At 47.8% G+C, this 57,671-nt stretch carries 26 protein-coding genes (1 of these 26 only partly in view); 14 read left to right on the top strand and 12 right to left on the bottom strand.

Translation table 11 applies throughout. The features are described from left to right. Positions 1-1,617: the 3' portion of an acylase gene (locus QUB33_RS07125; protein WP_333348933.1), read on the top strand. It extends 471 nt beyond the left edge of the window; only the last 1,617 of its 2,088 coding nucleotides appear in the window; its start codon lies beyond the left edge, outside the window; its stop codon occupies positions 1,615-1,617. Between the two features lie 74 nt (positions 1,618-1,691). Here QUB33_RS07125 and QUB33_RS07120 read toward each other — a convergent pair whose 3' ends face one another. From QUB33_RS07120 to QUB33_RS07110, 3 genes are all read right to left on the bottom strand, one after another. Further along, the gene (locus QUB33_RS07120; RefSeq protein WP_333348932.1) at positions 1,692-2,954 is read right to left on the bottom strand and encodes an MFS transporter; all 1,263 of its coding nucleotides are present in this window, start codon (positions 2,952-2,954) and stop codon (positions 1,692-1,694) included. A gap of 90 nt (positions 2,955-3,044) precedes the next feature. Continuing rightward, complete coding sequence (locus tag QUB33_RS07115) at positions 3,045-4,190, bottom strand: PepSY-associated TM helix domain-containing protein (protein ID WP_333348929.1); 1,146 nt, start codon at positions 4,188-4,190, stop codon at positions 3,045-3,047. 307 nt (positions 4,191-4,497) lie between these two features. Next, positions 4,498-7,266: a TonB-dependent receptor domain-containing protein gene (locus QUB33_RS07110; protein ID WP_333348927.1), complete on the bottom strand. Its 2,769-nt coding sequence runs from the start codon at positions 7,264-7,266 to the stop codon at positions 4,498-4,500. 807 nt (positions 7,267-8,073) lie between these two features. Here QUB33_RS07110 and QUB33_RS07105 point away from each other — a divergent pair. From QUB33_RS07105 to QUB33_RS07060, 10 genes are all read left to right on the top strand, one after another. After that, positions 8,074-16,653: an amino acid adenylation domain-containing protein gene (locus QUB33_RS07105; protein WP_333348925.1), complete on the top strand. Its 8,580-nt coding sequence runs from the start codon at positions 8,074-8,076 to the stop codon at positions 16,651-16,653. Positions 16,654-16,754: 101 nt separating this feature from the next. Beyond that, the gene (locus QUB33_RS07100; RefSeq protein WP_445299510.1) at positions 16,755-21,398 is read left to right on the top strand and encodes an amino acid adenylation domain-containing protein; all 4,644 of its coding nucleotides are present in this window, start codon (positions 16,755-16,757) and stop codon (positions 21,396-21,398) included. Position 21,399: 1 nt separating this feature from the next. Beyond that, complete coding sequence (locus QUB33_RS07095) at positions 21,400-24,687, top strand: amino acid adenylation domain-containing protein (protein WP_333348921.1); 3,288 nt, start codon at positions 21,400-21,402, stop codon at positions 24,685-24,687. An 82-nt stretch (positions 24,688-24,769) separates the two neighbouring features. After that, positions 24,770-26,458 carry a pyridoxal-dependent aspartate 1-decarboxylase PanP gene (panP, locus tag QUB33_RS07090; RefSeq protein ID WP_333348919.1) on the top strand — a complete coding sequence of 563 codons (1,689 nt, stop codon included), beginning with the start codon at positions 24,770-24,772 and terminating at the stop codon, positions 26,456-26,458. Beyond that, positions 26,448-27,995 carry a condensation domain-containing protein gene (locus tag QUB33_RS07085; protein ID WP_333348917.1) on the top strand — a complete coding sequence of 516 codons (1,548 nt, stop codon included), beginning with the start codon at positions 26,448-26,450 and terminating at the stop codon, positions 27,993-27,995. Before panP ends, QUB33_RS07085 begins: the two co-directional genes overlap by 11 nt. 290 nt (positions 27,996-28,285) lie before the next feature. Then, complete coding sequence (locus tag QUB33_RS07080) at positions 28,286-29,335, top strand: TauD/TfdA family dioxygenase (protein ID WP_333348915.1); 1,050 nt, start codon at positions 28,286-28,288, stop codon at positions 29,333-29,335. Between the two features lie 22 nt (positions 29,336-29,357). Then, positions 29,358-32,597 (top strand): amino acid adenylation domain-containing protein, encoded by a 3,240-nt coding sequence (locus QUB33_RS07075; protein ID WP_333348913.1) that lies wholly within the window; start codon positions 29,358-29,360, stop codon positions 32,595-32,597. Continuing rightward, positions 32,594-38,350, top strand: a complete 5,757-nt coding sequence (locus tag QUB33_RS07070; protein WP_333348911.1) for an amino acid adenylation domain-containing protein — start codon at positions 32,594-32,596, stop codon at positions 38,348-38,350. Before QUB33_RS07075 ends, QUB33_RS07070 begins: the two co-directional genes overlap by 4 nt. A gap of 298 nt (positions 38,351-38,648) precedes the next feature. Next, complete coding sequence (locus QUB33_RS07065; protein WP_333348909.1) at positions 38,649-42,980, top strand: amino acid adenylation domain-containing protein; 4,332 nt, start codon at positions 38,649-38,651, stop codon at positions 42,978-42,980. A gap of 59 nt (positions 42,981-43,039) precedes the next feature. After that, positions 43,040-44,395: an aspartate aminotransferase family protein gene (locus QUB33_RS07060; RefSeq protein ID WP_333348908.1), complete on the top strand. Its 1,356-nt coding sequence runs from the start codon at positions 43,040-43,042 to the stop codon at positions 44,393-44,395. 290 nt (positions 44,396-44,685) lie between these two features. Here the strand turns inward: QUB33_RS07060 and QUB33_RS07055 are convergent, their stop codons facing one another. The 8 genes from QUB33_RS07055 to QUB33_RS07020 form a co-directional block, all read right to left on the bottom strand. Continuing rightward, positions 44,686-45,726, bottom strand: a complete 1,041-nt coding sequence (locus QUB33_RS07055) for a tetratricopeptide repeat protein (RefSeq protein WP_333348906.1) — start codon at positions 45,724-45,726, stop codon at positions 44,686-44,688. 450 nt (positions 45,727-46,176) lie between these two features. Continuing rightward, complete coding sequence (locus QUB33_RS07050) at positions 46,177-46,950, bottom strand: carbon dioxide-concentrating mechanism protein CcmK (RefSeq protein ID WP_006635054.1); 774 nt, start codon at positions 46,948-46,950, stop codon at positions 46,177-46,179. 205 nt (positions 46,951-47,155) lie between these two features. Beyond that, entirely contained in the window at positions 47,156-47,833 is a 678-nt protein-coding gene (locus tag QUB33_RS07045) for a carbon dioxide concentrating mechanism protein (RefSeq protein WP_333348903.1), read from the bottom strand. A 288-nt stretch (positions 47,834-48,121) separates the two neighbouring features. Then, complete coding sequence (locus QUB33_RS07040; RefSeq protein WP_333348901.1) at positions 48,122-49,774, bottom strand: ribulose bisphosphate carboxylase small subunit; 1,653 nt, start codon at positions 49,772-49,774, stop codon at positions 48,122-48,124. Positions 49,775-49,890: 116 nt separating this feature from the next. After that, on the bottom strand, positions 49,891-50,196 hold the full coding sequence (locus QUB33_RS07035; RefSeq protein WP_006635057.1) for a EutN/CcmL family microcompartment protein: 306 nt from the start codon (positions 50,194-50,196) through the stop codon (positions 49,891-49,893). 263 nt (positions 50,197-50,459) lie between these two features. After that, entirely contained in the window at positions 50,460-50,801 is a 342-nt protein-coding gene (locus QUB33_RS07030) for a carbon dioxide-concentrating mechanism protein CcmK (RefSeq protein ID WP_006635058.1), read from the bottom strand. Between the two features lie 96 nt (positions 50,802-50,897). Beyond that, complete coding sequence (locus tag QUB33_RS07025) at positions 50,898-51,209, bottom strand: carbon dioxide-concentrating mechanism protein CcmK (protein WP_006635059.1); 312 nt, start codon at positions 51,207-51,209, stop codon at positions 50,898-50,900. A gap of 506 nt (positions 51,210-51,715) precedes the next feature. Then, positions 51,716-51,850, bottom strand: a complete 135-nt coding sequence (locus tag QUB33_RS07020; RefSeq protein ID WP_333348899.1) for a hypothetical protein — start codon at positions 51,848-51,850, stop codon at positions 51,716-51,718. Here QUB33_RS07020 and QUB33_RS07015 point away from each other — a divergent pair. Next, on the top strand, positions 51,842-53,716 hold the full coding sequence (locus QUB33_RS07015) for an NAD(P)H-quinone oxidoreductase subunit F (RefSeq protein WP_333348897.1): 1,875 nt from the start codon (positions 51,842-51,844) through the stop codon (positions 53,714-53,716). The genes QUB33_RS07020 and QUB33_RS07015 overlap by 9 nt on opposite strands. Positions 53,717-53,840: 124 nt before the next feature. Here QUB33_RS07015 and QUB33_RS07010 read toward each other — a convergent pair whose 3' ends face one another. After that, entirely contained in the window at positions 53,841-54,452 is a 612-nt protein-coding gene (locus QUB33_RS07010; protein ID WP_333348895.1) for a Uma2 family endonuclease, read from the bottom strand. A 128-nt stretch (positions 54,453-54,580) separates the two neighbouring features. Here QUB33_RS07010 and QUB33_RS07005 point away from each other — a divergent pair, with 128 nt between their 5' ends. Both QUB33_RS07005 and QUB33_RS07000 read left to right on the top strand, forming a co-directional pair. Next, positions 54,581-56,095 (top strand): NADH-quinone oxidoreductase subunit M, encoded by a 1,515-nt coding sequence (locus tag QUB33_RS07005; protein WP_333348893.1) that lies wholly within the window; start codon positions 54,581-54,583, stop codon positions 56,093-56,095. A 177-nt stretch (positions 56,096-56,272) separates the two neighbouring features. Beyond that, complete coding sequence (locus QUB33_RS07000; protein WP_333348891.1) at positions 56,273-57,439, top strand: CO2 hydration protein; 1,167 nt, start codon at positions 56,273-56,275, stop codon at positions 57,437-57,439. The last annotated feature ends 232 nt before the right edge of the window (positions 57,440-57,671 follow it).

Here is a 57,671-nt window from a genome sequence, read left to right as displayed (position 1 = left end):
GCACACGCGCAACGCGTCATCAATTTTACTTTTATAGTCGAGCCAGATAGCGTTGAAGATATCGCTGAAAATGATACCCCCAAAGGCTCTAATGGTTGGGCCATCGCTCCTTCCCATTCTCAAAGCGGCAATGCCATGCTATTGGCAAATCCTCACCTTCCTTGGTCGGATTTATATTTATGGTACGAAGCGCAACTGGTTGCCCCAGAAATTAACGCTTACGGAGCGACTCTCGTCGGATTTCCTGTATTAACGATCGCCTTTAATGACAACTTGGGATGGACTCATACTGTCAACACTCACGATGGCTGGGATGCCTATGAATTGCCCCTCGCTAACGATGGCTATCGCTTCGATGGCGAAGTCCGAAAATTTGACAGGGAAGAGAAGGTTTTAAAAGTCAAAGAAAAGAATGGGAAATTGCGATCGGAATCTCTAGTAGTGCGGCGTTCTGTTCACGGGCCGATTCTCACAGAAAAACAGGGCAAAGCGATCGCCCTGCGCGTTGTCGGACTCGATAAACCAGCAGCCCTTCAGCAGTGGTGGGATATGGCACGCTCAAAGAATTTTTCTGAATTTGAAACCGCTTTAAAGCGTTTGGAAATTCCCATGTTTACCGTCATGTATGGCGATCGTGAGGGGCATATCATGCACTTGTTTAACGGTCAAGTCCCCATACGCAAAAAAGGAGATTTTAAATACTGGTCAGGCACGATAGCAGGCAATACGTCAGAGACTTTGTGGAGCAAAAATCATCCCTATGCGGATTTGCCGCGCGTTGTCGATCCGCCCAGCGGTTGGTTGCAAAATACCAACGATCCCCCCTGGACGACGACGTTTCCCAGCCCGATCGCACCGGATAAATATCCCGCCTACATGGCACCGCGCGGCCCGATGGACTTGCGATCGCAGCGATCGGCAAAAATGCTCTTAGAAGATGCAAAAATCTCTTTCAATGAATTGATGCAATACAAACATTCCACTCAGGTAGAACTCGCCGATCGCCTCCTCGATGATTTAATTCCCGCCGCACGGCAAGGCAGTGAAAAAGCGCGCCGCGCTGCCGAAGTTCTCGCCACTTGGGATCGCAAAGTCGATGCTGACAGTCGCGGTGCGGTGCTCTTTGCCTTTTGGAAACAAGCGATGGATGACGATAAGTTATTCGCTAAACCTTGGAGCGAAGATGCGCCGCTAACGACGCCAGACGGGTTGGCAAATCCTGCGGAGGCGGTGCGGGTGCTGGAAGCGACAGCAACCAAAGTTGAGGTAACTTATGGCGCGTTAGATGTGGCATGGGGGGAAGTCTTCCGATTGCCTGGGGAGGCGAATCTGCCTGCAAATGGAGGTGACGGTGATTTGGGTGTATTTCGCTCAGTATGGTTCGCTCCTGGGAAAGACAATCGCTTTCAAGCGGTTGCAGGCGATTCTTTTGTCGCTGCGATTGAGTTCTCGAATCCGGTGAAAGCGATGGCGCTAAACAGTTACGGCAACGCCAGTCAACCTGGTTCGCCCCACGCAGGCGATCAGTCGCAGCTCTTTGCTCGCAAGGAATTGCGCCCTGTATGGCGATCGCGATCGGAAATTGAAGCTCACCTGAGTTCGCGCCAGAAACTCTAGGAGAAGGAAGAGGGAAGAGGGAAGAGGGAAGAGGGAAGAGGGAAGAAGTTAAAAGACCTCTTTCCTTTTCCGCTTTAGGCATCGCGCAGCAGTCGGCAAGCATACCCACCGACTGCTACGAGCAATAAGCCCAGCGCGGAGATAGCGTATAACAAGGCCATGCCAGCACCGGCACCTGTCCCCAGAATTGGGCCAAAAATAGCTGCTAAAAAACCTCCCGGTTGCATGGCGGGTTCAAAGACGCGATCGGCAAGTGGCCCTGCGATCAATAAACCGATCGCAGACGCCAATTGCACGATAACTGCTCTGGTAGCAAAAACACGCCCCTGTACCTCTGGTGCGACTTTCGCCAACCAGATCGCCTCGTTGGAACTGCCGAGGATGGGGAAATTGAAAGACGAACAAAATTGAGCGGGAATCCAGATGGAAAGCGCCTGGCCGAAACCAAAGACTATTTTACTCAAGCCCGCGCCTGCCATGCCGAGGAGAAAGCCCCGGATTCGGCGTTTGGGACCGCCCCAAATACTGACGATCGATGCTCCTAAAACGCCGCCTGCGCCGGCGGCTGAAAGGATAGTACCTAGGATTCTGGCATTGTTGCCGGTGCGTGCCAGAATCATCGGTGAGTAGAGGGCCGCGCCGATGTCGTGAGCGAACCAGAATAGCGAAAATGACACCAGCAAGGCAAGCAGGCTGGGACGCTCGACGATGTAGCGGAATCCGAAGCTGAGTTCTTGCAATAGGTGAAAGCCAGTCGGCTGGGGATTGGAGGCGATCGCGGGCTGGGGTATTTTGACAGATACTAGGGTGGCGATCGCGATTGTAAAAGTTGCCAGGTCGATCGTAAAAATCCCGCTCAACCCAATCACAGAATAGAGAATCCCCGCCAGCGTCGGAGCAATAATACTCGCACCGTAACTTGCCAAAAAACTTAAACTGCTAGCGCGGCTGTAATGCTTTTCTGGCATCATTGTGGCGATGGCTGCTGAGTAAGCTAACTGCTGAATTTGGTCAAAAATTCCGTTAACCGCAGCCGCTACATATATATGCCATATTTGCAGGTTTTGGCTGATATAAAGTAATAGGATAGTGAGCGTTAACAAAGCTGAAACCGCATCACCGATCGCCATCAAAAATTTTCGATTCCAGCGATCGACGATAATGCCAGCAACCGGAGCGAGCAAGATGCGCGGCAATTGAATAAAAAACATCAACAAAGCCAAAGCCGTCACTTGACTGGTGGACTCCCAAATCCAAATAGTCAGCGCAAACGCGGACATAGCGCTGCCAATCATCGAAGCAGTTTGTCCGAGCCAGAGTTGAATAAATTTTTGCATGAAATAGGCGATTGATAGGATTTAAAATTCAGAGGATAGGGTTTTTTAGGCAGGAGAATGACACCCGCATAAAACCGCACGCCGCTCTCATTAAAACCAAGGCCATTGCTGGCTAAGGGGAGATAATTCTTCATATTGCTGTCTCGCCTCCTTGCGGTAAAATTTCGCCAAATGCCGCTGCCGCCACATCAATACGCCCGTAATAAACAGTACAAACGCTGCTAATCCTGCGATCGCGTGTGCCAGCCGCAAGTAAATTCCGCCATAGCTGCCAATATGTAGCGGATAAAGCGAGTTGAGAATTCGATTTGCTACAGAAGCTGAATTCACACTGTCAGCCTGCAATATTTCGCCACTGTATTGATCGAGATAAATGGTGCTAATCCCGTTTGGGTGCGGCTCATTGGGAAATTTTTTCCGTACCTTAAAAATTGCTTCAGGCTTCAAAGGCAGAGAAATAAAAGTGGTTTTAGCTTCCGGCCAAACGGTATTAACTTGGTGTAATATTTCGTCAAGGTTTTGCCTCGAACTGCTAGACTGGGGATGAGAAGTCAATGCTGGCTGTGGCTTTTCATTCGTTAGCCAATACAGAGTCGATTCAACGGGGGCGTAAAAAATTATCGCTGTCCCTGTAGCGGAGATGAGTATGAGAAAAGCGACCGATACAATGCCAGAAACGTTATGTAAATCAAATACAGTCCGCTGCCAGTGAGCTTTCCAATTAATAGAGAATCCGCGAGCCAAATTGCGCCAACCCGTCCACAGAACCAAGCCAGTGAAAGTTAATCCTAGCATTACTAGACCGCAAATACCGACAACAAGATGACCGAATTCTCCTCCCGCTAATTCCGCGTGTAACGTAAAAATAAAACCTGTAAAAGTTTCTTTCCCAAGGCGCCAACCCGTAATTTTTCCACTGTAAGGATTGACATAAACGCTAACTATTTCCTCAGTCTTTGACAGCATTGAAACTTGGCAAACATCCTTCGCTTCTCGTGGCAACAAGATACTAAGAGCTTGATTTTGGGGATAAGCTTTTTCGACAATTTGCAGGACATTTTCCAGCGGTATCCGTTCGGCTTGAGGAATTACTTGCAGGAGGTGGGGATTGAAGAACCGCTCGATTTCGGGGCCGAAAATTAGCAAGCTACCCGTTAAAGCAATTACTGCTAGAAATATTCCTACTCCCAACCCCAAATACAAGTGCAGTTTAAATGCGAGTTTGCGGAAATTCATCTCGAAATTTTCCTCGAAGCCGTTAACTGTTCTCATTAAGGTAAAACCCCTAGTCCGACAGGGAATGAATTCCCTGTCTCAAAGCTAAAGTCCTCGCTATGAGGACTGAGAAAAACACTTTTCAACTCATTAGTCCTCTTGAGAGGACTTTAGCTATTAGACAGGGGTTTCAACCCCTGGCGGACTGGCGGACTAGCGGGTGGCCGCGAGGACTGGCAGACTAACAGCTTAAATTGACACCAATGGGTTCTTGGAGTGTCCCTACGAGGATATTGAATCTACCTCATAAACCTGCAATCTGCTGTAATTACCAGTTAAGGCGGTAATTAACACTGAGAGTCAAACCTCTGCCTGCATAATTAACGCTATCCGATCCAAATCCAGCGGAGTATTGGGAGATCACGGGAAAATATTGATTATTCAATAAATTCTCGACTTTGACTTGTAGCAGCCCCGATCCAATTTTAACCGCGCTGACGTAATCCAGTGTGAGATAGCTGCTAATCGGGCCGCCATCCGAGCCGTCTTTGAAGGCTTGATCGCGATTTCCAGAATATAATAACTGTAACCGATTGTTCCATCCCGGCAAAGTTTCGTTTTGAACATAAGCTGTTAGCTTGAGCGGTGGAATTCGGCTGCTATCGAGGGCGATGTAACGGTTTTCCTCCTCATATTTGCCTTGAATATAAGTAGCAGTCCCGCCGATCGACCATGTTCGTCCAGGTTGCCAATCCACAGTTCCTTCTAAGCCGTAAATGCGTTCTGGGGCGCGCTGTAGTTCCAGGCGGCCTGTGTTGCCAACTGGTGTAAAACGGACTCCTAGATCGGAGGTATTGTAAAAAGCGGCAAGCGACATTTGCACGGATTGCCACCCTCCTCGAATGCCAATTTCGTAGCTGTTGACTTTTTGCGGTTGAGTTACTTCTAACGAAGATTCAATTCCGACAAAATCCTCGGGGGGTTGGCGGAGGATGCGGCCGAAATCTGGAACTGAGAAACCTTGAGAAAAGTTGCCAAATATGTTGAAGGTGTCATTAATTTTATAGACAGCCCCTGTATTAAATAGGGTGGCGTTAAATTTGCGCTCGCCTCCTTCGATCTGGCGCTCATTAAAAGTGGTATAATCATTGACGTTTAACCCGAGGCGTTCGTGACGTATCCCACCACTTAAAATGACGATATCGTCAATATTCCATTCCATTTGACCGAAAAAGCCAAGGCTGTTGAAAGTGTAAGGAGGGACGAAAGGACGCTCGGAGATTTTCCGGTAAACCCGGCCGCCACTTGCGTCAAATCTCTCCGGGTCGTACAGGTCGAAACGCTGTCTGCTATCTTCAGTAATATAGTCAGAACCCCAAGTTAATCGAAGATTTTCGGCACGGGATAAAGGAGTGGTAATCGCCAGTCTACCTCCTATCTGTTCGTTCTCGGCTCGCGAACGAGTAACACCGACAAACGGCCCAAAGAACTCGGAGCTGCGGTAATCTGAAGGAACACCTACATTGGAATTCGTTCGATAGTAAATTTGACTTTGAAGGCTGCTGCCAAAAAGGTTTTGGTGGGTGTAACTTAGGTTAAGCTGTGTACTTTTATTTCCCGGTGTTTGCCCGTCGATATCCAAATTTCCGGTTCGGATGGCGCGGGCTTTTTGCCGTCCTTCCTGTTCGTCAACACTAAAGTCTGGGATCACATTGGGATCTTGGGTTTCGCGATAGTGATTGACCGTTAGTTGCAGCCGCTGGTTGGTGTCCAAATCTACCCCGACTTTGCCCATGACGTTGAAGAGCGTGCTGCTATCTCCGCCGATTTCAAACAAGGGAATGCGATCGCCTTTGGCATCGTAAAAAGCTCCACTTCTAGAGAGCGAGACAGTGCCGGTCAGATCGAAATTGCCCGTTCGGCCAGAAATCGTCTGCTGAGCGTTAAAGCCTAAAGCATCTCTTGTGTTTGTTAAAGCGCTACTGACGCCCACTTCAGTAACAGCAGTTAGCCTTTCCTCAGTTGGCCGGCGAGTAATAATATTAATCACGCCACCTGTAGCCTGAGCGCCGTAGATTGCGGTAGACCCCCGCACTACTTCAACACGCTCGATCGCGCTGGGATCGATGTTTCTGAATTCTCTGCCAAAAGATTGAAGATTGGTCGTTTGCGGCACGCCGTCAATCAGAACGGAAACGTCGCGACCCCGCAAAGTTTGTCCATAAGTGGTCGTAGTTTGAGTGGGCGGCGCAAAACCGGGAACCTGATTTGCCAGAGCTTCCCCGACATTTCTCGATGCCCCTGTGTCCCGCTGAATTTCTTCTGAGTCTACCACCGTTATAGAGCGTGGCACGTTTGTCACTCTTTCTGAGGTTCGTGTTGCAGTGACGACGATTTCAATCGGGTTTCTCCCCGCCTGTGGTGTCCCAGGTGGCTGCGCTGTCGGTGGCAAGGGTTCTCCGGGTGTCCCAGGTGGCTGTGCTGTAGGCGGCAAGGGTTCTCCGGGTGTCCCTGGTGGCTGCGCTGTCGGCGGCAAGGGTTCTCCGGGCGTCCCTGGTGGCTGCGCTGTCGGCGGCAAGGGTTCTGCTGGTATCTCTACCGGCTGCCCTGTCGGCGGCAAGGGTTCTGCGGGTGTCCCCGGCCGGTGTGTTGTAGGAGCCGGTGCAGACGGGCGAGCAGTCATCTCCGAGGTGGGTTTTAAGCTGAGAATCAGACCCGCAGCGTTAGGAATCACCCGTGCCACTGGTTGACCCCTCTCGCCAATGACTCTGATTCGGATGCTGTTGTTATCTAAAGGAGTAACGGTGACAGAAGCAATTCCGGCAGCCGGTTTGTCTTGACGAAACTCATTTCCCCCCGGTAGTCGCAGTTGAGCGGTGATGGCATCAATTTGTAAAGTTTCGCCAAAGGTGGTGGTGAAGACTTGCAGGGGTCTTCCATCTTCAGTGTCTAGGATAATTTCAATGCCTTCTGACGTGGGGTTGAGGCGAACACCCGTCACCTGCGCGATGTTGGAAGCGCACGCCGACTGAGCGACTAACGCCGACACGACTCCTGCGATCCCAAGGCTATTTAATAATTTCTGCGATCTATTCATTACTACTCTTGAATCAACAATTGATAGAACTTCGGATATGTGGTTTGCGTTGCTTGCACAACAGAATTGGTGAGAGCATTGCTGGTCTTCTGTGGCTCCTGAAACTGACCTGCGGAAGATACGACCTAGTTGTCGGGCGCAGTTCGATCCGATTCTCCGGTCGCTAGCGGCCTTTGTCTGGGAATCCAGGAGGCGCGTGAGGACGAACGCCTCAGTCCGGTGGCGCTCTGGACGATCGCCCACGGTTGGCAGCTTCCTCGGTTAAAGGAAGCAGTCGCTGGTCTCTTAATGAGAAAGTGCCTTAATTAGATAACAGAGCACTCACATCTGTCAAGAGTTACCTAATGAAAACTAATTTCATTTTGATATAGGGGGTCAGACCCCCCTAGCTAGTTATGCAGCACTTGCCTATTATGGTTGCTGTCAGGGCTAGACAAACGAGCGCCTAAAATGCTATGGCAAGAGTTAGAAAAGATTGTCATATAGGAAACGATAGGAGTCAACCAATTTGCTCAAGAACTCTTGACAATAAATGTCATCTAGCCTAGTATGCTTAAAGTCGATAGCCGTAAAGCCCCTGAAGCTGATATCGAAGCTGGCTCGGACTGAAATCGCCCCGGAGCCATTGCCGAACAGCGCGATCGACAACAAAACGTGAAAACAAGCGCTAATACCCGGATTGAAGACTCAAACGCGCTGATGGCAGAGTCGTGATGTCCGACAACTGTTCACAGAAAATTTCTGTGGAAAGAATTTGGCGGAACTGGTTGGCGTACTGCAAACAAGACTTATAGGTAAAAAAAATCGATGAGTGACGCAAGCATTAAGGGAAACCAACTCACCGAAAGTTGTACCAATTTAGTAGAACTCCTGCAAAATAGGGCATTACACCAACCAGAGCAGAAATATACATTTCTGTTAGACGGAAAAACTGAAACCGCCAGTTTGACTTATCGAGAGTTAGATGCGATCGCCCGATCGCACGCCGTGCGACTTCAGACATTGGGACTCACTGGCGAACGAGCCTTACTGCTTTTCCCGCCAGGATTGGACTATCTCGCCGCCTTTTTTGGATGCTTGTACGCCAAAGTGATCGCGGTTCCCCTCTATCCGCCGAAGCTGAAACGGAATTTAGCGAAAATTAGTGCGATCGCCCTAGATGCAGGAGCAACAATTGCGATCGCTCCCGCGCGACACTTGGAAAATTTAGAGCAGCTATGCGAGCAAGCGCCGGAACTCAAAGCGATGCGTTGGCTGAGTGCAGAGGAGCTTTGCGATGACGGCGAAAAGTGGCAGCAGCCACCCATTCATCCCGACGAAGTGGCTTATCTTCAGTACACTTCCGGCTCAACCTCCACCCCCAAAGGCGTAATGGTGAGCCACGCCAACGTTTTGTACAACATCGAATACATTCATCGAGGCTTTGAGCACGATTCCGAAAGCGTTGCCGTAACATGGCTTCCCCCCTTTCACGACATGGGGTTAATTGACGGATTGCTCAAACCTTTGTATCTGGGAATTCCCTCTTACTTCATGCCGCCAGCGGCGTTTATTCAGAACCCGATGTGCTGGTTGGAAGCGATTTCGCGCTACAAAGCTACCCACAGCGGCGGGCCAAATTTTGCTTACGACTTGTGTGCTAGCAAAATAAGCAAAATCTTGGGCGATGGCAAAAAAATGCTCGACTTGAGTAGTTGGCGCGTGGCCTATAACGGCGCAGAACCCATCCACAAAGAAACCCTAGAGCGATTTACCAAAGCTTTTGAGCCCTGCGGTTTTCACCCGGATGCCTTTTGTCCTGCTTACGGAATGGCAGAAACTACGCTAAAAATTGCCACGGTTCGCAGCGAGACAACACCGACTTTCTTACCTGTTGACGCTGAGGCGCTGGAAAATAATCACATTGTAGAAGTTGTCGAAGGCGAGGGGGGCGCGAGAACTTTAGTCGGCTGCGGTTTCCCTGAATTTGGCACTAAAGTTGCGATTGTCAATCCCGAATCTCTGACGCAATGCCAGCCGCAGGAAGTCGGAGAAATTTGGGTAGCTGGCGAAACAGTTGCGCGAGGCTATTGGAATCGCCCAGAAGAAACAGAAAAAACTTTTCAAGCATATCTTTCAGATACCAGCGAAGGGCCATTTTTGCGAACAGGAGATTTAGGCTTTTTACGCGATCGAGAACTGTTTATTACAGGGCGACTCAAAGATTTGATTATCATCCGAGGTCGCAATCTTTACCCCCAAGATATAGAAAGAACGGCAGAGCGCAGCCATCCCAGTTTGCGGCCAGGGGCGATCGCGGCATTCTCGGTGGAAGTCGCAGGCGAAGAACAGCTCGTTATCGTGCAAGAATTACAATCTCGCAAAGCGCCGGATAATACCGAGGAAATTATCAGCGCCATCCGTTCCAGCATTGCTCAAGAATATGAAGTGCAAGTTTATGGAGTAGTGCTGATTAAGCCGGGAAGCATTCCCAAAACCACCAGCGGTAAAATTCAACGTCGCGCCGCCTATGCTGACTTTCTAGGTGACAATTTAGAAGTGGTCGCGAGTAGCCTTTTAGAGTTAGCTGATTCGGTGGAAATCGACAATCAACTAACGCGAGAAATTCTTCTGACAGCAGAGTTAGAACAACGGCAGACACAGTTAGAAACCTATTTGCGACAGCAGGTAGCGAGAGTGCTGAAAGTTAGCTTTGACCAAATCCAATCAGCAGAGGCTTTTAGTAATTTTGGTTTCGATTCATTGGCGGTATTTGAATTTAAAAATCAGATTGAAACAGTTCTAAAAATAGCTTTATCAATAGAAGACTTCTTCGAGGAACTAAGCCTTGCTCAACTGGCAGCAAAAATTTTAGAAAGATTGGCAGAAGCGCCGACAATGGCGTCTCTTCAGGCAGTTTCTCGCCTACAAAACATCCCCCTGTCTTTTGCCCAAGAGCGCTTGTGGTTCTTCGACCAATTGGAACCGGGAAACCCCTTCTACAACCTCTGCGGTGCGGTTCGGATGACGGGGCAGCTCAATGCAGAAACACTCAGGCAAAGTATTGAAAAAATTATCGAGCGGCACGAGATTTTAAGAACTGCGTTTGCTGGTGGGCAAAAAGAACAGATACAAGTTATTTTTGATGCGAAAAGTTTTCCATTGCCGCTGATAGATTTGAGCCATTGCTCCCCTGGGGAACGCGAGAAAGAAGCGCAAAAACTGTCTGCAGAAGAAGCCGAGTTGCCCTTTGATTTAACTCAACCAAATCTGCTCCGTGCCAAACTTCTGCGCCTATCTGAAACAGAACATACTCTGCTTTTGTCCGCCCACCATATCATTTTTGATGGGTGGTCTTTGGGTGTATTTTTACGAGAACTAGCGGCATTTTATGAAGGTTTTATTAATAAGGATTTAGCCTCGCTTCCACCGCTGCCAATTCAGTATGCAGACTTTGCCACTTGGCAGCGCCAACAAATGCAGGGAGAAATATTAGAAACTCAACTTACTTACTGGAAGCAGCAGTTAAGTGGCAGCGCAGCGGTTCTAAATTTACCAACAGACTTTTCTCGTCCCACTGTTCAAAGTTACAAGGGAGGTCGGCAATTATTGGAATTGCCAGAGCAGTTAACCGAGGCAATTAGGCAATTGAGTCGCGGCGAAAAAACCACTGTATTTATGACATTGCTGGCAGCCTTCAATACGCTGCTTTACCGCTACACGGGGCAAGAAGATATCCTCGTCGGTTCACCAATTGCCAGCCGCAACAGCAGCGAAACCGAATCATTAATTGGTTTTTTTGTCAATACTTTAGTCCTGCGATCGGACTTAAGCGGAAATCCCACTTTTCGAGAGTTGCTGGCTCGCATTCGAGAGCTAACTTTAGGCGCTTATGCACACCAAGAATTGCCATTTGAAAAGCTCGTAGAAGAATTGCAGCCGAATCGAGATTTAAGTCACTCGCCTTTATTTCAGGTGATGTTTGCCTTTCAAAATGCCTCGGAATTCGCCTTAGAATTGCCTGGTTTAAGCCTGAACTGCCAACAGATTCACAGCGGCACAGCAAATTTCGATTTAACCTTGGAATTAGAAGCCACAGCAACAGGTATTAGAGGGTGGTTTGAATACAGCCTAGACTTATTTGAATCGGCTACGATCGCGCGAATGGCGAGGTACTTTCAGAACTTATTAGAAGGCATCGTTGCGAATCCCTCCGCGCGTTTATCAGATTTACCGCTGCTTGCAGAAACAGAGCGCCAGCAACTTCTATTTGAGTGGAATAATACTCGAATAAAGTCTTTTCAAAATGCTTGCATTCACCGCTTATTTGAAGCGCAGGCTGCGAAAACCCCTGAGGCGGTTGCGGTGCAATTTGAATGCCAAAGTTTGACCTACCGAGAACTGAACGATCGCGCGAATCAACTTGCCCATTATTTGCACTCTTTCGGCGTAAAACCAGATGCGATAGTCGGCGTTTATATGGGGCGATCGCTCGATGCTATAGTAGGAATTTTAGGCATATTAAAAGCAGGCGGCGCTTATTTGCCCCTAGACCCCATCTATGCTAAAGAACGCCTCGCCTTCATGTTAGAAGATGCTGGAGTTAGGGTATTGCTAACGCAAGCAGAATTGAAAGCAGAAACGCCAGCCCAAAAGAATATTTGTGTGATTTGCTTGGATGCAGAATGGCAGGCGATCGCTCAACAAAATAAGTCAAATCCTGAGAGCGCCGTTGAGCCAGAAAACCTCGCTTATATCATCTATACATCCGGGTCTACTGGCAAGCCAAAGGGAGTGATGGTGCAGCATCAATCTTTGGCAAATTATACGCAGGCTGCAAGTGTCGAATATGGCATTAAAGCAGGCGATCGCATTCTGCAATTTGCTTCCCTCAGCTTCGACGCCAGCGCCGAAGAAATCTATCCCTGTTTAACGCGAGGTGCCACTTTGGTACTGCGCGGAAATTCCATGTTAGACAGCATTTCTTCCTTCCTGCAAAAATGCCGGAAATGGCAAATCACCGTCTTAGATTTGCCCACAGCTTACTGGCGCGAATTAACTGCCAGACTCAGCGCCGAAAAAGCAGAATTTCCCCCGTCAGTGCGCTTGACAATTATTGGCGGAGAAACCGCACTTTCAGCATCCCTGAATCAGTGGCAAAAGTGCGTTTCAGAAAAAGTACGACTTGTCAATACTTACGGCCCCACAGAAACAACAATTGTCGCCACGTGGTGCGACCCTCTCCCCTCTTCCTCCTCTTCTTCTCTCCCCTCTGCGCCCTCTGCGCCCTCTGCGGTTAAAAACTCCGCAAAAACCTTGCCGATTGGTCGTCCAATTCCAAATGCCCGCACCTATGTACTCGATGCTAATTTGCAACCCGTTCCGATCGGAGTTCCAGGCGAACTTTATATCGGAGGTGCGGGGGTTGCCAGAGGATATATCAACCGTTCGGATCTGAATACAGAAAAATTTATTCCCGATCTTTTTAGCAAAGTGCCAGGCGATCGCCTTTACAAAACAGGCGATTTAGTCCGCTATCTCCCCGATGGGAATTTAGAATTTCTCGATCGCACCGATCGCCAAGTGAAAATTCGCGGTTTCCGCATTGAGTTAGGAGAAATCGAATCCGCACTCAGCCAACATCCAGACGTGCAAGAAGCAGTCATTCTCGCGCGCGAGGAAGATTCAGGCCCAAAGCGCTTAATCGCCTACCTCGTTTTAAACTCAGCACTCAGCATTGGGAACTCTGCACTGATTAAAAATCTGCGTTCTTTTCTCCGGGAACAACTGCCAGATTATATGGTGCCTGCCAGTTTCATGTTTTTAGAAGCGATGCCATTAACGCCAAACGGCAAGGTAGATTTTAAAGCTCTTCCGGCACCGGAAACCAACAGTTCAGAGGCAGATTTTATCGCTCCTGAGACTTTAGAAGAACAAGTATTAGCTGATATTTGGGCTGAGGTTCTCGGCTTAAAACAGGTGGGAATAGAGGACAATTTCTTTGAGTTGGGAGGTCACTCTTTGCTGGCAACTCAACTGATTGCCAAGGTGCGCGATCGCTTTCAAGTCGAGCTATCGCTGCGCTGTCTGTTTCAATCCCCCACAGTCGCTAGTCTGACACTTGCGATCGCACAAGCTAAGAGCCAGCAGTCGCGCGAACCCCTGATTTCACTGCCCGCGATCGCCCCCGATCCTCAAAATCGCTACAAACCATTTCCGCTCAATGAAATGCAGCAGGCGTACTGGATCGGCCGAAATAGCTTTTTTGAAATGGGCAATGTTGCCATTCACGGTTATGTAGAAATTGAGAGCGACGAGTTAGATTTAGAGCGGTTTAGCCTCGCGTGGCAGCGAGTTGTAGAGCGTCACGATATGCTGCGGGCGATCGTACTTCCGAACGGACAGCAGCAAATTCTGGAAAACGTACCCGCTTATAAAATTGAGGTTTTGGATTTGCGATCGCTCGCTCCAGAGGTTGCCGGCGAACAACTCGAAGCAATCCGCGATCGCCTTTCTCACCAAGTGCTGCCGCTCGATCGCTGGCCGCTGTTCGAGATTTGCGCTTCCAAAATTAAGGGGCGCCGGATCCGCCTCCACATCAGCATTGACGCCTTGTGCATAGACGGCTGGAGTTTTCAAATTTTGTTTGGCGATTTGGTACAGTTTTACCGCAATCCCAATACTGCGATCGCGCCGTTGCAACTGTCTTTCCGCGACTGCGTGTTAGCCGCGATCGCCTTAGAAAACTCCCCATTTTACCAGCAATCCTTAGATTACTGGCGAAATCGCCTCAAAACCCTACCACCAGCGCCGGAATTGCCCCTCGCAAAACACCCGAATTCCTTAACGCAGCCGCGATTTAAACGCTGGGGCGATCGCTTAGACTTGCAAACCTGGCAGCGCCTCAAAACGCGCACAGCTCGCGCCAGCCTCACTCCTACGGGTTTATTGCTAGCTGCCTATGCCGAGGTTCTCGGACTGTGGAGCAAAACGCCTCGGTTTACCCTCAACGTGCCGCGCTTCAATCGCCTTCCCCTCCACCCTCAAGTTGACGAGATTATTGGAGAATTTGCCTCGTTTACTTTGCTAGAAGTAGATAACTCGAAGCGAGAGAGTTTTGAAGTACGGGCCAAGCGACTGCAAGAACAGCTTTGGCAAGATTTAGAACACCAGTACGTCAGCGGCGTGCGCGTTTTGCGAGAACTCGCCCAAGCGCAAGGCACCACCTCCGCGCTGATGCCGGTCGTGTTTACGATCGATCCGCAAAACGCGCCTGGGGAAGATTCCTCTATCTTTTCTCTCATTCAAGAATTGGGAGAACTGGTTCACATCATCGGTCAAACGCCGCAAGTTTGGATAGACGCGCAATTTACCGAAACCGCCCAGGGCCTGTCTTTTAGCTGGGATGCGGTGGAAGAACTCTTCGGGCCAGGGATGATTGACGATATGTTTGACGCCTACTGCAGCCTGTTGCAGCGCCTCGCAAGCTCGGAGGAAGCTTGGCAGGGAACGGCGCAGTTGCAGCAGCAAGCCGTCGCTAACGGCATCGAAGCACCTATTCCCGATGTATTGCTGCACGAACTATTTGCCCAGCAAGTAGCCTCGCGATCGCAGCAATCCGCCGTGATTACTTCAACGCGCACCCTCACTTATGAGGAACTATACCGGAGATCGAATCAAGTCGCTCACCGATTGCGGAAGCTGGGAACTCGCCCTAACCACTTGGTTGCCGTGGTTATGGAAAAAGGATGGGAGCAAATCGTCGCTGTGCTGGGCATTCTCGCATCCGGGGCAGCTTATTTGCCCGTAGATGCGGCGCTACCAAAAGAGCGGCTGTGGTATTTGCTGGAAAATGGCGAAGTTGAGATTGTTTTGACGCAATCTCAGTTAAATCAGCGATTGGAATGGCCGGAAAATGTGCGGCGAATTTGTCTCGATACCGACGAATTGGCGGCAGAAAGCGGCGAAGCTTTGGAGTCGGTGCAGGAACCGGAAGATTTAGCGTATGTGATTTATACTTCCGGCTCAACTGGCTTGCCGAAAGGCGTGGCGATCGCGCACCGAGGTGCAGTCAATGCGATCGCTCAGACCAATCAAGTGTTTAATGTGGCAGAGTGCGATCGCGCGATCGCAGTCACCGCACTGCACCACGATATGTCGGTTTACGATATCTTCGGCATCCTAGCAGCCGGAGGAGCGATCGTCATTCCCGATGCCGCACAACGGCTAGACCCCGCTCACTGGGTTCAATTGATGGTAAAAGAGCGCGTCACCATTTGGAACTCGGTTCCCCCGATGATGGAAATGCTGCTCGATTACGCTGGCGGACGTTCTGAGGTGTTGCCAGAGTGCTTGCGCTGGGCGTTTCTCGGTGGAGACTGGATTCCAGTAACACTGCCCCAGAGGTTAAGGGCGATCGTCCGTGAATGTCGGGTTGTCAGTGTCGGCGGGCCAACGGAAACTACCCTTTGGAACATTTGGTATCCGGTAGAAACTGTTGACCCTTCTTGGAAGAGCATTCCCTACGGATCGCCGATCGCCAATACACGCTATTACATTTTGAATGAAAGGCTCGAAGACTGTCCCGTCTGGGTTGTCGGCGAGATGTGCTGTGCCGGAGTTGGACTGACAAAAGGATACTGGCGGAATGAAGAAAAAACTCGCGCCAGCTTCCTCACGCACCCCGTCACGGGCGATCGCTTGTACCGAACGGGAGATTTAGGGCGCTTCCTCCCTGACGGCAATATCGAATTTTTAGGGCGAGAAGATTTCCGCCTTAAAATTCGAGGATTCCGCATCGAAGCCGGAGAAATTGAAGCTGCATTGAACGAGCACCCAGCAGTCAAAGCATCCATTGTCACCGCATTCGGAGAAAAGCACAGTCAAAAGCGCTTAGTAGCATATATCGTTCCCCAACAAAACGCTGCCCCTGCAGTTGAAGAATTGCGCCTATTGCTGAGCGAAAAGCTGCCCGATTATATGGTGCCTTCTGCATTTATAATTCTGGAGGCGCTGCCACTTTCGGCGAACGGCAAAGTTAACCGCAAGGCACTGCCTGAACCGGATGCCGCGATTCAACCAGAAAAGATTTTTGTGGCACCGCGCACCCCTACTGAGGAAATGTTAGCGAGAATTTGCTGTGGGGTTCTCGGCATCGAACAGTTAAGCATTGCCGATAACTTTTTTGAACTAGGAGGAAATTCGCTCCTGGCAATTCAATTAGCAGCAAAGGTACGAGAATCTTGTCAGATAGAATTGCCTTTGTGCGATATTTTTGCAGGACGATCGCTCGCCGTACTTGCAGAAAATATTTCTGAAGCCAAAAACAAAAATGCGGTCGTTGAAGAACCCGCGATTGCGCCCGTTTCGCGATCGGCGTACCGCATGAAACTGTCATCTTTGCGCTAAGCACAAATCAGTGATGAGTCATGGGATTGCAGCCAATAACTCATAACCAATCCCTAAATATCGGCTGCAATCCCAATTACCAATTACCAGTTACTAATCCAATGACGGTGCATTTTTCCGAAAAACCTCCAACAGATACTCGCGACTCGGCGAATGCTTCCGAAGAAGAAGTATTTGCATTTCCCACCTCTTTTGCCCAGCAAAGACTGTGGTTTATTGACCAATTTGAACCGGGAAACCCTTTTTACAACCTTCCGGCGGCTGTGTTACTAAAAGGCAGGCTAAATGTAGTAGTGCTAGAGCTAAGTTTCAAGGAAATTGTGCGCCGTCACGAAGCTTTGCGGACGACATTTGCCACTGTAGACGGTCAACCCGTGCAGGTGGTTGGTCAGAAATTTAATTTCGGGCTGGAAGTTTTAGACCTGCAACAATGGGCGGAAACTGAGCGAGAAGAAAAAGTAAAACAACTGGCTGCAGAAGAAGCTAGCAAACCTTTTGACCTAACCAAAGGGCCGCTGTTGCGAGCTAGTTTGCTACAGTTAGATGCTGAGGAATATGTCTTGCTGCTGACGCTGCATCACATTATTTTTGATGGCTGGTCAATCGGAGTCTTTCTGCAAGAATTAGCAGCGCTTTACGAAGCGTTTTTGATTGGCAAACCATCCCCACTTCCCGAACTTTCCATACAGTACGCCGATTTTGCTATTTGGCAGCGGGAATGGCTTGCGGGCGATCGCTTGCAAACTCAACTTAACTACTGGAAAAAGCAGCTCAGTGGTGCTCCCCCCTTGCTGGAATTGCCAGCCGATCGCCCCCGTCCCCCGGTGCAAACCTATCGGGGCGCGAAAGAATCATTCCTCATCCCCAAAACGCTAACAGAAGCCCTCAAAAAGCTCAGCCGCCAGGAAAATGCTACCCTGTTTATGACGCTGCTAGCAGCCTTTAAAACGCTGCTCTATCGCTATACAGGACAGGCAGATATCCCCGTTGGCTCTCCCATCGCCAACCGCAACCGAGCGGAAATTCAAGGGCTAATCGGGTTTTTTGTCAATACTTTGGTATTGCGAACTGATTTGTCAGGCGATCTCACTTTTCGGCAGTTGCTCCCTCGCATTCGGGAGGTGAGTTTAGAAGCTTACGCTCACCAGGATTTGCCGTTTGAGAAACTGGTTGAAGAGTTGCAACCCGATCGAAATTTGAGCTACAATCCACTGTTCCAAGTTGCTTTTGTTTTGCAAACTCCACCTGTTGCTGCGGAATCAATAGCCGGACTCAATCTCACTCTTTTAGATGTTGAGAATCAGACAGCAAAAGTTGACTTAACGCTGTATTTAGAAGAAAAGCAGGAAGAAATTAGCGGTCAGTTTGAATACAGTACAGATTTATTTGATGCGGTCACTATTAGGCGGATGGCGGGGCATTTTCTCACGTTGCTGGAGGGTATAGCTGCCAACCCAGAGCGGCGGATTGAAGAGCTACCGTTGCTGGGCAAAAAAGAGCGGCATCAGTTATTAGTAGAGTGGAATGACACCCGCGCCGATTATCCGAGCGATCGCTGCATTCATCAATTATTTGAAGCGCAGGCCGAGCGAACTCCCGATGCCATTGCAGTCGTATTTGAAGACCAAAAACTCACCTACCGCGAGCTGAATGAACGAGCCAATCAACTCGCGCATTACCTGCAACAACTCGGCGTTAAACCAGAAGTTTTGGTGGGAATTTGTGTCGAGCGATCGCTCGATACAATTGTCGGCATTCTCGGCATTCTCAAAGCCGGGGGCGCTTACGTTCCGCTCGATCCAGCCTACCCGCGCGATCGCTTAGCTTTCACGTTAGAAGACGCTCAAATTTCGGTGCTGCTAACCCAGCAAAAATTGTTAAAAATTTTGCCAGAATGCAGCGCAAAAGTCATCGGATTGGATCGGTGGGAAGAGGAACAGAATTTTTCGGAAAAGTCAGGTTCGGATTTTAAATTTAATCAGCAAAACCCCTCTAAGTTAGCGTATGTAATTTATACGTCAGGTTCCACGGGCAGGCCCAAAGGGGTTGCGATCGAACACCGCAGCGCCGTTGCCTTTTTGCACTGGGCAAAAGAGGTTTTTTCGCCCGAAGAACTCGGAGGAGTTCTCGCCTCCACATCTATTTGCTTTGATTTGTCAGTTTTCGAGCTATTCGCGCCTCTTTGCTGGGGTGGCACAGCCATCCTGGCAGAAAATGCCTTGCACCTGCCCACTTTAAAAACAGCGGAAAAAGTAACGCTGATTAATACCGTTCCCAGCGCGATCGCAGAACTGCTGCGAAGCAACGGCATTCCCGAAACAGTTCGCACCGTCAATTTAGCTGGCGAACCGCTGCCGAATACTTTAGCGCAGCAGCTTTACCAGCTTCCTCACATTCAGAAAGTCTTCAATCTTTACGGACCCTCAGAAGATACCACCTATTCAACCTTTGCTTTAATTGAAAAAGGTGCCGAGAGAATGCCACCCATTGGCAGCCCGATTGCGAATACGCAGATTTATTTATTAGATCGAACTCTCAATCCCGTGCCGCTGGGAGTGCCGGGAGAACTGCATATTGGTGGCGCAGGATTGGCCAGAGGCTATCTGAATCGTCCCGAATTAACGAGTGAGAAATTTATTCCAAATCCTTTTAGCAACTCACCCGACGCGCGCCTATACAAAACTGGCGACTTGGCGCGTTATTTGCCAGATGGAAATATCGAATACCTGGGGCGAATTGATAGCCAAGTGAAAATCCGGGGCTATCGCATCGAATTGGGAGAAATTGAGGAAACCCTGAGACAGCACTCCGCCGTGCGGGATGCTGTGGCGATCGCGCGCGATGACACTTCGGGCAACAAGCGCTTAGTCGCTTATTTAGTGCTTAACCAAGACGAACTTCCAAGCATCAGCAACCTGCGTGCCTACCTGCAAGAAAAGCTGCCGGAATACATGGTGCCTGCTGCCTTCGTGATGCTGGAATCGTTGCCTCTAACTCCCAACGGCAAAGTCGATCGCAAGGCGCTTCCCGCACCGGATCGCGATCGCCCAGAACTCGAAGAGGCATTCGCCACGCCAAGCACGGCTATTGAGAAAATCCTGGCAGAAATTTGGGCGCAAGTATTGGGGTTAGAACAAGTGGGAATTGACGACAATTTCTTTGAATTGGGCGGCGATTCTATCCTCAGCATTCAAGTCATTTCTAAAGCCAATCAAGCCGGGTTGCGGCTCACTCCAAAACAACTGTTTCAACACCAAACCATTGCACAGTTAGCAGCCGTTGCCGATACAGCTCAGCCCCAACAATCGGAACAGGGATTAATCATTGGCGAAGTTCCTCTGACACCGATTCAGCACTGGTTTTTCGAGCAAAATCTCTCCGATCCGCACCACTGGAATCAGGCGGTGCTTTTAGAGTTGCGGCAACCTCTCGAACCTGCATTAATTGAGTCAGTGTTGCAAGAATTGCTCAAGCACCACGACTCGCTGCGCCTGCGTTTTGTGCGAGGAGAATCTGGCTGGCAGCAGGAGCTCGCCAATCCCGACGAGGTTGCTCCGTTTACCTGCATTGATTTGTCGTCGCTACCTCCAGAGGAGCGAGAAGCCGCTTTCCAAACCGCCGCCGCTCAGTTGCAAGCCAGTTTGAATTTGTCAGAGGGGCCATTACTTCGCGCTGCCCTATTTGACTTGGGCAAACATCAGCCAAATCGCTTGTTATTGGTTATTCATCACTTAGCGGTTGATGGGGTTTCATGGCGAATTTTAATTGAGGATTTCCAGACAGCTTATGGGCAGATTAGCCGCGACGAAAGAGTCGCGCTCCCGCCCAAAACAACCTCATTTAAGCAGTGGGCAGAACGCTTGCACGAGTGGGCGCGATCGCCCGAATTGCAGGGAGAGTTGGATTACTGGCTCGCCCTTTCTCACCAACCAACTTCTCGCTTGCCAATAGATTTCCCAAACGCAGCTAATTTAGTTGCATCTGAAAAAACCGTATCCGTTGCTTTGAGTGTTGAAGAAACAAAACTGCTCCTGCAAGAAGTACCTGCCGCTTACCGCACTCAAATTAATGATGTATTGCTAACTGCTTTAGGTCAAGCATTTGAACGCTGGACAGGCAATAGCTCACTGTTAGTTGACTTAGAAGGTCACGGGCGCGAAGATATATTTGAAGGAGTAGATTTGTCGCGCACAATCGGCTGGTTTACAGCAGTTTTCCCACTCCTGTTAAATTCAGAAAAACATTCCGATCTAGGGGCTGCCATCAAATCAGTGAAAGAGCCATTACGCGCCGTGCCAAATCGCGGTGTTGGCTGCGGTGTTCTACAATATTTAAATCCAGAAATTGCTAAAAATTTGCACAATTTGCCGCAAGCTGAGGTAAGCTTTAACTATCTCGGACAGTTTGACCAAGTGCTGCCGAAATCTTCTTTGTTGATGCTGTCCTCCGAGCCTAGTGGCCCCATCCGCAGCCCGCGCGGAAATCGGGGTTACCTGCTGGAAATTAACGGATTTATTGCCAGCAGCAAGCTGCAATTAGATTGGACGTACAGCGAAAACATTCACCGACGAGAAAGCATTGAAAATTTGGCAACGAGCTTTATAGAATCGCTGCGATCGCTAATTCAATACTGTCAGTCCCCCGACGCCGGCGGCTGCACTCCTTCTGACTTTGCAGAGTTTAAGTGGAGCCAGTGGGGCCAGGACGATTTAGACAACATTACCGCAATTTTGGGAGAGCTTTAATATGATCAATGGCAATATCGAAGATTTTTATCCCCTCTCCCCAGCGCAGCAGGGCATTCTCTTTCATTCGCTTTACCAGCCAGAATCGGGCGTATATTTCGGGCAACTGCTGTGCGTCTTGCGCGGTGATCTCAATGTTTCTGCGTTTAGAAAGAGTTGGCAAAAAGTTGTAGACAGGCATCCCATTTTGCGGACTTGTTTCGTGTGGAAAAATTTGAAAGAACCCGTGCAAGCGGTGCGTAAGCAGGCTGCATTATCTTGGCAACAGATGGACTGGCGAGATCTCTCGGCCTCCGAACAACAACAGCAGCTAGAAACGTTCCTAAAAGCCGATCGAGAGCAGGGCTTTGACTTGACATCAGCTCCCTTAATTCGCATTGCACAGGCGCAGTTAGAAGCAGATACTTTTCAGTTTATTTTGAGCCACCACCACTTAGTTTTAGATGGGTGGTCGCTGGCGATCGTTCTTGATGAAGTTTTTGCATTTTATCAAGCCTTCTCCCAGGGCGAGGAATTGCACCTCAAACGCCCTCGCCCTTATCGGGATTACATCGCGTGGCTGCACCAGCAAGATTTATCTGCGGCTGAGTCATTTTGGCGGCAAACCCTCAAAGGTTTTGCAGCTCCAACTGCGATCGCCCGGGGCAATATTGTCGCGGGAAACCGTTTAGAAAGTAGTGGCGAACAGCAGGTAATATTTTCTGCAACAGCCACCGCCGCACTGCAATCCTTAGCGCGGCAGCATCAGCTAACATTAAATACCCTCGTACAGGCAGCTTGGGCGCTACTTTTGAGCCGATACAGCGGCGAAGAAGATGTGGTTTTTGGTACGGTTGTCTCCGGGCGACCGCCAGATTTAATGGGTGCTGAATCGGTAGTGGGGCTGTTCGTAAATCCTCTGCCAGTGCGCGTAAAAATTGACCCACAGGATTTTATTTTATCCTGCTTGAAAGAACTCCAAGCGCAACAAGTTGAGGCGCGGCAATATGAGTACAGCCCCCTCGTTGAAGTGCAGGGGTGGAGCGAAGTTCCTCGGAGTTTGCCTCTATTTGAGAGTTTGGTCGTTTTTGAAAATTATCCTTTGGATGCTTCTTTGCAGGAGAAGATTCCAAACTTAAAAGTAGAGAATATTCGCTCCTTGGAAACAACGAATTATCCTCTAACGGTGATGGGGGTGCCGGGTGCGGAATTGACGCTGAAAATTATTTTCGATCGTAGCTGCTTTGAGGACAGTGCGATCGCGCGAATGCTCGGACACCTGCAAACTTTGCTGGAGGGAATGACTGCCAATCCTGAGCGGAAACTGTCAGAATTGCCCCTATTGAGCGCAGCCGAACGCCAGCAATTACTTGTCCAGTGGAACGACACCCAAGCGGATTACCCCAAAAATTCCTCAATTCACGAATTATTTGCAGCGCAAACAGAGCGAACCCCAGATGCAGTGGCTGCAATTTGCGAAAATGAACAATTGACTTACCGCGAATTGAATGCCAAAGCCAACCAAATCGCGCATTACCTGCAATCTCTAGGTGTAAAACCCGAAGTTTTGGTGGGAATTTGCTTAGAGCGATCGCTGTCTATGCTGGTGGCCATTTTGGGCATTTTAAAAGTCGGTGCCGCTTACGTTCCTCTCGATCCTGCTTATCCCCAAGAACGCCGCTCCTTCATGCTGGCCGACGCAAAAATTCCGGTGCTTTTGACTCAAAAAAACCTCCTAGAAACCCTCCCCGAACACAGCGCAAAAGTCGCCTGTATCGACGCCGAATGGCAGGAAATTTCCCGGCAGAGCGATCGCAACCCCGCTGTTAAAGTAGAAGCTGATAACCTCGCTTACGTCCTCTACACTTCCGGCTCGACAGGCACTCCTAAAGGCGTACTCGGCACCCACCGAGGCACAGTCAATCGCTGTTTTTGGAACCCCTACCCTTTTATCGAAGCAGATATTTGCTGTCAAAAAACGTCCTTAAATTTTGTCGATTCGGTTTGGGAAATCTTTGCTCCTTTGCTGCATGGGTTGCCAACTGTGATTATTCCCGATCGAGCCGTCAAAGATATTAACCAATTCCTTCAAACCTTATCAAAGCAAAATGTAACGCGACTGGTGCTGGTGCCTTCTTTGTTGCGCGCTATCTTAGATTCTTTCCCTGATTTAGACACGCGTTTGCCTCAATTAAAATATTGGATTTGCAGCGGAGAAACTCTGCCGATGGAACTTTGCCAGCAATTTCGAGAGCAGATGCCCCAGCGGGTATTAATCAATCTTTATGGCTCTTCTGAAGTAGCTGCGGACGTGACGTGGTACGATGCAACTCACTGTGTCGAAAAAGTGCCAATTGGTCGCCCGATCGCCAACACGCAAATTTATCTGCTCGATCGCACTTTGCAACCCGTTCCGATCGGAATTCCCGGCGAGATTTACGTCAGCGGCGATGGATTGGCACAGGGCTACTTAAACCGCCCCGAAGTAACCTCGGAGAAATTCATTTCTAACCCGTTTGGGCAAGAAAAATTAGATTTTCTCGGTAATTCTTATCAAAAAGTTTTGTTCAAAACAGGCGATATCGGTTGTTACCTTCCGGATGGCAATATAGAATTTCTGGGCCGTGGCGATTGCCAAGTAAAAATTCGCGGGTTCCGCATCGAACTAGGAGAAATAGAGGCAGCACTTTCTCAACATTCTTCTGTGTCCACCGCTGCTGTTTTGCTTCAGGAAAATGCACCTGGCAGTCAACGCCTAGTCGCTTACCTAGTTCCTAACTCAGGGCTCAGAAATCAGCACCCCGAATTCATTTCCGAACTGCGTTTATTCTTGAAGCACAAACTGCCAGATTACATGGTGCCTTCAGCTTTTGTGCTATTAGATGCGCTGCCATTAACGCCCAACGGAAAAATTGACCGCCTCGCCTTATCTCAAAGGTGCGATTACGTTTCTGATGAAACAGCATTCACTGAGCCACAAACGCCCACAGAGGAAGAAATTGCTGAGATTTGGACTGCTCTTTTAGGCCTAGAAAAAGTAGGAACTAACCAAAACTTTTTTGACCTCGGCGGTCATTCTCTGATGGCAACACAGTTAATATCGCGAGTGCGATCGTGCTTTGGGGTAGAGTTACCGCTGTGCGATTTTTTTGCCGCTCCCACAATTCAGAATTTAGCTGAACTGGTCGAGGAAGAAATTCTGGCAAACGTCGATGCTAACCAGATAGATGAATTGCTTGATCTCTTAGAAAAGAGTGATGGAGAGTCAGCACAAACTGTGATGGTGGCTAAGCAAAAATCGCGTTTGTAAAAAAGCCTAAAAAGCCCTATTCCCTTTATGATTCGCTAGGGGATAGGAAAGAAAAAAAGCCCATTTAACAGGATTGATTCGGATGAGTAAACTAACAGTAAAAGCCAAAAACTCTCACGATCTAATGGAGCCATTAAAAGCCTCTGTTACCCCACTTGAAGAAAAGTTAATGGAGCTATTCAGTGCCTCAGAAAAGTCATTTTTGGCAGAAGAAGCAATGGAGGAGCGAATTTCTGCGCTAGTTCAAGACTTTTTGTACGCAAAAACCGCTAGTACAGATATTGACTTAGAGTTAATTATTCAGGAGTTTAGGGAAAACAAAATTCCCACCCTTCCTACAGATGTTGGGAATTATATCGATGATTTGACCCAAACCCTCGTTGCCCATTCCATTCACACATCTTCTCCCCGATATATCGGTCACATGACGAGCGCACTTCCCTATTTTGTGCGCCCGATCGCGAAGCTTGTAACCGCGATGAATCAAAATTTAGTCAAGATGGAAACTGCCAAAGTTTTAAGCCCCTGCGAGCGCCAGACTTTGGCAATGATGCACCGATTAATTTACGATTTTTCTGAGGATTTTTATAACCAGCACATTCAAAAAAATGAGAGCACGCTCGGTATCATGGTAACGGGCGGCACCCTAGCTAATATCACCGCCCTGTGGTGCGCTCGCAACGCTTCTTTAGGGCCAAAAAATAACTTTAGTGGCATTGAAAAAGAAGGCTTGTACGCAGCTTTAGAGTTTTACGGCTACAAGGGAATGGTGATAATCGGTTCGAGTTTGATGCACTATTCTTTTGAAAAGGCTGCCGGTTTATTAGGCATTGGCGATCGCAGTCTCCTAAAAGTCCCCACCGATTCCAATCACCGCATGGATTTGGCAGCGCTGCGCCAAACTGTAGCCGAATGTCGCGATCGCAATCTGCACATTCTGGCAATTATCGGTGTTGCAGGCAGCACCGATTCGGGAAGTATCGATCCGCTTCCAGAAATAGCCGCGATCGCGCAAGAAGCAAACGCTCACTTTCACGTCGATGCCGCTTGGGGCGGCCCCGTGCTTTTTTCCGAACGTCATCGGCACAAATTCGCAGGCATTGAACTAGCAGATTCCGTCACCATAGATGGACACAAACAAATGTATTTGCCAATGGGAATCGGTCTGGTTTTATTCCGCAATCCCCAAACCGCCAAAGTTATTGAAAAAAACGCACCCTACACGGTGCGAAAAGACTCCCTCGATCTAGGCAAGCGCTCTCTCGAAGGCTCTCGACCAGGTGCGAGTTTGTTCTTGCAAGCAGCCTTGAATATCATCGGCCATCAAGGCTATGAGTTTTTGATAGATGGAGGCATCCATAAAACGCAGCACTTGGCCAATTTAATTCGGGAAAATCCAGCATTTGAATTGCTGCTAGAACCAGAAATTAATATTCTTTTATACCGCTACATTCCAGAAACATTCAGGGAAAAAGCCGCCAAAAAACAACTAGCCGAAGCAGACAACCACTTCATTAATCAATTTAACGAGCGCCTTCAGGAGGCCCAGCGGCGAGCCGGTCACACCTTCGTATCGCGAACAACCGTGCAAACCACCTGTTATGGCAAAAACATTCCCATTGTTGCTTTTCGAGTCGTCCTTGCCAACCCCCTCACCACTGAAGCAGATATCAATGTTGTTTTAAACGACCAGCTAAAAATAGCAGCAAAGCTTTCCTTAACTATCACAAACAGCGACCACTGCGAGGAAGTAAATTATAATGTCTACTAATCGTTCAGAACGACTAAAACACCTCTCGCCCCAGAAGCGAGCGCTCCTCCTCAAAGCATTGGGTAAAGACGCAGTACAGGCTGAGCAATCTAAGCGCATTCCCAGGCGATCGCAGCAAAATTCTGCTCCCCTTTCTTTTGCCCAGCAACGGCTGTGGTTTCTCGATCGATTGTCTCCCGAAAACCCTGCCTACAACCTTCCTGCTGCTGTGCGGTTGCAAGGGCAATTGAATTTGTCGGCACTGCAACAAACACTCAATGAAATTGTCAGGCGTCACGAAGTTTTACGGACTGCTTTTGCAGAAGTAGACGGGGAACCTGTTCAACTGATTTCTCCTTCCTTGGATTTCGCTTTGTCGGTGGTAAACTTGCAACATTTACCAGAAACTGAGCAGCAAGCGGAAATTGAGCAGCGTACTCTTGAAGAAGCCCAACGCCCCTTTGACTTAACGCGATCGCCCTTACTGCGGGGCACTCTCCTGCAACTTGGTTCCGCAGAATATGTGTTGCTGCTGACGATACACCACATTATTTCTGATGGTTGGTCTATGGGGGTATTGGTGCGAGAAGTAGCCGCACTTTATGAAGCTTTTTCCAATGACAAACCCTCTGGGCTGCCTGAACTTCCCGTGCAGTATGCCGACTTCGCCAGTTGGCAGCGGCAGCATTTCCAGGGAGAGAAATTAGAGAAACAGCTCGCTTATTGGAAACAGCAATTGGGAGGCGATTTACCTGTGCTGTCAACAGATAGGCAGCGCTCTCCCGTGCAAACTTTCCGAGGGTCGCAGCAATCTTTTGTGATTTCTGCTTCTTTAACAGAAAGACTGAAAACGCTCGCCCAGCAACAAGATGTCACCCTATTCATGACGTTGCTGGCAGCCTTTCAATCCTTGCTATCCAGCCAAACAAAACAGGATAACCTCGCTATTGGCTCTCCCATTGCCAATCGCAACCGCCTTGAATTAGAGGAACTAATTGGATTTTTTGTCAATACTTTAGTGCTGCGAATTGACACCGCAGGTAATCCAACTTTCCGCGAACTACTCGGTCGAACACGCGAGGTAGCGTTAGCAGCTTACGCTCACCCCGATGTTCCTTTTGAAAAGCTCGTGGAGGAATTGCAGCCGGAGCGAAATCTCAGCTATAACCCGCTGTTTCAAGTGTGGTTTGTACTCCAGAATGCGCCCATGCCACCCCTGGAGTTAGCTGGTTTGACCTTGAGCATTCTGGAATTCGATGTCGGTATGTCGAGACACGACATAAGCCTCACTCTCTGGGAGATTTCAGAAGGAATCCAAGGCTTATTTGACTACAAAACAGACTTATTTGAGGCTGCGACTGTTGCCCGAATGGCGAGAGGTTTCCAAATCCTCCTCAACCAGATAGTCATCCAGCCAGATATCAAGATCGACGACTTGGCAGAAATTCTTACCGAAGCAGAAAGGCAGCACCAAATCGAGCAGCAAAAACAAATTCATCTTTCGGGAATTCAAAAATTAAAAATGGCTAAACGCAAAGTTATGAAAAGTTTAAAATGATGGCTCATATCAAATCTGTTAGCCTCAGAATTATTCCTATCTCTCTTCTCGATATCTGCGTGAATCAGCGTCAATCCCTTGTCATCTGCGGTTAATAATTATCTTTTTTTGACCGCAGATACAGGCAGATTAACACAGATTAACGCAGATGAATTAGATGGATTCCGGTTGCACCATCTGTGATTGTTGACTGTTGACTGAATTTTACTATGCCGATGCTACCGGAATTGATCTCCATCTCTCAGGTTTTTTCGGGAAAAAGGGATAAAATCCTCACCAAAGCAAAAACTATGACAAATACAGAAACAAAGAATCTCAATTCCCAAAAGTTAGGATCGGTTAGGCGCAAAGCCGTCAGCCTCTCCTCAGAGGAATTAGTCAAAACCGCCTACCTCCAGCCCGAAAACCTTCTACCTCTAGTTGTTGGGCCAACAGTAGAAAAATTAAATCTCGCAGGTTGGGCACAGAACAATCGCTCATCAATTGAAACGCAGTTATGGAAGCACGGAGGAATACTTTTTCGAGGCTTTGAAGTCGGCGGGGTGAATGGTTTCGAGCAGTTTATTCAAACTCTTGCTGGCGACTTGTTGGAATATTCTTTTCGCTCGACTCCGCGCAGTCAGGTGAGCGGAAATATCTACACTTCCACCGAGTATCCTGCCGAGCAATTCATCCCACTGCACAATGAAATGGCTTATTCTCGAAATTGGCCGCTGAAAATCGCTTTTTTCTGCGTCAAGAAAGCCGAACAGGGAGGAGAAACTCCGATCGCTAACAGCCGCAAAGTGTTTGAAAGCCTGGATCCAAAGATTAGAGAAAAGTTTGCCCAAAAAAAGGTTATGTATGTGCGAAATTACGGCGGTGGGGTAGATTTACCCTGGCAAAATGTCTTCAATACTGATAGCAAAATAGAGGTAGAAGAGTATTGCCAAAAAGCGGGAATTGAGTTAGAATGGAAAAGTGGCGATCGCTTGAGAACTCGGCAAATATGTCAAGCTGTCGCTAGGCACCCACAAACGCAGGAAATGGTGTGGTTTAATCAAGCTCACCTCTTCCACATTTCCAATCTCGAACCCGCCGTTCGCAAAGAGCTTTTAACTTCTTTTAAGCAGGAAGATTTACCCCGCAATGCTTATTACGGCGATGGCTCGCCCATTGAAGATTCTATATTAGACGAAATTCGTCGCTGCTATCAGCAAGAAACGATTGTTTTCCCTTGGGAAGAAGGAGATGTCTTGCTGTTAGATAATATGCTAGCCGCGCACGGACGCACGCCATTTTCTGGTTCGCGTCGGGTTGTTGTCGGTATGGCAGAAGCGTTTAGCTGTCAAGATATTTAGGCTTATTAAAGGAACAGTAGATATGCAAAAGGAAACAATCGAAGGGTTTAGACTCTCTCCACAGCAACGGCACCTGTGGGGGTTACAGCAAAATAATCCTAAACAGATCTATCGCGTTCGAGGTGCAATTTTAATTACAGGAAACCTCGATCGAGAAATTTTTACAAGGGCGCTGCAAAATGTCGTAAATCGGCACGAAATCCTGCGGACTAGCTTTCACTGCTTGCCTGGGATGACACTACCCCTGCAAGCGATCGCCAGCACTGGTCAAGTTCCTATCTCGGAACACAATCTGAGCGGTTTGTCTCCAGAAGAACAAGAAGCTAAAATCGCAGCGCTTTTTCAGCAACTAAGTCTGCTTCCTTTTGATTTTGAGCGCGGCCAACTTTGGCATATCTCTTTAGTCACTCTCGCCCAAGACAAGCACCTATTGGTGGCGAACTTCTCTGCCTTAATTGCAGATAGCGTCACCCTGAAAAATTTTACCCGCGAACTCAGTCTTTCCTACTCAGTCTATACGTGCCAAGAAGAAGCAGCCGATGAGCCAATGCAATATGCCGATATTGCTGAGTGGCAAAATGAGTTACTCGAATCAGAAGAAACGGCAATCGGCCAAGAATACTGGCGAAAGCTGAACATTGAATCTTTGGATTTATTAACGCTTCCTTGGGAAAAGAAGAATTCAGAAGCGGAATTTAAGCCGCTCGTAGAAAGGTTGGAAATTCGGGGTGATTTGTTGAACAGCCTGGAAGCGATCGCCCCAAAGCACAAAAGCGATATTTCTGCCTTCCTGCTGACTTGCTGGCAAATTCTCATTTGGCGGCTTACCAGAGATTCAAACCCGATAATCGGCGTAGCGATTGACGGCAGAAAATATGAAGAATTAGAACACTCTCTGGGGCTGCTGTGCAAATACTTACCCCTACGATGCCCAGTGCAAGACGAGTTAAATTTCTCACAAGCGAGGCAGCAAGTTGAGCTTAATCTCAACTTGCTGTACAACTGGCAAGAATATTTTAGCTGGGAAGAAATCCTAGAAAACGAAAAAAGCAGCAGCTTTTGGCCCGTCTGCTTTGAGTTCCAAGCAGAGCCTAAGAACTATGGTAATTCAGGCGTTTCATTTTCCCTGGTTCGGCAAGATGCCTGCCTAGAGCCATTCAAACTCAAGCTCTCCTGCCTCCGCCGATGCAATTCCATAAGCGCTGAATTTCACTATGATTCCGCTTTATTTGCTGCGGCAGATATAAAGCGCTTGTCAGAACACTTTCAGGCGCTCTTAGAAAGTACAGTCAAAAATCCAGAAGTCGCTATCAGTCAGGTAGACATACTGAGCGATCGCGATCGTCACCAGCTTCTCGTCGAGTTCAACCAAACCCAGAAAGATTACCCGAAAAATAAATGCGTTCACCAGCTTTTTGAAGAACAAGCAGAACGCAACCCAGACAGCATTGCCGTCGTCTTTGAAAGTGAAAAAATCACCTACCGAGAACTCAACGATCGCGCCAATCAACTCGCCCATCACCTGCAAAACTTGGGAGTTGAACCAGAGGTCGTTGTTGGCATTTGCCTCGATCGCTCCTTAGAAACAATCCTAGGAATGCTGGGCGTACTCAAAGCCGGTGGTGCCTATTTACCGATCGATCCAACGACCCCAATAAAGCGCAAAGCGCTAATGCTAGAAGACGCTCAGGTGAAGGTTTTGCTCGTACAACAGCGGCTCATCGAAACCTTGCCTAAAACTCAGGCAAATATTGTTTGCATCGATACAGACATTCCCACTGTTTCTGCCTCTTACACAGATCGCGCCTCTTCTGACAATTTAGCTTACGTCATCTATACTTCCGGTTCCACTGGCCTCCCCAAAGGAGTTGCGATCGAACACCGGCAACTGCTCAATTACCTGCACAGCATTCAAGAAAAATTAAACCTACCAGCCGGTGCCAGTTTTGCTACCGTTTCCACCTTCGCCGCCGACTTAGGAAACACAGCGATTTTCCCCGCCCTTTGTTTCGGCGGTTGCCTGCATATTATCTCCCAAGAACGCGCCACCGATCCAGAGGCACTGAGTGAATATTTCTGCTGCCATCCCATCGACTGCCTCAAAATAGTTCCCTCTCACCTAGCCGCCCTTTTAAATTCCTCTCAACCCAAATCAATTTTGCCTGGTAAACGGCTTATTTTAGGAGGTGAATCTGCCAACTGGAGCTTAATTAAAACAATTCGCAATCTTGCTCCCAGTTGCTCAGTATTCAATCACTACGGACCAACAGAAACAACTGTAGGTGTCCTGACTTATCAAGTGGAATTTGATAAAATAGGGTGCGATTTTGACACAGTTCCACTCGGTATTCCGATTGCCAACACTCAAATTTATATCTTGGATTCTTACTTGCAGCCGGTGCCGATAGGCGTAGCTGGTGAACTGTACATCGGCGGTGATAATTTGGCGCGCGGATATCTTAACCGCCCTGAATTAACCGCAGAAAAATTTATTCCCAATCCATTTGACACGCAAGCAAAGACGCGACTGTACAAAACCGGCGACTTGGCTCGCTATTTGCCAGACGGAAACATCGAATTTATTGGGCGAATTGACGGCCAAGTAAAAATTCGCGGTTTCCGCATTGAATTGGGAGAAATTGAGGCGGTGCTGGGGCAACATCCAGATATCGCGCAGGCTGTAGTTGTGGCGCCAGAAGACGGGATGGCACAAAAGCGCCTCGTGGCTTATTTGATTTCCGAGCAGAAACAAGCACCTACCCACAAGGAAATTCGCAATTTTTTAACGTCAAAATTGCCGGAGTACATGGTGCCTTCTGCTTTTGTGATACTCAAAAGTTTTCCTTTAACTTCTAACGGAAAAATAGACCGACGATCCCTGCCCGCACCTGACGAAATGCGACCGGAGTTGACAGAAAACTTTGTCGCGCCTCGCACAAATATCGAGGAAGTTTTAGCCGCTATCTGGGCTGAAGTTCTCAAAATTGAAAAAGTCGGCATTTACGACAACTTTTTTGAATTAGGAGGGCATTCCCTATTAGCAACTCAAGTAATTTCCCGAGTGCGCCAAGCATTTCAGGTCGAGTTGCCTTTGCACCGTTTATTTGAGTCGGCCACAGTCGCCGATTTTGCAGTAGCGATCGCACAAAAGCAAGCCGAACAAACAGACAGTGAAATGCTAGCTCAAGTTTTAGCAGACCTCGATCAACTCTCAGAAGCCGAAATTCAGGAAATTCTCGCCCAACAAGGAGTCAGCAAATGAGTGATTTAATCGAACGCATCGCGACTCTTTCTCCCCAAAAGCGCGAGTTGCTGTTGCAGCGGCTCAACCATAAAAAAGAAAACGTTTCGCTAGCAAAAATTCTGCCTCAAAGTCGAGAGTCTAACACTTTTCCTCTGTCGTTTGCTCAACAGCGGTTGTGGTTTTTTGAGCAACTAACTCCAGGCAACTTTACCTATCACATCGTCGCCGGCGTGCGTTTGACGGGAACACTCGACGCGAGATCCCTCGATCGCAGTCTCAACGAACTTGTCAAGCGTCATGAAGTTTTGCGAACGGCTTTTAAGACAATAAACGGGCAACCCGTTCAGGCGATCGCTTCAAATCTGGAATTGAAAATTTTAGAAATAGATTTGCGAGGTCTTCCTGAAACTGAAGGATATCGCGAAGTAGAACGGTTAATCGCCGCAGAAACTCAGCAAGCTTTCGACCTGTCACAAGCACCCTTATTGCGTGCCAAATTGCTGCAATTGAGCGATTCAAACTGGGTGCTGCTATTGAGTACGCACCACATCATTTTCGATGCCTGGTCAATGGGAATATTTATCCAGGAACTCGCCACGTTGTATCAAGCCTTTTGCACTGGCAAACCTTCTCCCCTTCCCGAACTCTCGGTACAGTACGCAGACTTTGCAAGTTGGCAGCGCCAGTGGTTGCAGGGAGAAGTTTTAGAGACGCAGCTTGCTTACTGGAAAAAACAGCTTGGAGGCAATCTCTCTGTACTAAATTTGCCAACCGATCGCCCCCGCTCGGCAGTACAAACCTTCCGAGGTGCCGTGCATAAATTCACCATTCCCAAGGCAATCGCAGAGGAAATCGCCATATTAAGCCAGCGGGAAAAAGCTACTTTATTTATGACCCTGCTGGCAGCTTTTAAAACATTGCTCTATCGCTACACCGGGCAAGAAGATATTTTAGTCGGCTCCCCCATTGCTAACCGCAACCGACGCGAAATCGAGGAATTAATTGGCTTATTTGCTAACACCTTAGTTTTTCGCACTAATCTGTCGAGCAACCCTACTTTTAAAGAGTTACTGAATCGCGTGCGAGAAGTAGCTCTCGGCGCGTACAACCACCAGGATTTGCCCTTCGAGAAACTGGTAGAAATCATACACCACGAACGAGATTTAAGTCATAATCCGCTATTTCAGGTGTTGTTTTCTCTGCGAAATGTTCGGACGCCGCAGATAAAATTGCCAGGAGTGACGTTGAGCAGTTTGGAAATAGAACGGAAAACGGCGAGATTTGATTTAGCGCTTGACCTGGAGGAAGGATTAGAGGGTATTAATGGAACCCTTGAGTATAGCGAAGATTTGTTTGATGCTAGCACTGCACGACGGATAGCCGGACATTTTATAACCTTACTAGAAAGTATAGCTGCCAATCCCGAACAGCGCATTTCAAATTTGCCAATATTGACCAAATCTGAACAGCAGCAACTGCTGTTCGAGTGGAACAATACTCAATCGGAACTTCCGAATAATCAGTGCGTACACGAATTATTTGAAGCGCAGACAGAGCGGACGCCGGATGCGATCGCTGTCGTCTTTGAAAATGAATATCTGACTTACCGGGAACTGAACAAAAAAGCAAATAACCTCGCAAGTTACTTGCAAAAAATCGGTGTCAACCCAGAAGTTTTGGTGGGAATTTATGTCGAGCGTTCCCTAGAAATGATGGTAGGGCTTCTCGGCATTCTCAAAGCCGGTGGCGCTTATGTTCCCCTCGATCCAGCGTATCCACCAGAGCGCCTTGCATTCATGCTGGAAGACGCGAAAATTTCAGTGTTACTCACTCAGAAAAAGCTATTAGAAACCCGGCCCACAAATAGCGCCTCCTTCGTATTTCTGGATGCAGATTGGGAAGGCATATCGAGCAGCGACGAGCCAGTCGTGGGTTTACAAAATTCCTCAAATTTAGCCTATGTCATCTATACTTCAGGCTCAACAGGTAAACCCAAAGGAGTGCAAATTTCCCACGCCTCTGTCGTTAACTTCTTGAGTTCTATGCGCCAACAACTCGCGATCGCAGACCGAGATGTTTGGCTAGCAGTAACATCCTTATCTTTTGACATTGCAGCGCTGGAACTGTTCCTGCCTATTACAACAGGTTCTCGCGTTGTTGTAGCCAGCCGAGAAGTAGCATCTAACGGGGAAAAGCTTTTAGAAACATTAACAAATTCTGGCACGACAGTCATGCAAGCTACTCCAGCCAGTTGGAAAATGCTTTTAGCAGCAGGATGGCAGGGAAACAATCAATTAAAAATACTTTGCGGGGGAGAAGCTTTACCTCGACAGCTCGCCAATCAGTTGCTTTTGCGCTGCGCTTCTGTGTGGAATTTATACGGCCCTACAGAAACCACTATCTGGTCAACTCTCTATCAGGTCGATCGCAAAGATGAATCAGTTTCCATCGGTCGCCCGATTGCTAACACTCAAATTTTCATATTAGACCCCTATTTAATGCCGGTTCCCGTTGGCGTATTTGGCGAACTGCACATCGGCGGTGCCGGCTTATCTAGAGGCTACCTAAACCGACCGGAACTGACCGCAGAGAAGTTTATCCCTAACCCCTTTGCAGAAGACCCAATTCATGATTCATTCATCCCTCATCCTTCATCGTTTATTCTTTCAGAACGCCTCTATAAAACCGGGGATTTGGCTCGCTATCTCCCAGATGGAAACATTGAATTTATCGGGCGCAGCGACCACCAAGTGAAAGTTCGCGGATTTCGCATCGAATTAGGCGAAATTGAAGCGGTACTCAGCCAATACCCAGCCGTGCGAGAAGCGATCGCACTGGTTCGAGAGGACAATCCGGGCGACAAGCGTTTAGTAGCTTATATCGTTGCTAACTCAGAACTCCGGGGCGGACACGGGGACACCGATCCTACGCATTCAGAATTTATTAATCACTTGCGCGTCTTTCTCAAACAAAAACTGCCGCCGTACATGATGCCGTCAGCGTTTGTGCTACTGGAAGCAATGCCTTTAACCCCTAACGGAAAAATCGATCGGCGATCGCTAAGAGCACCTGACATCAACCGAGCGGAATTCGAGAGCAATTTTACCGAGCCTCGAACTCCCGACGAGCAATTAATAGCAGAAATTTGGGCGGAAGTTCTCGGTTTAGAGCGAGTGGGAATTCACGATAACTTCTTTGAATTGGGAGGTCATTCATTGCTGGCTACTCAGGCGATTTCTCGCCTGCGAGAAGCTTTTCAAGTTGAAGTACCCTTGCGCTCTCTTTTTGAATCGCCTACCGTCGCAACTGTCACCCAAAGCCTCTTGCAATATCGCGCCGAGCAAAAACTGAAAGCACCCCCCATCAAGCCTGCGTCAAGGCAGGGAGAATTGCCCCTTTCTTTTGCACAACAACGACTGTGGTTTCTCGACCAATTGCAGCCGGGCAATCCTGCCTATAATATCCCAGCAGCCGTGCGCTTGAAGGGGGCGCTCAATGTAGCAGTTCTAGAGCAAACTTTTCAGGAGATTATCAAGCGACACGAAGCATTGCGGACAACTTTTAATTCCGTGGAAGGACGACCCGCTCAGGTTATTATTTCATCTTTTAATTTCACATTGCCGATCGTAAACTTAAGAGAGTTATCGCAAGCTGAACGAGAAGCCGAGGCAATGCGACTCGCCGCTGAAGAAGCGCGACAGCCTTTTGACCTAACAAAATGGCCGTTACTGCGCGTCACATTGTTACATCTTGACGAGACAGAATACCTGCTGTTACTGACAGTACACCACATCGTAGCTGATGGCTGGTCGATGGGGGTACTCGTGCGGGAAGTGGCGGCGCTTTATGAAGCTTTCTGCAGTGGCAAACCTTCTCCCCTACCCGAACTTTCTGTACAATACGCAGACTATGCTGTTTGGCAAATAAACTGGCTGCAAGGCGAAGTTCTGGAAGCAAAACTCGCTGACTGGAAGCAGCAGTTGGGTCAAAATTTGCCCCCCCTGCAATTGCCAGCAAAACAACCGCGTTCTGCTGTTTCTAGCAATCAAGCTGAAATTCAAGAATTCCAGCTTGATTGGCAAGTTTCACAAGCGCTAAACGCACTCAGTCGGCAACAAAATGTCACCTTGTTTATGAGCTTGTTAGCAGCACTTCAAACGCTGCTTTATCGCTACACAAATCAAGAAGATATTGTCGTAGGTACTGACCTGGCAAACCGCACACAAGTTGAGACAGAAGCTTTAATTGGTTTCTTTGTCAATATCCTCGTCTTGCGAACCGATATGCGCGGCAATCCTACATTTCGCCAACTGCTCGATCGCGTGCGCGAAGTGACATTAAAAGCTTACACTCACCAAGATTTGCCCTTCGACAAACTGGTAGAAGAACTGCGTCCCGATCGCAGCCTGAATCAAACACCGCTCTTTCAAGTCTTATTCGTCATGCAAAATATGCCCATGCCTGCTTTAGAGCTAGGCGGGTTAACTTTGACACCCTTAGAACAAGACAGCGGCATCGCCAAATTTGATTTAGTTCTCTTCGTGGGAGAAACCGAGCAAGGAATTGCAGGCACTTGGAAGTACAACACTGACCTTTTCGATGCCGCCGCCATCGAGCAAATGTCCAGCCGTTTTCAAACCTTACTCAACAGCATTGTGGCACAGCCTGAGACTCGGTTAAATAACTTAGAAATTCTCACGGAAGCGGAAAAAGAACAACAAGCAAGGCAAGAAGTCAAGCGCGAAAAGATGAATTTTAGCAAGTTTAAGAGTGTTAAACCGAAAGTAGTCACTCTGCCAGACGGCGAGTTGATAAAAACCGAATTTCTCCAGCCTGGGGAACTATTCCCGCTAGTCATTAAACCCGCTGCCCGCGATGTCGATCTGATTGATTGGGCGAAAAACAACCGAACATCGATCGAGACAAAATTGCAGCAACACGGTGCAATTTTGTTTCGAGGCTTCACCGAGCCCTTAGTTTCTACTTTCGAGCAGTTTGCCTTGGGGATTTGTCCGGAATTGTTCAGCGAGTACGGAGATTTGCCGCGCGAAGGAATCGGCGGAAAAGTTTACGGTTCGACCCCTTATCCTGCGGACCAAACCATCTTCTTTCACAACGAAAGTTCGCACCTGCACCGCTGGCCAATGAAAATCTGGTTTTTCTGCGTTCAACCCGCGCAGTCAGGCGGCGAAACCCCGATCGTTGATTGTCGGAAAGTTTACCAGTTGCTCGACCCCAAACTCCGAGAAAAATTTGCCCAAAAGCAACTGATGTACGTCCGCAATTACACCGACGGACTCGATGTAAGCTGGCAAGAATTTTTCAAAACGGCGCAGAAAACTGAGGTGGAACAATATTGCCGTCAAGCGGGCATAGAATTTGAGTGGAAAGAGGGAAATAAGCTCAGAACTTGCAAGCGGAGACCGGCGATCGCCAAGCACCCCAAAACTGGAGAGATGGTATTTTTTAACCAACTTCCTTTGCACCACATTTCCTGCTTAGATCCCGCCGTCCGAAACTCCTTATTATCTGTCTTTGGAGAAGGAAACCTGCCTCGCAATGTTTATTACGGCGACGGCACTCCCATTGAAGACTCGGTAATGGCAGAAATTCAGGCCGTCTATCAGCAGGCAACCGTTAGTTTCCCTTGGCAAGCTGGCGACATATTAATGTTAGATAATATGTTGGCGGCTCACAGCCGCAATCCATTTGTCGGGTCGCGCAAAATTGTGGTAGCGATGGGCGAAATGATCGGTGAAGCAGAGATTTAAAAGCTGGCTTCTATCCCGCAAAATTCGGCTTTATCCGACTCTGCTAGGAAGTTATAATTCCCAGTAGTCGCCACTTCAACGCCTTTCCCATAGTCTGTTTTAACTTATATGTTGCACCATTCTCAATCAGCCTTTTATGGGCGGGCAGGATGCCCACCCCAGAAGAAAATCTACTCTTTGTGGAACAGGCATCTTGCCTGTTCTTGAGAATGGTGCAAGATGTGAGTTTTAACGGACTTGAGCTATAAGCTTTGGACTAAAGTCCCTGGCGAGCCTAAAACATACATCAATATAACCAATGCAAACAATTAATGGATTTCGGCTTTCTCCTCAACAAAAATATCTGTGGCTGTTGCAACAAGAGAGTCCCGCTTATCGCGCTCAATGTGCGATTTCGCTCGAGGGCAATCTCCAAGCAAATGCCTTAAAAGAAGCGCTGCAAAAAGTCAGCGATCGCCACGAAATTCTGCGAACCAGCTTTCAGCGACGTTCTGGGATTAAATTTCCGATTCAAGTCATCGGCGATCGCAGCTTAATTTCCTGGCAGATCGTTAATCTCGAATGCTTGACCCCGCCAGAACAAGCGGCTAAACTCCCTGAAATTTTTCAAAACGAAAAGCGCTCAGTTTTCAACTTTGAGCAAAATCCAATTTGGCGCTTATCCTTAATTTCTCTATCAGGAAACAGGTACCTTTTGCTTGTTAGCCTGCCTTCCCTGTGCGCCGATTCCCGCACCCTCAAAAATCTAATTCGAGAAATTAGCCAGTGTTATGCAGCTTGCTTGCAAGGTGAGGAACTGACCGACGAAGTGGTGCAATATGTCCAATATTCGGAATGGCAGAATGAATTGATTGAGGATGAAGAGGCTGCAGAGGGCAAAAAATACTGGACTCAGCGGGATTACTCGGCGCTAGCCAGTTTAAAATTGCCTTTTGAAAATAAAAATAGCAGCGCGTCCGAGCGATTTGAACCGAATTTTTTTGAGGTTAAAATAGAACCGATCTTACTAGAAGAAATAGAAGCAATCGCCCGCCGCTACGAGACCTCAATATCTGCTTTCTTTCTAGCTTGCTGGAAAACGTTGCTCTGGCGGCGGTTGGGAAAGGCAGAAATCATTATTGGCACCGCCTTCGAGAATCGCAAATATGAAGAATTAGAGCCAGCACTCGGTCTATTTGCCAAGTTTTTACCGCTTCGCAGCCAACTGCAAGAAAATTTTACCTTTCAGGAATTCTGGCAGGAAATTCAGCAATCCCAAAGCGATGCTTATAAATGGCAGGAATATTTCAACCGGGAAGATATAAACGGCTCGCCTGGATTTCCATTTTGTTTTGAGTTTGAGGAACAACTAGAAAAGTATGCGGCGGCTGGCGTAGATTTTTCAATTTACCAGCAATATGTCTGCGGCGATCGCTTCAAAGTTAAACTCTCCTGCGTGCGCCGAGAGGATGCTCTCATCGCTGAGTTTCACTACGATCCTGCCTTGATAGGGGAACAAGCGATCCAATGTTTAGCAGAGCAATTCTACACCTTAATAAAAAGTGCAGCTAATCACCCAGAAACCGCTCTCGGCGAGTTGGAAATTCTGAGCGATCGCGCCCGCCACCAAGTCTTAGTTGAGTTCAACCAAACACAAAAAGATTACCCAAAAGACAAGTGCATTCACCAGCTATTTGAGCAACAAGTGGAGCGCGTACCAGAGCGCCTTGCGGTTGTCTGTGAAAATCAGCAACTCACTTACCGGGAACTCAACGCCCGCGCCAACCAAATCGCTCATTACCTACAACACTTAGGAGTTAAATCCGAAGGAGTAGTGGGAATTTGTGCTGAGCGATCTGTGGATGCGATCGCTGGAATGCTCGGCATTCTCAAAGCAGGCGGCGCGTACTTGCCACTCGATCCGGCTATGCCAAAAGAGCGCCTCGCCTTGATGTTGCAGGATGCCGGAGTGGCAGTGCTATTAACGCAACAACAGCTAATCGAAAACTTGCCAGAAACTCAGGCAAAAATCGTTTGCTTAGACGCAGAAATTCCCTCTGTCTCCCCCTCTCCCTCTCCTCCTCTCTCTGGTGAAAATTTAGCTTATGTCATTTATACTTCCGGTTCCACTGGCACGGCAAAGGGAGTGGCAATTGAACACCGATCGCTCGTCAATTACCTCTACAGCATTCAGGAACGGCTAAACCTGCCATCAGGTGCCAGTTTCGCAACCGTTTCTACCTTAGCAGCCGACTTAGGAAATACAGTAATTTTTCCAGCTTTATGTACGGGAGGAACCCTTCACATAATTTCCCAGGAATGCGCCACCGATCCAGAGGCGATCGCTGCTTACTTTCAGCAGCATTCCATTGACTGTCTCAAAATTGTTCCCTCCCATCTAAAAGCTTTATTAACTGCTTCTTATCCAGCGCAGGTTTTGCCTAAAAAGCGATTAATTCTTGGCGGCGAAGCCTTAAGTTGGAATTTGCTCGAAACTATTCAGAAATACGCCCCAGACTGTGCAGTCTTCAACCATTACGGGCCAACAGAAGCAACCGTAGGCGTGCTGACTTATCCCATCAAAGACCGAGAAAACTGCATTTCTGAGACAGTTCCTCTCGGTCGCCCTATCAATAACGCAGAGATTTATTTACTTGATTCGCACTTGCAGCCAGTTGCCATTGGCCTGTCCGGCGAGTTATACATCGGCGGTGCTTCTTTAGCTCGCGGCTATCTAAACCAACCCCAATTAACAGAAGAAAAATTCATCCTCAACCCCTTCGACGCCGAACCAGGAGCACGTCTGTATAAAACCGGAGATTTGGCTCGGTATTTGCCGGACGGAAATATTGAGTTTTTAGGGCGGATCGACAGCCAAGTTAAACTGCGAGGGTTCCGCATTGAATTGGGGGAAATAGAAGCAGCGCTATCTCAACATTCCGCTGTGCGCGAAGCAGTAGTTTTGCTACTGGAAAATGAACCTGGGAATCAGCGCTTAGTAGCCTATGTTGTACCCGCGAGGGAATCAGCGATCGCTATTAACGAGCTGCGGTCATTTTTAAAAGAAAAACTGCCCGACTACATGGTTCCTTCTGCTTTTGTCGTACTGAAAGGATTGCCCCTCACTGCTAATGGAAAAATAGACCGACGCGCGCTGCCAGCGCCGGAGGCGGCGACAGCCGATTTAGCAGATACTTTTGTGGCTCCTAGCACTCCCATTGAAAAAATGCTTGCTGAGATTTGGGCTGAGCTGCTAGGGCTGGAAAAAGTAGGGATTTATGACAATTTCTTTGATTTGGGAGGACATTCATTACTGATTACTCAGTTGCTAGCAAAGGTAAGAGATTCTTTCCAAAAGCAATTGCCCTTGCGCCGTTTCTTTGAAGCGCCTACCATCGCTGCTTTAGCAAAGAATATTGAGGTGAAGCATGGGGCGGATTCTGCGGGCGATCGCACTGCAAGTTTCGATATTAACGCTGAAGTTGTTTTAGATCCGACAATTCGCCCTGCAACTCCATTGAGCGAGCCAAAAACTGAACCAGCTTGCATTCTCTTAACAGGGGCGACTGGCTTTTTGGGAGCCTTTTTACTCCGCGACCTCTTGCAACAAACTCAAGCAGAAATTTATTGCCTAGTCCGTTCTGCGGATGCAGAATCAGCTAAAAAGCGGATTCAAAGCAGCCTCGAATCCTATTTAATTTGGGATGAAAGCAGCAGCGATCGCATTATCCCAATTGCTGGAGATTTGTCTCAACCACTTTTGGGGCTTTCCGAGGAGCAGTTCGGAGTTTTAGCCAGTAAAATTAATGTCATTTACCACAATGGCGCGTTTGTCAAGTTTACTTATCCCTACTCTGTTCTCAAACCCGCTAACGTTTTGGGGACGCAGGAAGTTCTGAGATTGGCGAGTCAAAGTAAGCTAAAACCAGTCCATTTAATTTCTACTATTTCCGTTTTCTCGGCAATGGGAGAATCGGGGATTAAGGTAGTGCGAGAGGAGGATGAACTCACTCCGGGAGAGGGTCTAAAAGGCGCTTACACTCAGACTAAGTGGGTGGCAGAAAAGTTAGTAGAGGTCGCGCGCGATCGCGGCATTCCTGTTAGCATTTACAGGCCAGGCCGCATTTCTGGGGACAGCCAAACAGGGGCCTGCAATCCCAGTGACTTACTGTACAGGTTAATCGCTGGTTGCGTGCAACTTGGATGTGCGCCCGATGACGATAAGCTGATGAATGTAGCTCCTGTTGACTATGTGAGCCGAGCGATCGTTCATCTTTCGAGCCAAAAAGAATTGCTCGGAAAAACTTTTCATTTAGTCAACCCTCAGTCCTTTCAAATGAGTGAATTGCTTGGCTGGATTTGCTCAATGGGTTATCCAATCAAACGAGTTTCGTCTGAGGCTTGGCAAGCAGAAATAATCAATCGCGCTGGATCTTCTCCAGAAAATGCGTTGTATCCGCTTGTCGGTCTTTTCTCCGAAAAAGTTTCGGAAGCAGAAATGGCTAAATCTGCCACGCTGCAATTCGATTGCCAGAATTCGTTGAAGGGACTTTCTGGAACGGACATTATCTGCCCGCAAGCGGATGCGAGTTTGTTTCGGACTTATTTTTCCTATCTCGTCGATTGTGGCTTGATAGGTAGCCGCAATTAAAACCTGTAAGGGCGCAAAGCATTGCGCCCCTACCTGACTCAAACTCTGGAGAATTCAAAATGAACGAACAATTGCAGCAAAGACACATGAAAGCGCTGATAGAGCGCTACACCGATCGCACCAAGACCTCTAAGAATTTCGCGCAAAAATATCGTCCGGTTCTCGCGGACAATCGGGCTTCTGATGGGTTTCGCTTTCCCGTCAAGGAGATGTTTTATCCCATTGTCGCCGAGCGATCGCTGGGTTCTAAAATGTGGGATGTTGATGGCAACGAATACATCGATATCACAATGGGATTTGGCATCAATCTTTTCGGCCATAATCCGCCCTTTATTAAAGAAGCCCTTTTAGAGCAACTCGATCGCGGCGTACAAATTGGCCCACAAGCAGAACTTGCCGGAGAAGTTGCGGAATTAATCTGCGAATTAACTGGAATGGAGCGCGTCGCTTTTTCTAATACCGGCACAGAAGCGGTGATGGCAGCTTTACGATTAGCTAGAGCGGCAACTAAACGCAATAAAATTGCTTTGTTTTCTGGTTCTTATCACGGTCATTTTGACGGAACTCTCGCAGTTGTAAAAAAGATAAATGGCGATTTATGCACCATTCCAAAAGCGCCAGGAATTCTCGGTAATTTTATTGAAGATGTTTTAGTTTTGGATTACGGAAGCCCTCATTCCCTGGAAATTATCAAAGCTCACCAGCACGAATTAGCGGCGGTTCTCGTGGAACCCGTGCAAAGCCGCCGTCTCGATTTGCAACCTAAAGAATTTCTCCACCAACTCAGACAATTAACAAAAGAATCAGAAATTGCGCTGATTTTTGATGAAATGGTCACCGGTTTTCGAATTCATCAAGGCGGGGCGCAGGCGTGGTTTGGCATTGAGGCCGATATTGCAACTTACGGTAAAATTGTCGGGGGCGGTATGCCTATTGGAATTATCGCTGGAAAAGCTGCTTATATGGATAAAATTGACGGCGGTTTGTGGAACTACGGGGATGATTCCTACCCCCAGGTAAAAACAACAATTTTTGCCGGCACTTTTTGCAAGCACCCACTTGCTCTGGCCGCTGCGCGTTCCGTGCTGCGCTATCTTAAAAGTCAAGGCCCAGCCCTTCAGCAGCACTTGAATCAGCGAACTTCGCAGCTAGTTGAAACCCTGAATGCTTATTTCAAAGAAAATGAAGTCTCTGTCTGGCTTGTAAATTTCGGATCGCAATTTCGCGCTGCTGCATCCGTTGAGATAGATCCGCTACTTTTTCACTTACTGGAAAAGCGTATTTTCATATCCGAAGGTCGTAGCTGCTTTCTCTCCACCGCTCACACTAATGAAGACATCGATCGCATCATTCAGGCGATTAAAGAGAGCATTCAAGAAATGCGCGAAGGAGGATTTTTCCCGATTCAGCAATAAACTTGGTTTTTGATCTCGCGCATTTTTAACGGAATTAGATTTAACTCACCGCCGAACCTCAATTTTTAGGAAGGGACAACTGGGTGATGCTTAGGGAAAGAGATTATTGAATATTTCTACTTACCATTGTCTCGGAGGATTCACTTTGATCTACTCCATCGGTGTATGCTGCCTGTTGGGGGGTGCGTAATGTGGGCTTAAATGCCTGTGCGTTGCATTTGCAGTTTCCCTGTCGCTCAAAGATTTATATCATAAGTGTAAGGACTAATGGCAACTGACTATTGACTACATCAATCATTAATAAATTCACCTTCACAGATAATCGAGTCTCTGTTCTCCAAATCTTCTTGATTCCAGACCGCGTTTAATGCTGCGGAACTTAAGGAAGTTGACATCGTATTTAATGTTGTGTTGTAGTATTCGACAGCATTATTAAGTTCTACCTGTGGCGCTTCCTTGAAGTATGAATTAATATCAGGCGTACACCGCTGGGCTTGGTAGTATACATAAGCTTCAGCATTAATGCACATTACGTGATAAAAATCTCTATTTGCTGCCGTCACATCTCCAAGTTTATACAGCGCTAAACCCCGGTTGAGATAAGCTTTAACATAGTTCGGATCGAGTTTTACTGCTTGGTCAAAGTCTTCAATTGCAAGCTGCATTTGTTTTAATTTATAGCGAACACAACCTCTGTTATAATAGGCATAAACATTCTGTGGATCGATGCCGAGTGCAGTGTTGTAATCGGCGATCGCCTGCGTATTGTCTCCTAATTGGTGGTAACAGAGACCTCGATTTATGTAAGCTTTGATATATCTAGGATTCAACCGCAGCGTTTCGTTAAAGTTTTCCGTTGCTGCCTCTTTTTCTCCCAAAAGGTAGTAAGCGCGCCCCCGGTTGTAATAGGTTTTATAATTGTGAGAATTGATAGATAGAGCTCGATTGTAGTCTTCTATTGCTTCTTCGTAATTTCCTAAATTAGCAAGTACAAGTCCCCGGTTGTTGTAGATAGCGTGGCTGTTAGGCTTATTTGCTAAAGCACAGTTTAGATCATCAATGGCTTTTTCGTGTTCTCCGAGATGACGCCAAGCATTGCCTCGGTTCAAGTAAGCCTCGAAGAAATTAGGGTTGATATCTAGGGCTTGGCTGAGGTCTGCGATCGCTTTTTGGTAGTCTTTCATGTAATAGTAAACCAAGCCGCGATTGTTGTAGGCTTTGGCATCGACGGGATTGACTTGCAGTATCCGATCGAAGTCCTCAAGTGCCGCTTCATAGTTTCCTTTCTTGGCGCTGTGCAAACCGCGCTTGTAAAATTGTTTGAGGTTCATAGGTCAACTTTCAGGATTGCTTGATGCTGGGGGTTGATTCCTGTGCAGTCAGTTTTGAGTTCGACAGCCGTTAATCTGTTGAAAGAGCATCCACCTGCGGTCAGAGTAACTCTTAAATGATTGCCGGCAATCTACCCTAAACAGGCTTTTTGGTTTATTTTAACAGTAGTTAAATCCTGTTGAAAGGCTCTGCACGTCGGCTGGATTTACTTAGTCAGTTGGATTGTTTACCCGAGGATCGACTTGATCTCAAAAGTCTAGTTTTACTTGGTGTTCTGTGTCTCTTGATGCGGCGGCGATCGGCTCGATCGGCAAATTAAGTTTGATATCGCTACTCAGTATAAATGGTTGCCAGCAGTCCTACCGAGTAAACTCTATATTTTTTTGACAAACTTCGTCTCAGTATTTGCGGTAGTACGTCTCTACAAACTTTTGTTGCCTAATTACCAATTACCGATTGATTTCCTCTTCCACATAAACAGTCAATTTCTCCAAATCTGGAAGTTCGATCAATTCTTGTTCCTTTTCCTTAACCGAGACGGGCATCATCACAGGTTTACGCTGCTCGATCCAGCAACTCGCCAGCGGTAAAGTTTGTTCCAAATCTTCCAAAGGCCTCGGAATTACCATCACCGCATTCAACTCGCCAATTCTCTCAGCTTCGTACATCCCGGCTTCTACGGCTACTGCTACATCTGCAACTGCACCGCGAATAATTGCCGTGCACAAACCGGCGCCAATTTTCTCGTAAGCTGCCAAGTGTACGTCTGCGGATTTGAGCATAGCATCGCAAGCACCGACCATTGCCGGAAATCCCCGGGTTTCGAGCAAACCGATCGCCTGATTGCTAAGCCGAGAATAACTGCCTTTTTCCGAAAGTTCAGTCAGGCGAAAGCCGATCGGCAAAACCACTTCCAAATTAGCCAAAGGTCTAGGAATCACCAACTTAGAAACAAACTGCCCGAACTGTTCGGCTGTTTGAGCTCCAGCTTCGACAGCCAAACGCACATCGGAAATTCTGCCCCGGACGATCGCCGTACAGTGACCGGAACCAATTTTTTCGTATCCTACTAAAATCACTCCTGCCGACTTCAGCATCATGTCAGCAGTCCCCACAATTGCCGGAAAACTCTTGGTGGATACCAAACCCAAAGCAGTGTCTTTGAAGTATTCCTGGCGCTGCGATCGCTCTTCGTGACTGTTACGATCTGTTTGTCCGTCCATCTTCTATTACCCTTAGAAACTTCCCAAAATAAAAATTTGTTGATAGTTTATAGTTTCTCAGATGAGAAGACAGACTGCACGAGCTACAATACACTGATTGCTGCTGCAAGGCCTGACAAATTGCTGAGCTACCAATAATATGAGATTACCTATTTATATTTGATCTTTCTGCCTTCAGCATAGCTGCCTTTTGCCGAAATGACGGCTATCCGGAACCGCCCGATAAAGTTTGACCGTTTTCCTCCGATCGATTAAAAGCTTGCCGGTGCGGAAACAGCGTCCCCAAAAGCCGATTGATGTGAGCTTGACCGTACAGAATAGTTGGCGTTTCCCCTGGTTGAGGCGGCTCTGCGGCGGTGGATTCCGGCGGCTCTGGGGCAGTCTCCGGCGCAGTTTGAGGCGGTGTTTGGGCGGGTTGTGGCGGCTCGATCGGCTCGATCGGTCGATCAACTGGTGGCGTAGTGGCTTCGGGGGTTTCTGGTGATGTTGGCGCTGCTGTTGGCGCTGTTGCGGTTGCTTCTGCGGCGGCTTGGCGGCTGGTATCTCCGATTAGAGAACCTGCTGCCATAATTTGCATTTTGTCGATACAAGGATTGATTAGGGTCGTCCCGGCGCCAATACAGGCATTTTCCCCGATCGTTCCCGCACCTACCACCAGCACTCCTGCACCTAGAATAGCGCCCGCCGCGATTTCCAGAGTACCTTCACGGGCGTGAAGGATAACTCCCATACCGATACAGGCACCGGCGGCGATCGAGATCCGGCTGCCCGGCTCTGCTTGCAGGATTGCTCCAGGGGCGATCGCCGCACCCTCATTCACAACTACATCGCCACTCATCAAAATCTGAGAGTTGCTACTTAATTGCAGTGGCGATAAATACATTCGACTTCACCATGAAAGGAGCTATTTTTTTCGATAAAAGGACTTTAAATTATGGGTTTTCTCGACTGATAAATTTAACCATGTCAATCTAAGAAACGATAATTTACTAATACTGAGAAGCTTGATGCTTTAACGTTTTATAGAAACTTTCAGAAGATTCTAGATTTTGACCAACATTTCTCTCTCGAGCTTTTTAACTATCTCAAATCCAACTTCAATCCGCTGGGGTTTCTCCCGTTGGCCCCTGTGCGAGGACTTAACGGGAGAACAGGCTAATTACCAGGCAAATTAAGGTCGTTGGATAATTTCTTCGAGTACCCGGCGCTTCGCCTTGGAGTCGATGCCAAGCAAGCGGACGTACTCGCCGCTGTGTTCTTTGAGACAGCTTTCGAGGGCGGAAATCACTTCGGATTCGCGGTTGGATGAGATCGGCGCGCAACTGCTCCAAGAACCGGTGCGGAAACGGCGCGCGTCGGCGTGTTCCGTGCCAATTTTGTAGCCTTGGGAAAGCAGGTTGCGGATTTGGTCGATCGTCTTGCCGGTCAAACTTCCGCTGCTCGCGGCACCAGTCGAAGCTGCTTTGTATCCCGATGTTGCTGCCGACTTAGATGTTCCTGCCGGCTTAGCCGATTGACCAACCGGGCCGTCGGGACGCTGAATAATTTCTTCAACTATGCGTCGCTTAGCTTTCGGGTCAATCCCGATCAAGCGCACGTACTCGCCCTGGTACTCGTTCATCACAGCTTCCAAAGCGGCGATCGCCTCAGATTCGTTTTTCACTTGCAGCGAAGCCCCGCTTTGCCAAGAACCGGTGCGGAAACGGCGCGCGTCGGCGTGTTCCGTCCCCACCTTGTAGCCTTGAGCTAGCAAGCCGCGAACCTGAGCCACTGTTTCGGCACTCAATTTTCCGCTTGACACGGAACCGCTATTGTGGTTGGAAGCTTGTGCAACTTTACCGTTAAATTGGTGAGTTTTCGCGCCGTTAGAACCGTTAGAGCCGTTGTCTCCCGGTCTTTGGACGATTTCTTCTAGTACGCGGCGCTTGGCTTTGGTGTCAATCCCGATCAAGCGGACGTATTCTCCTTGGTGTTCAGCCATGCAAGCTGACAAAGCGGCGATTACTTCAGAGTCGCGGGTTGAGGAAATCGGGCCGCAAGTGCGCCAAGAACCGGTACGGAAGCGGCGTGCGTCGGCGTGTTCGGCTCCCACGCTGTATCCTTGAGCTAGTAAATTGCGGATGCTATCGGCAAGAGTTGAACTCAATTGGGTGCCGGCAGGGGTAGAATATTTGGTTTGATTCATATTTGGGTTTGTACTTTTCTCGTTGCGAATTGGTGCTAGACAGGCGATGTTCTCAGCGCAGCGATAACCCGTTCTCAGAGCGTCATTGATGCCGATGACATGGGTCGCAAATTGAATGTCAGAATCTTGAACATCAGGCAAGCGATCGGCTTGCTTCTGATTAGTGATGATGGCTCCCGAAGGCACATACTTACCCGGGGGAATCTCCACATCTTTAATTAGTACGTGCATCATGACAATGCAGCCTTTGCCCACTCTGGCATTGAACACCGTAGAGCGAAAGCCGATAAAGCTATCCTCGCCCACGTAGGCAGGGCCGTGAATTAAACTCATGTGGGTGAGGGAAGTATTTTTCCCCACCCACACAGAATAGGATTTGCCGTCGTCTCCTGTGACTCGGCCTTGTTCTAGGCCGTGAATCACTACTCCATCTTGAATGTTGCTTCCTTCTCCAATATAAAAAGGAGTGCCTTCATCGGCGCGGATAGATGTCCCGGGGGCAATCATCACATTAGAACCGATATGCACATCCCCAATAATGTTAGAAAAGGAATGTACGAAGGCGGTATCGTGAATTTTGGGCTCAGCCAAGTTTTTCGACCAAGGCGTCGGGGGAGCCGCAACGTTGCGGACTGCCATAAATTAAGTTCTCCTAATCTGAAAATTTTTTGTTAGTTGTTAGTTGTTAGTTGTTAGTTGTTAGTTGTTAGTTGTTAGTTATTTTTCCACTAACTGCTAACTGCTAACGGTTGCAACTAGCCGTACGGGTCGTCTTTTTTACTGTAAATGAGGCGGTTTTCTACATTGACAGTATCTATAATGCCTACTACTAGAGCATCGATCGGACGGTTTTCGCTCCCGGGCGCGATCCGGGCTGCGCTGCCTCGGGTTACTAAAACCCATTCATCTATACCAGCACCCACACAGTCAGCGGCTACCTCATAGCCGGGAACTGGCGAACCTTCCTCATCGATGAATTGCAGCAGTAGAAATTTCGATCCTCTCAGTGTCGGCTCTTTTTGGGTACTGACAACTGTGCCGAGAACTTTGGCCATTTGCATTTTAGGTAATAGGTAATAGGTAATTGGTAACTGTCATTTTTACAGTGTCATTTGTCTTTTTTTAATTAGCTCTGTCCTCAGTCCGCTGTCCGCTTTTTAGAGCTTCGTCTAGTAACTAATGACTCATGACTCATGACTCATGACTAATAACCAATATCCCATACCCACCTCAATTAAAAATTAAAAATGCTAAATCAAAAACAGCGCGATTTTTAATTTTTAATTTTTAATTACCAAACGCCCCTAACAGCCGATCGCCTGTCTTAAGATCTGTTGAGTGGGCGAATGCCGCTCACGCCTTCGCGGAACTGTTCTACAGCTTCGGTGTAGCGAATGGGCAACACGTACTCTAAGTTTTCGTGAGGGCGGGCGATAATGTGGGTGGACATCACTTGTCCGCCGTTAACGCGCTTCACTGACTCTACTCCGGCTGCGACAGAAGCTTGCACTTCCGAGACATCTCCTCTTACAATGACCGTAACCCGAGCGCTACCGATTTTTTCGTAGCCTACCAAGGTGACGCGGGCTGCTTTGACCATCGCGTCAGCGGCTTCTACCACTGCGGGGAAGCCTAATGTTTCGATCATGCCAACTGCAATTGCCATTGGTTTTACTCCTGATTGAATATTTGGGGAACTAAACTGTTAATTTTTGACGATCGCACAAATTTTCGTTTAACGAAATTTTTGTGCGCTAAGAACTTAGTAGCCTCGGAACTGTTCTACTGCTTCTGTGTATCGAATCGGCAGAACGTATTCTAGGTTTTCGTGGGGGCGAGCGATGATGTGGGTAGAGACAACTTCTCCGCCGTTCACCCGCTTGACGGATTCCACTCCGGCTGCGACTGAGGCTTGGACTTCCGACACGTTGCCGCGCACAATTACGGTGACGCGGGCGCTGCCGATTTTTTCATAGCCCACGAGGGTAACGCGGGCAGCTTTGACCATAGCATCGGCAGCTTCCACAACAGCGGGAAAACCTTTTGTCTCAATCATTCCCACGGCAATTGACATTTTTGAATCTCCTTTGAGGATGAGCGAAATTACCGTTACAAATCTTTGAGAAATCTAAAAATTTGGACGGGGAGGCCCACATTTTCTAGTAATGCAGTGTAAAGCTTCCTATCCTATAAGAATAGGGGAAGCTGTCCACCTTGACAATATAAACTAACATCATAATGTTTAATAACAAAAATTAAAATTTTTTATGTTACTTAAAATAATTTAATATTTATTTAATAATCTTAATAAAGAGAGGGGTAGATGCCGACGGCGAGGGGGGATTAAAGTAAGTAATAATACTCATAAAGTAGAGTTCGGTAGGTGAAGCCGGAGCCGATCACTGCCGGGAAAGTTGGGGATTTCAAAAGGGGGATCGCGGGGAAATCGGCAAAAAACGCAGTCTTGACCCATCGGCAGGCATTTTTTTCTTTGAGTGCCTCCTTTGCTCAGTCACTAATTTTGTAGTGAGAGAATTCTCAGTTTTGATGCTTTAATGTATAGTTAATCTGGAGTGCAAATTATTTTGCCACAACTACCACAACTATACGATCGGGTTTAGTCAAAGTTTTAGGGTCTCGCGCGATCGCCCGCGACTGTTTTTGTATAAAGGCAGCCAGTAATTTGAAGTTTAAGGGATAAATTAAATGACTCAATTTCTCCTCCAAGCCTGTTGGTGGGTACCTTTATATGGCTTAATAGGCGCAATTTTAACTTTGCCGTGGTCTACGGGCACCGTTCGCAGAACAGGCCCGAGACCTGCAGCTTACTTCAATTTGCTGATGACGGTGTTGGCTTTCCTGCACGGGTCAGTTATTTTTACAGCGACTTGGGATCAACCGCCCCAACAGTTGCTCGTGCACTGGGTGCAAGCTGCTGATTTAGATTTGTCTTTTGCAATAGAAATCTCCACCGTCAGCGTCGGAGCAATGGAGTTAGTTAGTGTTTTGAGTTTGCTAGCACAAATTTACGCTCTAGGCTACATGGAAAAAGACTGGGCGCTAGCTCGATTTTTTGGGCTGATGGGTTTTTTTGAAGCGGCAATTAGCGGCATTGCGATTAGCGACTCGCTGCTTATAACTTACGCTTTGTTGGAAGTGCTGACGCTTTCAACTTACTTGCTAGTCGGGTTTTGGTACGCTCAACCGCTGGTAGTAACAGCCGCTAGAGATGCGTTTTTAACCAAGCGTGTAGGAGACGTGCCACTGCTGATGGGAGTAGTGACGCTTTCAACTTTAGCAGGAAGTTTGAATTTTTCCGATTTGGAAACATGGGCGGAAACTGCAACTTTGTCTCCCCTAGTGGCGACTCTTTTAGGTTTGGCTTTAATCGCCGCCCCTACGGCCAAGTGCGCTCAATTTCCGTTCCATTTGTGGCTCGACGAGGCGATGGAAGGGCCCAACCCGGCTTCGATTATGAGGAATACGGTAGTTGTGGGCGCTGGGGCTTATGTTTTGATTAAACTTCAGCCTGTTTTAGCGCTTTCGCCCGTGACGGGTGGGGTGCTGGTGGTTTTGGGTGCGGTGACGGCTGTTGGCGCTTCCTTGGTGGCGATCGCCCAAATCGACATCAAAAGAGCACTATCGCATTCTACCAGCGCTTCTATGGGTTTGGTGTTTATCGCCGTGGGGCTAAATCAAGTTGACATTGCTTTGCTGTTGCTGTTCGCGCACTCGATCGCGAAGGGCCTATTATTCATGAGCGTAGGGTCAATTATTACCACAACTAACACTCAAGATTTAACAGAAATGGGTGGGTTGTGGTCGAAGATGCCTGCCACAACTACGGCTTATTTAGTAGGCGCTGCGGGGATGGTAGCCTTGTTGCCTCTGGGTAACTTTTGGGCGATGCGACGCTGGCTCAACGGTTTTTGGACGGTGCCTTTGTGGCTGGTAATAGTGCTACTTTTAGTTAATGGTTTGACGGCGCTAAATTTAACTCGCATATTCGGTTTAGTGTTTGCTGGAAAACCGCAGCCGAAAACTCGCAGAGCTCCGGAAGTCGGTTGGCAGATGGCTTTGCCGATGGTAATTTTGACGGTGATGGGGCTGTTGGTGCCTTGGATGTTGCAGGAGTGGCAACTATTAATTAGTTGGACTGGCCCTTGGGCGCAAACGGGGGATTTTGATACTTTAAATTTGCTTTTGAAGACGCTGGATACGCCGCTGTTGTTGTTATCTGGGTTGATTGGCGTTGCGGTTGGGGTGGCGATTTATTGGTACGGCGTTTTACCTCGACCGGTACGGCTGCCAGTCCCGGCGTTGCAGGATTTGTTTGCTTACGATTTTTATATCGATCGGGTTTACCGCTTGACTGTCGTTTGGGCTGTGGCTTTTATTTCTAAAATCAGCGCTTGGACTGATAAGTATCTGGTGGACGGGGCGGTGAATTTGTTCGGTTTTGCTACAATTTTCAGCGGTGAAGGGTTGAAGTACAGCAGCACTGGTCAGTCGCAGTTTTATGTGTTGACTATTGCGGCGGGGGTTGCTGTCTTGCTGGCGTTGATTATTTGGCAGTTTTAAACCGCAGAGGTTGGCAGATGAATTTTTCGGGGTTTGTCTGCTTTTTGTCTGATGTTATTTAATTTTAAACCGCAGATGAACGCAGAGAATTTTATTCTGGGTTTGTCTGCTTTTTTATCTAATTTTATTCAAACTCGATCGGCCACAATTCTGTCACCGCAACTTCCCAACCGGGCAAAAGTTCGGGAATTGAAATCATGTCGCCGTCTCTCAATACCACTGGCTCGGCTGTCGGAGTGTAAACTGTTACTGTGCGTTCGTCCGGGTCGATTAATATTCCTACTTTGGCTCCGAGTTCGATGAATGATAAAATTTTTTCTCGCAGGGGTTTCAGGCGATCGGACTGAGATTTGATTTCTACAACTAAGTCGGGGACAAGTTCGGCAAAATACCTTTTACTTTGTTTGAGGCGATCGGCTGTCACAAAAGAAACATCGGGAGTTCTCTGATCGGAATTGGGAAGAATAAACCCGCCGCTAGATTCAAATACTCGTCCGAGTTGGCGAGGTTTGACCCAGTTCCCCAAAAGTCTGCCAAACTCTGCTCCTATTTCGCTCGAAACAATGTCTGAGGGGCGCATAATGATAATCTTCCCCTCTACGAGTTCTAATTGGTAGTCTAGATGTGCTTCGCAGAGTATACCTTGCAGTTGTTCCAAGTCGGCAACGGTGAGGCGGGTGGAAGGAGAACCGGATTTAATTTGCAAATCTTCTGGATCTGTAAGACTTGAGGTCATAGGAGGATTCCAGAGACATTTGAATTTATGTTAACAAGAAAATCAGCCGATCGCTTTTATATGTAGTTGCTTTGCGTTAATGTTAAATATAGCTCTAAATACTGTGTAACAAAGGAAAGTTTTAATTGATGCTCAGTGCTTTAATCTGGATACCAATGTTGGCTGCTGCCCTGATAGGGCTCTGGCCTGGTTCAGTGAGTTCTAAAATAGTTCGGAATATCGCGATCGCCATTGCGGGTATAACTTTTATTCTCTCGGTGATTTTGGCAGTTCAGTTTGATGCCAGTACAAGTCAGTTGCAGTTTTCGGAATTTATTCCTTGGATAGATGCTTTGGGATTGAATTACAATCTCGGTGTTGATGGTTTGGCTCTGCCTTTGGTAATTTTAAATACTCTACTGACAGGAATAGCTATTTACGCTACGGATGAGTCGATCCGCCGACCTCGACTTTATTATTCTTTGATTCTGTTAATTACCGGCGGCGTAACAGGGGCTTTTTTATCTCAAAATTTGCTGCTGTTTTTCCTGTTTTTTGAGGTAGAATTGATTCCGCTTTACCTGTTAATTGCAATTTGGGGAGGCGAGCGCCGGGGTTATGCTGCTACTAAGTTTTTAATCTATACTGCATTTGCGGGAATTGTGCTGCTGGCTGCTTTCTTGGGGACTGGTTGGCTTAGCGGTGCTTCTAGTTTCGATATGGTTGGTGCAGCGGGCGCATCGCATTTGCAAGGAGGATTGCCATTGCCTTTGGTAAGGCAAATTGTTTTGCTGGCAGGGGTGTTGCTGGCTTTTGGAATTAAGATGCCTTTGGTGCCTTTTCATACTTGGCTGCCGGATGCTCACGTAGAAGCTTCGACGCCGGTTTCGGTGCTGCTGGCGGGGGTGCTTTTGAAGCTGGGAACTTATGGGATGCTGCGCTTTGGTTTGGGTTTGTTTCCAGATGCGTGGGCGGTGGCGGCGCCGACTTTGGCGAGTTGGGCGGTGGTGAGTGTGCTTTACGGGGCGAGTTGCGCGATCGCCCAAAAAGATATGAAAAAAATTGTAGCTTACAGTTCGATCGCTCACATGGGCTACATTTTGTTAGCTAGCGCGGCAGCTACTCCGATTAGTATGCTGGGAACAGTTTTGCAAATGGTTAGCCACGGTTTAATTTCGGGGCTGCTATTTTTGAGTGTCGGCGTTGTTTACAAAAAATCCGGCAGCCGCAACATCGATGTGCTCAAAGGTTTGTTCAATCCCGATCGCGGTTTGCCGATGATTGGCAGTTTAATGATCCTCGGCGTAATGGCTAGTGCCGGCATTCCGGGTTTGGCTGGATTTATTGCGGAATTTTTGATGTTTCGGGGCAGTTTGCCAGTGTTTCCCGTGCAAACTTTGCTTTGCATGATCGGCACTGGTTTAACTTCAGTTTACTTTTTACTTATGGTCAACCGCGCCTTTTTCGGCCGCCTTTCGGATTTGGTGGAAAATTTACCCCAAGTCCGCTGGCGCGATCGCATCCCTTCGCTGATTTTAGCCATAATTATCGCAATCATGGGAGTGCAGCCGGGAGTTTTAGTTGCTTTGAGCGAAAAAACTGCGATCGGAATGGTTGCTAATGTGCCACCCCAAGTTAAAGTGATTGCTCAAAACTTGAAATAAAATATGACCTAGGTTCGTAGTGAGGAGTGCAACTACTCTCTTAACAGCTTTTAGCCCATAGGTTCGTAGTGAGGAGTGCAACTCCTCTCTTAACAGCTTTTAGCCCATCATTAAAGGACTTTAGTCCTTACTACAAACCTATTTCTTCGTTCTTCCTTCTATTCAGGCTTAATTAAAATGACAAGTACCGTATTAAAACCATCTTCCCATCCCCTAGCCGCATACATTGACATCTTGGAATCAGGCAAAGCTTTGCTTCCTGAATCTACGGAAAATGTAGTTGAGGTTGTCGGCATTCTCAAAAGTTACGGTGTGGTTCTCGATGCCTATTCTCGCAATCTCAATTATATTGCAGAAGAACAGTTTTTAGTGCTTTTCCCCTTTTTTAAATATTTCAACGGAGATGTGACGCTGCCCAAATTAATGCGCTATTTGTGGCACGATCGCATTAATTTTGAGTATGCTGAGTATTGCATGAGAACAATGTTTTGGCACGGCGGCGGCGGTTTGGACAGTTATTTGGATTCCCCGGAATTTAGCAGTTTGGCCGAAAAGGCGATTGCTGCGAAATTGAAAGGCAATTTTTTCATGCAGGGACTCAACAAAGCATTTCCTGATTTTTTGCCGGAACAAGTGCGGATGCTGGCTTACTACACGGGTCTCGGTCAGTTTTGGCGGGTAATGAGCGATTTGTTCATAGACTTATCTGATTCCTACGATCGAGGGGAAACTAAGTCTATTTCTGATGTAGTTGATTTTGTCAAAGCCGGTTTAGTCGCCGCGGCCAGCCTACCGATTACCTACAGCGTCAAGATTGGCTCTCAAGTCTACGATATACTGCCAGCGACGGCTAATTTGACATTTTTACCAGATGTAGCCGTGCCTTATGTAGAGGCTGTTTTCTTTCGTGGTACTGCGTTTTTTGGCACAGTTTCCTACAACGCTCAAGCTCATCAAATCCCCGAAAAACAAAGAGATTTTGCCTACGGGGCTTTGTTTGCTGATCCTTTACCTATTGGAGGTGCAGGGATTCCGCCCACTCAATTGATGCAAGATATGCGTCATTATTTGCCGGAGTATTTGCACGAAGTTTATCGCAGTAGCTGTCGCGGTGAAGACGATGTGCGGGTGCAAATTTGCCAGAGTTTTCAGAAGTCGATGTTTTGCGTGACGACGGCGACTATTTTGGGTCTAGCGCCTCATCCCATGAATACATCAGATCCAGAGGAAAGAAAGGCTAATCGAGCTTATTTAGAAGGTTGGATGGATCGATTTGGAAATTCTCGCTTGGATTGGGCAAATCAGCCAACTAACCGGGCCTGTCAGTTGTTCCCCGAACGGTAGAAGGGCGACTGGTTTTTAGGACCTAATGTCTCTGGGAGTTGCAACAATATTACCTGAAGAAAGCAATTGCTTTCTTTTGGAGGGCGAAAGCTCATCCTGGCGATAGAAAGGATATCGCGTCCCGTCAAATAGCCGTTATAAGGCAAGTAGTGAAAACTTCAGTCCTCAAACTTTTATGAGGACTGAAGTCCTGACTACCAAACAATTTTACGGTAGTCATTTTAGCGGACAT

The organism is Microcoleus sp. B3-A4, assembly GCF_036705385.1.
GTDB lineage: Bacteria > Cyanobacteriota > Cyanobacteriia > Cyanobacteriales > Microcoleaceae > Microcoleus.
The sequence above is the reverse complement of the archived record's forward strand: the minus strand, read 5'-3'. Positions and strand labels throughout refer to the sequence as shown.

Coding starts and splice junctions, on each gene's coding strand:
- QUB33_RS07025 (WP_006635059.1), bottom strand. CDS start 51,209: ATGTCAATTGCCGTGGGAATGATTGAGACAAAAGGTTTTCCCGCTGTT.
- QUB33_RS07005 (WP_333348893.1), top strand. CDS start 54,581: ATGCTCAGTGCTTTAATCTGGATACCAATGTTGGCTGCTGCCCTGATA.
- QUB33_RS07065 (WP_333348909.1), top strand. CDS start 38,649: ATGCAAACAATTAATGGATTTCGGCTTTCTCCTCAACAAAAATATCTG.
- QUB33_RS07115 (WP_333348929.1), bottom strand. CDS start 4,190: ATGAATTTCCGCAAACTCGCATTTAAACTGCACTTGTATTTGGGGTTG.
- QUB33_RS07080 (WP_333348915.1), top strand. CDS start 28,286: ATGACAAATACAGAAACAAAGAATCTCAATTCCCAAAAGTTAGGATCG.
- QUB33_RS07045 (WP_333348903.1), bottom strand. CDS start 47,833: ATGTATTTATCGCCACTGCAATTAAGTAGCAACTCTCAGATTTTGATG.
- QUB33_RS07105 (WP_333348925.1), top strand. CDS start 8,074: ATGAGTGACGCAAGCATTAAGGGAAACCAACTCACCGAAAGTTGTACC.
- QUB33_RS07120 (WP_333348932.1), bottom strand. CDS start 2,954: ATGCAAAAATTTATTCAACTCTGGCTCGGACAAACTGCTTCGATGATT.
- QUB33_RS07050 (WP_006635054.1), bottom strand. CDS start 46,950: ATGGACGGACAAACAGATCGTAACAGTCACGAAGAGCGATCGCAGCGC.
- QUB33_RS07070 (WP_333348911.1), top strand. CDS start 32,594: ATGAGTGATTTAATCGAACGCATCGCGACTCTTTCTCCCCAAAAGCGC.
- QUB33_RS07035 (WP_006635057.1), bottom strand. CDS start 50,196: ATGCAAATGGCCAAAGTTCTCGGCACAGTTGTCAGTACCCAAAAAGAG.
- QUB33_RS07095 (WP_333348921.1), top strand. CDS start 21,400: ATGATCAATGGCAATATCGAAGATTTTTATCCCCTCTCCCCAGCGCAG.
- QUB33_RS07040 (WP_333348901.1), bottom strand. CDS start 49,774: ATGGCAGTCCGCAACGTTGCGGCTCCCCCGACGCCTTGGTCGAAAAAC.
- QUB33_RS07010 (WP_333348895.1), bottom strand. CDS start 54,452: ATGACCTCAAGTCTTACAGATCCAGAAGATTTGCAAATTAAATCCGGT.
- QUB33_RS07110 (WP_333348927.1), bottom strand. CDS start 7,266: ATGAATAGATCGCAGAAATTATTAAATAGCCTTGGGATCGCAGGAGTC.
- QUB33_RS07075 (WP_333348913.1), top strand. CDS start 29,358: ATGCAAAAGGAAACAATCGAAGGGTTTAGACTCTCTCCACAGCAACGG.
- QUB33_RS07100 (WP_445299510.1), top strand. CDS start 16,755: ATGACGGTGCATTTTTCCGAAAAACCTCCAACAGATACTCGCGACTCG.
- QUB33_RS07015 (WP_333348897.1), top strand. CDS start 51,842: ATGACTCAATTTCTCCTCCAAGCCTGTTGGTGGGTACCTTTATATGGC.
- QUB33_RS07085 (WP_333348917.1), top strand. CDS start 26,448: ATGTCTACTAATCGTTCAGAACGACTAAAACACCTCTCGCCCCAGAAG.
- QUB33_RS07000 (WP_333348891.1), top strand. CDS start 56,273: ATGACAAGTACCGTATTAAAACCATCTTCCCATCCCCTAGCCGCATAC.
- QUB33_RS07060 (WP_333348908.1), top strand. CDS start 43,040: ATGAACGAACAATTGCAGCAAAGACACATGAAAGCGCTGATAGAGCGC.
- QUB33_RS07030 (WP_006635058.1), bottom strand. CDS start 50,801: ATGGCAATTGCAGTTGGCATGATCGAAACATTAGGCTTCCCCGCAGTG.
- panP (WP_333348919.1), top strand. CDS start 24,770: ATGAGTAAACTAACAGTAAAAGCCAAAAACTCTCACGATCTAATGGAG.
- QUB33_RS07055 (WP_333348906.1), bottom strand. CDS start 45,726: ATGAACCTCAAACAATTTTACAAGCGCGGTTTGCACAGCGCCAAGAAA.